At 65.8% G+C, this 57,161-nt stretch carries 57 protein-coding genes (2 of these 57 running past the window's edge); 46 read left to right on the forward strand and 11 right to left on the reverse strand.

Features of this window, described 5'->3' with window-relative positions; translation table 11 throughout:
- The 14 genes from H977_RS0104940 to H977_RS0105005 form a co-directional block, all read left to right on the forward strand.
- Positions 1–230, forward strand: partial view of an anthrone oxygenase family protein gene (locus tag H977_RS0104940; RefSeq protein WP_029106808.1) — the 3' portion only. It extends 235 nt beyond the left edge of the window; only the last 230 of its 465 coding nucleotides appear in the window; its start codon lies off the left edge, out of view; it ends in the stop codon at positions 228–230.
- A gap of 314 nt (positions 231–544) precedes the next feature.
- A complete protein-coding gene (gene rplJ, locus H977_RS0104945; RefSeq protein ID WP_029106809.1) occupies positions 545–1,072 on the forward strand; it encodes a 50S ribosomal protein L10 in 528 nt (175 codons plus the stop codon).
- An 89-nt stretch (positions 1,073–1,161) separates the two neighbouring features.
- A complete protein-coding gene (gene rplL, locus H977_RS0104950; protein ID WP_029106810.1) occupies positions 1,162–1,548 on the forward strand; it encodes a 50S ribosomal protein L7/L12 in 387 nt (128 codons plus the stop codon).
- Between the two features lie 201 nt (positions 1,549–1,749).
- Positions 1,750–2,835, forward strand: a complete 1,086-nt coding sequence (locus H977_RS0104955) for an ABC transporter ATP-binding protein (RefSeq protein WP_029106811.1) — start codon at positions 1,750–1,752, stop codon at positions 2,833–2,835.
- Between the two features lie 78 nt (positions 2,836–2,913).
- Positions 2,914–4,026, forward strand: a complete 1,113-nt coding sequence (locus H977_RS0104960; RefSeq protein ID WP_029106812.1) for a hypothetical protein — start codon at positions 2,914–2,916, stop codon at positions 4,024–4,026.
- A 419-nt stretch (positions 4,027–4,445) separates the two neighbouring features.
- Complete coding sequence (rpoB, locus tag H977_RS0104965) at positions 4,446–7,955, forward strand: DNA-directed RNA polymerase subunit beta (protein ID WP_029106813.1); 3,510 nt, start codon at positions 4,446–4,448, stop codon at positions 7,953–7,955.
- A gap of 36 nt (positions 7,956–7,991) precedes the next feature.
- Positions 7,992–11,945: a DNA-directed RNA polymerase subunit beta' gene (locus H977_RS0104970; protein WP_029106814.1), complete on the forward strand. Its 3,954-nt coding sequence runs from the start codon at positions 7,992–7,994 to the stop codon at positions 11,943–11,945.
- A gap of 143 nt (positions 11,946–12,088) precedes the next feature.
- On the forward strand, positions 12,089–12,979 hold the full coding sequence (locus tag H977_RS0104975; protein ID WP_029106815.1) for a type IV toxin-antitoxin system AbiEi family antitoxin domain-containing protein: 891 nt from the start codon (positions 12,089–12,091) through the stop codon (positions 12,977–12,979).
- Positions 12,980–13,073: 94 nt separating this feature from the next.
- Entirely contained in the window at positions 13,074–13,826 is a 753-nt protein-coding gene (locus H977_RS0104980; RefSeq protein WP_029106816.1) for a deoxyribonuclease IV, read from the forward strand.
- Positions 13,827–13,891: 65 nt separating this feature from the next.
- Positions 13,892–14,995: a phosphatase PAP2 family protein gene (locus tag H977_RS0104985; RefSeq protein WP_029106817.1), complete on the forward strand. Its 1,104-nt coding sequence runs from the start codon at positions 13,892–13,894 to the stop codon at positions 14,993–14,995.
- 57 nt (positions 14,996–15,052) lie between these two features.
- Positions 15,053–16,681, forward strand: coding sequence for an acyl-CoA dehydrogenase family protein (locus H977_RS0104990; protein WP_051288681.1), 1,629 nt, complete (start codon positions 15,053–15,055; stop codon positions 16,679–16,681).
- An 85-nt stretch (positions 16,682–16,766) separates the two neighbouring features.
- A complete protein-coding gene (locus H977_RS0104995) occupies positions 16,767–17,681 on the forward strand; it encodes a crotonase/enoyl-CoA hydratase family protein (RefSeq protein ID WP_029106819.1) in 915 nt (304 codons plus the stop codon).
- A 1-nt stretch (position 17,682) separates the two neighbouring features.
- The gene (locus H977_RS0105000) at positions 17,683–18,441 is read left to right on the forward strand and encodes a PaaX family transcriptional regulator C-terminal domain-containing protein (protein WP_081681621.1); all 759 of its coding nucleotides are present in this window, start codon (positions 17,683–17,685) and stop codon (positions 18,439–18,441) included.
- Complete coding sequence (locus tag H977_RS0105005) at positions 18,438–19,205, forward strand: crotonase/enoyl-CoA hydratase family protein (protein ID WP_029106821.1); 768 nt, start codon at positions 18,438–18,440, stop codon at positions 19,203–19,205. The genes H977_RS0105000 and H977_RS0105005 overlap by 4 nt, the downstream gene beginning before the upstream one ends.
- Here H977_RS0105005 and H977_RS0105010 read toward each other — a convergent pair.
- Together H977_RS0105010 and H977_RS0105015 are read right to left on the reverse strand one after the other, a co-directional pair.
- Positions 19,202–19,618 (reverse strand): DUF3060 domain-containing protein, encoded by a 417-nt coding sequence (locus tag H977_RS0105010; RefSeq protein ID WP_029106822.1) that lies wholly within the window; start codon positions 19,616–19,618, stop codon positions 19,202–19,204. The genes H977_RS0105005 and H977_RS0105010 overlap by 4 nt on opposite strands.
- 51 nt (positions 19,619–19,669) lie before the next feature.
- On the reverse strand, positions 19,670–20,032 hold the full coding sequence (locus H977_RS0105015) for a DUF3060 domain-containing protein (protein WP_036475155.1): 363 nt from the start codon (positions 20,030–20,032) through the stop codon (positions 19,670–19,672).
- 158 nt (positions 20,033–20,190) lie between these two features.
- Between H977_RS0105015 and H977_RS0105020 the strand changes: the two genes are divergently transcribed.
- The 12 genes from H977_RS0105020 (at position 20,191) to H977_RS0105075 (ending at position 32,374) form a co-directional block, all read left to right on the forward strand.
- Positions 20,191–20,775, forward strand: a complete 585-nt coding sequence (locus tag H977_RS0105020; protein WP_029106824.1) for a DUF3558 domain-containing protein — start codon at positions 20,191–20,193, stop codon at positions 20,773–20,775.
- Positions 20,776–20,780: 5 nt separating this feature from the next.
- Positions 20,781–21,305: a DUF3558 domain-containing protein gene (locus H977_RS0105025; protein WP_051288715.1), complete on the forward strand. Its 525-nt coding sequence runs from the start codon at positions 20,781–20,783 to the stop codon at positions 21,303–21,305.
- Between the two features lie 81 nt (positions 21,306–21,386).
- Positions 21,387–22,010 (forward strand): TetR/AcrR family transcriptional regulator, encoded by a 624-nt coding sequence (locus H977_RS0105030; protein WP_029106826.1) that lies wholly within the window; start codon positions 21,387–21,389, stop codon positions 22,008–22,010.
- 279 nt (positions 22,011–22,289) lie between these two features.
- Positions 22,290–22,664: a 30S ribosomal protein S12 gene (gene rpsL, locus H977_RS0105035; protein WP_003881867.1), complete on the forward strand. Its 375-nt coding sequence runs from the start codon at positions 22,290–22,292 to the stop codon at positions 22,662–22,664.
- The gene (gene rpsG / locus H977_RS0105040) at positions 22,664–23,134 is read left to right on the forward strand and encodes a 30S ribosomal protein S7 (RefSeq protein ID WP_003881868.1); all 471 of its coding nucleotides are present in this window, start codon (positions 22,664–22,666) and stop codon (positions 23,132–23,134) included. Before rpsL ends, rpsG begins: the two co-directional genes overlap by 1 nt.
- A gap of 87 nt (positions 23,135–23,221) precedes the next feature.
- Entirely contained in the window at positions 23,222–25,324 is a 2,103-nt protein-coding gene (gene fusA / locus H977_RS0105045) for an elongation factor G (protein ID WP_029106827.1), read from the forward strand.
- 84 nt (positions 25,325–25,408) lie between these two features.
- Entirely contained in the window at positions 25,409–26,599 is a 1,191-nt protein-coding gene (gene tuf, locus H977_RS0105050) for an elongation factor Tu (RefSeq protein WP_029106828.1), read from the forward strand.
- Positions 26,600–26,829: 230 nt separating this feature from the next.
- Complete coding sequence (locus H977_RS32580) at positions 26,830–27,681, forward strand: cutinase family protein (protein WP_051288716.1); 852 nt, start codon at positions 26,830–26,832, stop codon at positions 27,679–27,681.
- Positions 27,682–27,739: 58 nt separating this feature from the next.
- On the forward strand, positions 27,740–28,585 hold the full coding sequence (locus tag H977_RS0105060) for an SHOCT domain-containing protein (RefSeq protein WP_029106829.1): 846 nt from the start codon (positions 27,740–27,742) through the stop codon (positions 28,583–28,585).
- Positions 28,586–28,726: 141 nt separating this feature from the next.
- Positions 28,727–30,181, forward strand: a complete 1,455-nt coding sequence (locus H977_RS0105065; protein ID WP_029106830.1) for a basic amino acid/polyamine antiporter — start codon at positions 28,727–28,729, stop codon at positions 30,179–30,181.
- A gap of 25 nt (positions 30,182–30,206) precedes the next feature.
- Complete coding sequence (locus H977_RS0105070; RefSeq protein ID WP_029106831.1) at positions 30,207–31,454, forward strand: arginine deiminase; 1,248 nt, start codon at positions 30,207–30,209, stop codon at positions 31,452–31,454.
- Between the two features lie 65 nt (positions 31,455–31,519).
- Complete coding sequence (locus tag H977_RS0105075) at positions 31,520–32,374, forward strand: mycofactocin-coupled SDR family oxidoreductase (protein ID WP_029106832.1); 855 nt, start codon at positions 31,520–31,522, stop codon at positions 32,372–32,374.
- Between the two features lie 13 nt (positions 32,375–32,387).
- Here H977_RS0105075 and H977_RS0105080 read toward each other — a convergent pair whose 3' ends face one another.
- The 4 genes from H977_RS0105080 to ddaH are packed head-to-tail and all read right to left on the reverse strand — an operon-like array spanning position 32,388 to position 36,937.
- On the reverse strand, positions 32,388–33,269 hold the full coding sequence (locus H977_RS0105080; protein WP_029106833.1) for a universal stress protein: 882 nt from the start codon (positions 33,267–33,269) through the stop codon (positions 32,388–32,390).
- Positions 33,266–34,774, reverse strand: a complete 1,509-nt coding sequence (locus H977_RS0105085; RefSeq protein WP_029106834.1) for an amino acid permease — start codon at positions 34,772–34,774, stop codon at positions 33,266–33,268. Before H977_RS0105085 ends, H977_RS0105080 begins: the two co-directional genes overlap by 4 nt.
- Positions 34,775–34,802: 28 nt before the next feature.
- Entirely contained in the window at positions 34,803–36,053 is a 1,251-nt protein-coding gene (gene rocD / locus H977_RS0105090; protein WP_029106835.1) for an ornithine--oxo-acid transaminase, read from the reverse strand.
- A complete protein-coding gene (gene ddaH, locus H977_RS0105095) occupies positions 36,050–36,937 on the reverse strand; it encodes a dimethylargininase (RefSeq protein ID WP_081681623.1) in 888 nt (295 codons plus the stop codon). The genes rocD and ddaH overlap by 4 nt, the downstream gene beginning before the upstream one ends.
- Before the next feature lie 113 nt (positions 36,938–37,050).
- On the opposite strand from ddaH, the gene H977_RS0105100 reads away from it, so the two are divergent.
- Both H977_RS0105100 and H977_RS0105105 read left to right on the forward strand, forming a co-directional pair.
- Complete coding sequence (locus H977_RS0105100) at positions 37,051–37,497, forward strand: Rv2324 family transcriptional regulator (RefSeq protein ID WP_029106837.1); 447 nt, start codon at positions 37,051–37,053, stop codon at positions 37,495–37,497.
- A 70-nt stretch (positions 37,498–37,567) separates the two neighbouring features.
- Entirely contained in the window at positions 37,568–38,755 is a 1,188-nt protein-coding gene (locus tag H977_RS0105105; RefSeq protein WP_029106838.1) for an NAD(P)/FAD-dependent oxidoreductase, read from the forward strand.
- 62 nt (positions 38,756–38,817) lie between these two features.
- Here H977_RS0105105 and H977_RS0105110 read toward each other — a convergent pair whose 3' ends face one another.
- Both H977_RS0105110 and H977_RS0105115 read right to left on the reverse strand, forming a co-directional pair.
- A complete protein-coding gene (locus H977_RS0105110) occupies positions 38,818–40,098 on the reverse strand; it encodes a VOC family protein (RefSeq protein ID WP_029106839.1) in 1,281 nt (426 codons plus the stop codon).
- Positions 40,095–40,610 (reverse strand): RNA polymerase sigma factor, encoded by a 516-nt coding sequence (locus H977_RS0105115; RefSeq protein ID WP_029106840.1) that lies wholly within the window; start codon positions 40,608–40,610, stop codon positions 40,095–40,097. Before H977_RS0105115 ends, H977_RS0105110 begins: the two co-directional genes overlap by 4 nt.
- 107 nt (positions 40,611–40,717) lie before the next feature.
- Here H977_RS0105115 and H977_RS0105120 point away from each other — a divergent pair, with 107 nt between their 5' ends.
- Positions 40,718–41,449, forward strand: a complete 732-nt coding sequence (locus tag H977_RS0105120) for a phytanoyl-CoA dioxygenase family protein (protein ID WP_029106841.1) — start codon at positions 40,718–40,720, stop codon at positions 41,447–41,449.
- Here the strand turns inward: H977_RS0105120 and mftR are convergent.
- The gene (mftR, locus tag H977_RS0105125) at positions 41,435–42,040 is read right to left on the reverse strand and encodes a mycofactocin system transcriptional regulator MftR (protein ID WP_029106842.1); all 606 of its coding nucleotides are present in this window, start codon (positions 42,038–42,040) and stop codon (positions 41,435–41,437) included. The two genes, H977_RS0105120 and mftR, sit on opposite strands and share 15 nt — an antisense overlap.
- A 93-nt stretch (positions 42,041–42,133) precedes the next feature.
- On the opposite strand from mftR, the gene mftA reads away from it, so the two are divergent.
- The 8 genes from mftA (at position 42,134) to H977_RS32585 (ending at position 49,314) form a co-directional block, all read left to right on the forward strand.
- Positions 42,134–42,229, forward strand: coding sequence for a mycofactocin precursor MftA (gene mftA / locus H977_RS34710; RefSeq protein ID WP_019344466.1), 96 nt, complete (start codon positions 42,134–42,136; stop codon positions 42,227–42,229).
- 2 nt (positions 42,230–42,231) lie between these two features.
- On the forward strand, positions 42,232–42,546 hold the full coding sequence (mftB, locus tag H977_RS0105135) for a mycofactocin biosynthesis chaperone MftB (protein ID WP_036475160.1): 315 nt from the start codon (positions 42,232–42,234) through the stop codon (positions 42,544–42,546).
- Positions 42,543–43,733, forward strand: coding sequence for a mycofactocin radical SAM maturase (mftC, locus tag H977_RS0105140; RefSeq protein ID WP_029106844.1), 1,191 nt, complete (start codon positions 42,543–42,545; stop codon positions 43,731–43,733). Before mftB ends, mftC begins: the two co-directional genes overlap by 4 nt.
- Before the next feature lie 3 nt (positions 43,734–43,736).
- A complete protein-coding gene (mftD, locus tag H977_RS0105145; RefSeq protein WP_029106845.1) occupies positions 43,737–44,927 on the forward strand; it encodes a pre-mycofactocin synthase MftD in 1,191 nt (396 codons plus the stop codon).
- 134 nt (positions 44,928–45,061) lie between these two features.
- Positions 45,062–45,805 carry a mycofactocin biosynthesis peptidyl-dipeptidase MftE gene (gene mftE / locus H977_RS0105150; protein WP_081681624.1) on the forward strand — a complete coding sequence of 248 codons (744 nt, stop codon included), beginning with the start codon at positions 45,062–45,064 and terminating at the stop codon, positions 45,803–45,805.
- Positions 45,802–47,214 (forward strand): mycofactocin biosynthesis glycosyltransferase MftF, encoded by a 1,413-nt coding sequence (mftF, locus tag H977_RS0105155; RefSeq protein ID WP_029106847.1) that lies wholly within the window; start codon positions 45,802–45,804, stop codon positions 47,212–47,214. Before mftE ends, mftF begins: the two co-directional genes overlap by 4 nt.
- A 6-nt stretch (positions 47,215–47,220) precedes the next feature.
- The gene (gene mftG / locus H977_RS0105160; RefSeq protein ID WP_029106848.1) at positions 47,221–48,636 is read left to right on the forward strand and encodes a mycofactocin dehydrogenase MftG; all 1,416 of its coding nucleotides are present in this window, start codon (positions 47,221–47,223) and stop codon (positions 48,634–48,636) included.
- Positions 48,637–48,684: 48 nt separating this feature from the next.
- Positions 48,685–49,314, forward strand: a complete 630-nt coding sequence (locus tag H977_RS32585; RefSeq protein ID WP_036475166.1) for a TetR/AcrR family transcriptional regulator — start codon at positions 48,685–48,687, stop codon at positions 49,312–49,314.
- Here the strand turns inward: H977_RS32585 and H977_RS0105170 are convergent.
- Entirely contained in the window at positions 49,299–50,552 is a 1,254-nt protein-coding gene (locus tag H977_RS0105170; RefSeq protein WP_029106849.1) for a cytochrome P450, read from the reverse strand. The two genes, H977_RS32585 and H977_RS0105170, sit on opposite strands and share 16 nt — an antisense overlap.
- Positions 50,553–50,659: 107 nt before the next feature.
- Here H977_RS0105170 and H977_RS0105175 point away from each other — a divergent pair, with 107 nt between their 5' ends.
- Both H977_RS0105175 and H977_RS0105180 read left to right on the forward strand, forming a co-directional pair.
- Entirely contained in the window at positions 50,660–52,282 is a 1,623-nt protein-coding gene (locus H977_RS0105175; RefSeq protein WP_029106850.1) for a carboxylesterase/lipase family protein, read from the forward strand.
- Between the two features lie 5 nt (positions 52,283–52,287).
- On the forward strand, positions 52,288–52,653 hold the full coding sequence (locus H977_RS0105180) for a nuclear transport factor 2 family protein (RefSeq protein WP_029106851.1): 366 nt from the start codon (positions 52,288–52,290) through the stop codon (positions 52,651–52,653).
- Positions 52,654–52,720: 67 nt separating this feature from the next.
- Here the strand turns inward: H977_RS0105180 and H977_RS0105185 are convergent, their stop codons facing one another.
- Positions 52,721–53,191 (reverse strand): hotdog fold domain-containing protein, encoded by a 471-nt coding sequence (locus H977_RS0105185; protein WP_029106852.1) that lies wholly within the window; start codon positions 53,189–53,191, stop codon positions 52,721–52,723.
- 475 nt (positions 53,192–53,666) lie between these two features.
- Here H977_RS0105185 and rpsJ point away from each other — a divergent pair, with 475 nt between their 5' ends.
- The 7 genes in view from rpsJ to rplV are tightly spaced (at most 30 nt apart) and all read left to right on the forward strand, a layout consistent with a single transcriptional unit that may run on beyond the window.
- Positions 53,667–53,972 carry a 30S ribosomal protein S10 gene (gene rpsJ, locus H977_RS0105190; protein ID WP_003883485.1) on the forward strand — a complete coding sequence of 102 codons (306 nt, stop codon included), beginning with the start codon at positions 53,667–53,669 and terminating at the stop codon, positions 53,970–53,972.
- A gap of 14 nt (positions 53,973–53,986) precedes the next feature.
- A complete protein-coding gene (rplC, locus tag H977_RS0105195; protein WP_029106853.1) occupies positions 53,987–54,637 on the forward strand; it encodes a 50S ribosomal protein L3 in 651 nt (216 codons plus the stop codon).
- Positions 54,637–55,293, forward strand: coding sequence for a 50S ribosomal protein L4 (rplD, locus tag H977_RS0105200; protein ID WP_029106854.1), 657 nt, complete (start codon positions 54,637–54,639; stop codon positions 55,291–55,293). The genes rplC and rplD overlap by 1 nt, the downstream gene beginning before the upstream one ends.
- Positions 55,293–55,595, forward strand: coding sequence for a 50S ribosomal protein L23 (gene rplW / locus H977_RS0105205; RefSeq protein WP_029106855.1), 303 nt, complete (start codon positions 55,293–55,295; stop codon positions 55,593–55,595). Before rplD ends, rplW begins: the two co-directional genes overlap by 1 nt.
- Before the next feature lie 30 nt (positions 55,596–55,625).
- The gene (gene rplB, locus H977_RS0105210) at positions 55,626–56,462 is read left to right on the forward strand and encodes a 50S ribosomal protein L2 (RefSeq protein WP_029106856.1); all 837 of its coding nucleotides are present in this window, start codon (positions 55,626–55,628) and stop codon (positions 56,460–56,462) included.
- Between the two features lie 21 nt (positions 56,463–56,483).
- Positions 56,484–56,765, forward strand: coding sequence for a 30S ribosomal protein S19 (gene rpsS, locus H977_RS0105215; protein ID WP_029106857.1), 282 nt, complete (start codon positions 56,484–56,486; stop codon positions 56,763–56,765).
- On the forward strand, positions 56,762–57,161 hold the 5' portion of the coding sequence (gene rplV, locus H977_RS0105220; RefSeq protein ID WP_029106858.1) for a 50S ribosomal protein L22. 62 nt of this gene lie beyond the right edge of the window; 400 of the gene's 462 nt are visible here — the first part of the coding sequence; the start codon lies at positions 56,762–56,764; its stop codon lies off the right edge, out of view. Before rpsS ends, rplV begins: the two co-directional genes overlap by 4 nt.

Genomic DNA, 57,161 nt, shown 5'->3' on the forward strand with positions numbered 1-57,161 from the left:
CCGCGGTGGTGCTGATGGGGCTGGTCATGCTGCTCAGCCTCACCACGCTGGTGCCGATCAACAACCGCGTCGCCGCGGGGTTCGGTGAGGATGGCAGTGCCGAGGGCGGAGGTGGTGTCGACGCCGAACAGCTCGACGAGCTCACCCGGCGCTGGGACCGTCTGCACTGGTTGAGGGTCGGACTGCTCGGCGCCGCGTTCGTCTGTCTGGTGCTGGCCGGCGCGCTCTGAAGCCGCGACCGTTCTCGTTTTGGCTGATCGGTGGGTGTTCGGCTACTCTGGTCGAGTTCCACCGAAGACCGTTGGTCACCGATGAGCGCTTGGACGAAGTTCAGGTAGCTCGCTAATTGGTTGAAGGTCCGGAAGTGTCTGTTGTTCTTCGCGCAAGCGGCTCATCAGAAACCCGGCGGCCCACGCAGGAGGACGAGGCTTGAGCCAGTTTCGTGCTGGTTATATCTGCGCCCCGACCTGTCTGCGTCGGGGCGTTCGTCATTTCACGGCCCCAAGTTGGTGGAGCGCCCGATACCCACCACAAGGAGGCATGCATGGCCAAGGCTGACAAAGCCACGGCGGTTGCCGACATTGCTGAGCAGTTCAAGGCGTCGACGGCCACCGTCGTCACCGAGTACCGCGGGCTGACTGTGGCGAACCTGGCTGAGCTGCGTCGTTCCCTCGGCGACTCCGCCTCGTACACCGTCGCCAAGAACACTCTGGTGAAGCGCGCCGCGTCCGAAGCCGGCATTGAAGGTCTCGACGAGCTGTTCGCCGGTCCCACGGCGATCGCGTTCGTCCAGGGTGAGCCGGTTGACGCCGCCAAGGCGATCAAGAAGTTCGCCAAGGACAACAAGGCGCTCGTCATCAAGGGCGGCTACATGGACGGCAAAGCGCTGTCCGTCGCCGACGTAGAGAAGATCGCCGACCTCGAGTCGCGCGAGGTTCTGCTCGCCAAGCTGGCAGGTGCCATGAAGGGCAACCTGTCCAAGGCCGCCGGCCTGTTCAACGCTCCCGCTTCTCAGGTTGCCCGCCTCGCCGCGGCGCTGCAGGAGAAGAAGGCCGCTGAGGAAGCCGCTTAGCAGCTGCGTCGCTCGAACCGCTGCGCAATCGCAAACCGCATTCGCACAACCCCCAACATCTGTAAGAAAAATCAGGAAGGACCATAAACATGGCCAAGCTGTCCACTGACGAACTGCTCGATGCGTTCAAGGAAATGACCCTGCTGGAGCTCTCTGAGTTCGTGAAGCAGTTCGAAGAGGTCTTCGAGGTCACCGCTGCCGCTCCGGTCGCCGTTGCCGCCGCGGGTGCCGCCCCGGCCGCCGCCGAGGCCGCCGAAGAGCAGTCGGAATTCGACGTCATCCTCGAAGGTGCCGGCGAGAAGAAGATCGGCGTCATCAAGGTCGTCCGCGAGATCGTCTCCGGCCTGGGCCTGAAGGAAGCCAAGGATCTGGTCGACGGCGCTCCCAAGCCGCTGCTGGAGAAGGTCACCAAGGAGGCCGCCGAGGACGCCAAGGCCAAGCTCGAGGCCGCAGGCGCCAGCGTCACCGTCAAGTAGTCCGAACCGGACCGCAAGAACCCCCGAATCCCCACGGATTCGGGGGTTCTTTGCTTGTATGAACTGGATTGGTCCGGTCGGCCCCCGGGTACTCCTGGATATTGGGAGACAAGCATGTGTGGGGCGCGTCGCGTGCGCTATGGTGACTCAAGCCACAGGCCGCAGCAGGTGGCGGGGTGAGCCGTAGGCGGAAGGATCTTTATGGGCGTCCAGATCGATGTGACGGGACTGAGCAAATCTTTCGGATCGTCAAAGATTTGGGAAGACGTCACGTTGACGGTTCCCGAGGGCGAGGTCAGCGTGTTGCTGGGCCCGTCCGGTACCGGTAAATCGGTGTTCCTGAAGTCCCTGATCGGTCTCCTGCGTCCGGAGCGCGGCTCGATCGTCATCGACGGCACCAACATCCTTGAGTGCTCGGCCAAAGAGCTCTACGAAATCCGCACGTTGTTCGGTGTGCTGTTCCAGGACGGTGCGCTGTTCGGCTCGATGAACATCTATGACAACACCGCCTTCCCGTTGCGTGAGCACACGAAGAAGAGCGAGTCCGAGATCCGCAACATCGTCATGGAGAAGCTCGACCTGGTCGGTATGCCCAATGACGGACACAAGTTCCCCGGCGAGATCTCCGGCGGTATGCGCAAGCGCGCCGGCCTGGCCCGCGCCCTGGTGCTCGACCCGAAGATCATCCTGTGCGACGAGCCGGACTCCGGTCTGGACCCGGTGCGTACCGCATACCTGTCGCAGCTGCTGATCGACATCAACGCGCAGATCGACGCGACGGTGCTGATCGTGACGCACAACATCAACATCGCCCGGACGGTGCCCGACAACATCGGCATGCTGTTCCGCAAGCAGCTGGTCATGTTCGGCCCCCGCGAGGTGCTGCTGACCAGTGAAGAGCCCGTCGTCAAGCAGTTCCTCAACGGTCGTCGTATCGGCCCGATCGGTATGTCGGAGGAGAAGGACGAGGCGACCGCGGCCGCCGAGCAGGCCATGATCGAGGCCGGCCAGCACGACGGTGGTGTCGAGGAGATCGAGGGTGTGCCGCCGCAGCTGATGGCGACGCCGGGTATGCCGGAGCGCAAGGCCGTGGGCCGGCGCCAGGCTCGGGTGCGCGAGATCCTGCACACGCTGCCGCCGGCTGCGCAGGCCGCGATCCTCGACGACCTCGAGGGCACGCACAAGCTGCCGGTGCACCAGTTCGCCGATGAGCCCACCGCACGCCACCACCGCCCGGTCGAGGACGACGCCCCGACCGGAGCCATCGAGGTTCCTCACCAGAGCTGAGTTTCATCGAATCAGGCCGGACCCCAGGGTCCGGCCTGATTTGTGTCCCAGACACGTCGCAGACAGCCAGGAGCCGACATGTACCCGCAACCCGGTCAGGCCGGTCGTTTCGAGCAATTGCCCGGCGGCGTGATCCGGGCGCACGGTATCGCGCACTCACGCATGATCGGCCAGCTGGCGCGCGCCGAATACCTCTCCAAGCGCTGGATGTGGGCGGTACTGGTCCCGGCGTTCGTGGTCGTTCCGGTGGTCATGGGTCTGTTCGACGATGACCGACCGTCGGGCACCGCATTGTTGACCTCGATGGTGTTCCGCTTCGCCTTCAGCGTCGTCATCCTCGCGGTGTTCGCACTTGGCCTGCTCTATCTCACGGCACCGCGCAGCTGGTCGTTGAAGCTACCTGCCGGCACACCGATGTATGCCGAGTTCACGCCCGACTCGGTCGGTATCGGCTGGCTGGACCGCTTCAACGCGATCTACCTCAACCAGATCGTCCAGGTCCGGCACATTTCCTCGGTCCTGGTGGTGCAGGGCGTCGGTGGCACCGAGTTGCTGATTCCCGACGAACTGGTTCCGCCACACGTCGCCTCGGGACTTCTGTCCAACTTCGCGCAGCGTCGGCAAACTTCATCGGTCGGGATGAATACGTCGCAGCCAAGGCCGGCGCCGGCCGGCGCGGCGCAGGGCTCCGCCCCGGACGGAGTGATCCGTACCGCGGGCATCGCCGACGCCGGGCTGGCCGGCCAGCTGGCCACAGCGGTGCGGCGCAGCACGGCGATGCGGACGGCGCTCGCCCTCGCGATCGTGATGCCGCTGCTCGCGGTCGGCCTTTTCAGTCTTGAGGACGGGGGATTGACCGGAGCTTCGCTGCTGCCTGCCGGTGGCGTGCTGGTCGCCGGCGTCGGGGTGATCGGGTATTTCATGATCTTCGGGTTACCGATGAAATTCCGTCAGCTGGTCCCCGCCGGCGCCCCGATCTCGGCAGAATTCGGACCGCGGCAGATCGGCGTCCGACTCGGTGGCCACCTGCAGACGGTCGAGCTCGGCTCCATCAAACGCATCCGGCACGCCGACCATGCGTTTCACCTCACGACGCGGGGTTTCACGCCAGGACTGATCATCCCCGAGCAGCTCGTTCCGCCGCAGGTGGCGTCGGGGTTGTTCGCGCGTTTCGGTTCAGCGCAGGTGTAGCCGGGCCAAGCGTTTGCAGGAGTTGCAGTTCAGGGGAGGGTTCGGGGCACCAAACCGCGCGTCACCTCTTGACGGAAGGCCATGGACAGGCCAATCTGTTGGGCAGCATGTGTGAAGGGTTCAGGGACGCCAGCCAGCGCCAGGTGACCCAATTCACGCAGTGGATATGTGGTGGTCGAGGAATGCTCGTTGAATAACTGGCGGACGTGCGCTATCGTTGGACGTTGCGCTGGCTGCATCCTGCCCACTCTCACCTGACCTGCACATCGTAGTTCTAGCCTGAGCGTTGCTCAGCACCTAGTCCTTGTGCCGTGCGTATGGGGTTCTGGACGAGCTGAAGTAGGAAACAGTCAGCCGAACCGACGCAGAATCGCGGCCAAGAAGGACGGCTCTTGCTGCCTTTTCAAAAGTCGCATGAGGTGCTGGAAGGATGCATCTTGGCAGTCTCTAGCCAGAGCACAGCGAACGCTAACACCAATAACTCCGTCCCAGGAGCACCGAACCGAGTTTCATTTGCCAAGCTCCGTGAACCACTTGAGGTTCCGGGGCTACTCGACGTTCAGACTGATTCCTTCGATTGGCTCGTCGGAGCGGACGGATGGCGCCAGAAGGCCGTCGCGCGCGGCGAGACCGACCCCAAGGGCGGTCTCGAAGAGGTGCTCGAGGAGCTCTCTCCGATCGAGGATTTCTCGGGCTCGATGTCGCTGAGCTTCTCCGACCCACGCTTCGACGAGGTCAAGGCGCCGGTCGACGAGTGCAAAGACAAGGACATGACGTACGCGGCTCCGCTGTTCGTCACGGCCGAGTTCATCAACAACAACACCGGTGAGATCAAGAGCCAGACGGTCTTCATGGGTGACTTCCCGATGATGACCGAGAAGGGCACCTTCATCATCAACGGCACCGAGCGTGTCGTGGTGAGCCAGCTGGTGCGTTCACCCGGTGTGTACTTCGACGAGAACATCGACAAGTCCACCGAGAAGACGCTGCACAGCGTCAAGGTGATCCCCGGCCGCGGTGCGTGGTTGGAGTTCGACGTCGACAAGCGCGACACCGTCGGTGTGCGAATCGACCGCAAGCGTCGCCAGCCGGTCACCGTGCTGCTGAAGGCGCTGGGCTGGACCAACGAGCAGATCGTGGAGCGCTTCGGCTTCTCCGAGATCATGATGGGCACCCTCGAGAAGGACAGCACCGCTGGCCCCGACGAGGCGCTGCTGGACATCTACCGGAAGCTGCGTCCGGGCGAGCCGCCGACCAAGGAGTCCGCGCAGACCCTGCTGGAGAACCTGTTCTTCAAGGAGAAGCGCTACGACCTGGCCCGCGTCGGCCGCTACAAGGTCAACAAGAAGCTGGGCCTGAACGCCGGCCAGCCGATCACGTCCTCGACCCTCACCGAGGAAGACGTCGTCGCCACCATCGAGTACCTGGTGCGTCTGCACGAGGGCCAGACCTCGATGACCGTTCCCGGCGGCGTCGAGGTTCCGGTCGAGGTCGATGACATCGACCACTTCGGTAACCGTCGTCTGCGTACCGTCGGCGAGCTGATCCAGAACCAGATCCGCGTGGGCCTGTCCCGCATGGAGCGTGTCGTTCGCGAGCGGATGACGACTCAGGACGTCGAGGCGATCACGCCGCAGACCCTGATCAACATCCGTCCCGTCGTGGCGGCCATCAAGGAGTTCTTCGGAACCAGCCAGCTGTCGCAGTTCATGGACCAGAACAACCCGCTGTCGGGTCTGACCCACAAGCGTCGTCTGTCGGCGCTGGGCCCCGGCGGTCTGTCCCGTGAGCGTGCCGGCCTTGAGGTCCGCGACGTGCACTCCAGCCACTACGGCCGCATGTGCCCGATCGAGACCCCTGAGGGTCCGAACATCGGTCTGATCGGCTCGCTGTCGGTGTACGCCCGGGTCAACCCGTTCGGCTTCATCGAGACGCCGTACCGCAAGGTCACCGATGGCGTCGTCACCGATCAGGTCGACTACCTGACCGCCGACGAGGAGGACCGCCACGTCGTGGCGCAGGCCAACTCGCCGATCGCCGCCGACGGCAGCTTCACCGAAGACCGCGTGATGGTCCGCCGTAAGGGTGGCGAGGTCGAGAACGTGGCTCCGATCGACGTGGACTACATGGATGTCTCGCCGCGCCAGATGGTGTCGGTCGCGACCGCCATGATCCCGTTCCTCGAGCACGACGACGCCAACCGCGCCCTGATGGGTGCCAACATGCAGCGCCAGGCGGTTCCGCTGGTGCGCAGCGAGGCCCCGCTGGTCGGTACCGGCATGGAGTTGCGTGCCGCGATCGACGCGGGCGATGTCGTGGTCTCGGACAAGGCGGGCGTCGTCGAGGAGGTCTCGGCCGACTACATCACCGTGATGGCCGACGACGGCACCCGGCACACCTACCGGATGCGCAAGTTCGCCCGTTCCAACCACGGCACCTGTGCCAACCAGCGTCCGATCGTGGATGCCGGGCAGCGTGTCGAGGCCGGCCAGGTCGTCGCCGACGGTCCGTGCACCGAGAACGGTGAGATGGCCCTGGGCAAGAACCTGCTCGTGGCGATCATGCCGTGGGAGGGCCACAACTACGAGGACGCGATCATCCTCAGCAACCGCCTGGTTGAAGAGGACGTGCTCACCTCGATTCACATCGAAGAGCACGAGATCGATGCCCGCGACACCAAGCTGGGCGCCGAGGAGATCACCCGGGACATCCCGAACGTCTCCGACGAGGTGCTGGCCGATCTCGACGAGCGCGGCATCGTCCGCATCGGCGCCGAGGTCCGCGACGGCGACATCCTGGTCGGCAAGGTCACCCCGAAGGGCGAGACCGAGCTGACGCCGGAAGAGCGCCTGCTGCGTGCCATCTTCGGTGAGAAGGCCCGCGAGGTTCGCGACACGTCGCTCAAGGTGCCCCACGGTGAGTCCGGCAAGGTCATCGGCATCCGGGTGTTCTCTCGCGAGGATGACGACGAGCTGCCGGCCGGCGTCAACGAGCTGGTCCGCGTGTACGTGGCCCAGAAGCGCAAGATCTCCGACGGCGACAAGCTCGCCGGACGCCACGGCAACAAGGGCGTCATCGGCAAGATCCTGCCTATCGAGGACATGCCGTTCCTGCCCGATGGCACCCCGGTGGACATCATCCTGAACACCCACGGTGTGCCGCGTCGTATGAACATCGGCCAGATCCTGGAAACCCACCTCGGGTGGGTGGCCAAGGCCGGTTGGAACATCAACGTGGCCGAGGGAACGCCTGAGTGGGCGAGCAAGTTGCCCGAGCAGCTGTACTCGGCTCCGGTCGACAGCATCGTGAGCACCCCGGTCTTCGACGGTGCCCGCGAAGAGGAGCTGGCCGGCCTGCTCGCCTCGACGTTGCCCAACCGCGACGGTGACGTCATGGTCAACGAGGACGGCAAGGCGACCCTGTTCGACGGCCGCAGTGGCGAACCGTTCCCGTACCCGGTGACGGTCGGCTACATGTACATGCTGAAGCTGCACCACCTGGTGGACGACAAGATCCACGCTCGTTCCACCGGCCCGTACTCGATGATCACCCAGCAGCCGCTGGGCGGTAAGGCGCAGTTCGGTGGCCAGCGATTCGGTGAGATGGAATGTTGGGCCATGCAGGCCTACGGTGCCGCCTACACCCTGCAGGAGCTGCTGACCATCAAGTCCGACGACACCGTCGGCCGGGTCAAGGTGTACGAGGCGATCGTGAAGGGCGAGAACATCCCCGAACCCGGTATTCCGGAGTCGTTCAAGGTGCTTCTCAAGGAGCTGCAGTCGCTGTGCCTCAACGTCGAGGTGCTCTCCAGCGACGGCGCGGCAATCGAAATGCGTGACGGCGATGACGAGGACTTGGAGCGTGCTGCTGCAAACCTCGGTATCAACCTGTCGCGCAACGAGTCCGCCTCTGTCGAAGATCTCGCCTGAGTTGTTTTCTAGTCCCGAAAGGGGAAAGGGAGTTACGTGCTAGACGTCAACTTCTTCGATGAACTCCGCATCGGTCTCGCGACCGCGGACGACATCCGCAACTGGTCCTTCGGCGAGGTCAAGAAGCCGGAGACCATCAACTACCGCACGCTCAAGCCCGAGAAGGACGGCCTGTTCTGCGAGAAGATCTTCGGACCTACTCGCGACTGGGAGTGCTACTGCGGCAAGTACAAGCGCGTCCGCTTCAAGGGCATCATCTGTGAGCGCTGCGGCGTCGAGGTGACCCGTGCCAAGGTGCGTCGTGAACGGATGGGCCACATCGAGCTGGCCGCACCCGTCACGCACATCTGGTACTTCAAAGGTGTTCCGTCCCGGTTGGGCTACCTGCTCGACCTGGCCCCGAAGGATCTGGAAAAGATCATCTACTTCGCGGCCTACGTGATCACCTCGGTCGACACCGAGATGCGGCACAACGAGCTGTCCACGCTCGAAGCCGAGATGGTCGTCGAGAAGAAGGCCGTCGAGGATCAGCGCGACTCCGACCTGGAGTCGCGGGCCCAGAAGCTCGAGGCCGACCTGGCCGAGCTCGAAGCCGAGGGTGCCAAGTCCGACGTGCGCCGCAAGGTGCGCGACGGCGGCGAGCGTGAGATGCGTCAGCTCCGCGACCGGGCCCAGCGTGAGCTGGACCGGCTCGACGAGATCTGGACCACCTTCACCAAGCTGGCCCCCAAGCAGCTGATCGTCGACGAGGTGCTCTACCGCGAGCTGCAGGATCGCTACGGCGAGTACTTCACCGGCGCCATGGGCGCGGAGTCGATCAAGAAGCTCATCGAGAACTTCGACATCGAGGCCGAGGCCGAGAACCTGCGCGAGACCATCCGCAGCGGCAAGGGCCAGAAGAAGCTGCGCGCACTCAAGCGCCTCAAGGTCGTCGCGGCCTTCCAGCAGTCGGGTAACTCCCCGCTGGGCATGGTGCTCGACGCCGTCCCGGTGATCCCGCCGGAGCTGCGTCCGATGGTTCAGCTCGACGGTGGCCGTTTCGCCACCTCCGACCTGAACGACCTGTACCGCCGCGTGATCAACCGCAACAACCGGCTCAAGCGACTGATCGACCTCGGCGCGCCCGAGATCATCGTCAACAACGAGAAGCGCATGCTTCAGGAGTCGGTGGACGCGCTGTTCGACAACGGCCGTCGTGGCCGGCCCGTCACCGGGCCGGGCAACCGTCCGCTCAAGTCGCTGTCCGATCTGCTCAAGGGCAAGCAGGGCCGCTTCCGTCAGAACCTGTTGGGTAAGCGCGTCGACTACTCGGGTCGTTCGGTCATCGTGGTCGGTCCTCAGCTCAAGCTGCACCAGTGCGGTCTGCCCAAGCTGATGGCACTGGAACTGTTCAAGCCGTTCGTGATGAAGCGTCTGGTCGACCTGAACCACGCGCAGAACATCAAGAGCGCCAAGCGCATGGTGGAGCGTCAGCGTCCCCAGGTGTGGGATGTCCTCGAAGAGGTCATCGCCGAGCACCCGGTGCTGCTGAACCGTGCACCTACGCTGCACCGCCTGGGTATCCAGGCCTTCGAGCCGCAACTGGTGGAAGGCAAGGCCATCCAGCTGCACCCGCTGGTGTGTGAGGCGTTCAACGCCGACTTCGACGGTGACCAGATGGCCGTGCACCTTCCGCTGTCCGCGGAGGCGCAGGCCGAGGCCCGCATCTTGATGCTGTCCTCGAACAACATCCTGTCCCCGGCGTCGGGTAAGCCGTTGGCCATGCCGCGTCTGGACATGGTGACCGGTCTGTACTTCCTGACCACCGAGGTTCCGGGCGACACCGGCGAGTACGTGCCGGCCGCCAAGGATCAGCCGGAGCACGGCGTGTACAGCTCACCGGCCGAGGCCATCATGGCGCTCGACCGCGGTGCCCTTTCGGTGCGCGCCAAGATCAAGGTGCGGCTGACCGACGCGCGTCCGCCGGCCGACATCGAGGCCGAACTGTTCGAGAACGGCTGGAAGCCGGGCGATGCCTGGACCGCGGACACCACGCTGGGCCGGGTGCTCTTCAACGAGCTGCTGCCCAAGAGCTATCCGTTCGTCAACGAGCAGATGCACAAGAAGGTCCAGGCCCGGATCATCAACGATCTGGCCGAGCGCTTCCCGATGATCGTGGTGGCGCAGACCGTCGACAAGCTCAAGGACGCCGGCTTCCACTGGGCCACCCGTTCGGGTGTCACCGTCTCGATGGCCGACGTTCTGGTGCCGCCGCAGAAGCAGGAGATCCTGGAGCGGCACGAGGCCGAGGCCGAGGCGATCGAGCGCAAGTACCAGCGCGGTGCGCTGAACCACAACGAGCGCAACGAGTCCCTGGTCAAGATCTGGCAGGACGCCACCGAAGAGGTGGGTAAGGCGCTGGAGGAGTACTACCCGGCCGACAACCCGATCATCACGATCGTGAAATCCGGCGCCACGGGTAACCTCACCCAGACCCGCACCCTGGCAGGCATGAAGGGCCTGGTGACCAACCCGAAGGGTGAGTTCATCCCGCGCCCGATCAAGTCCTCGTTCCGTGAGGGCCTGACGGTGTTGGAGTACTTCATCAACACCCACGGTGCTCGTAAGGGTCTGGCCGACACCGCTCTGCGTACCGCCGACTCGGGTTACCTGACCCGTCGTCTGGTGGACGTGTCGCAGGACGTCATCGTTCGCGAGAACGACTGCGAGACCGAGCGCGGCATCATCGTCACGCTGGCCGAGCGCGCTGCGGACGGTTCGCTGATCCGCGATGCGCACGTCGAGACCTCGGCGTTCGCCCGGACTCTGGCCACCGATGCGGTCGATGACAAGGGCAACGTCGTCATCGAGCGCGGCCATGACCTGGGTGACCCGGCCATCGACGCGCTGCTGGCTGCCGGTATCTCGCAGGTGAAGGTCCGCTCCGTGCTGACCTGCGCCTCGGCGTCCGGTGTGTGTGCCAAGTGCTACGGCCGTTCGATGGCCACCGGCAAGCTGGTCGACATCGGCGAGGCCGTCGGCATCGTCGCCGCCCAGTCCATCGGTGAGCCCGGTACCCAGCTGACCATGCGTACCTTCCACCAGGGTGGTGTTACCGGTGGCGCCGACATCGTCGGTGGTCTGCCTCGCGTGCAGGAGCTGTTCGAGGCTCGTATCCCGCGTAACAAGGCGCCCATCGCCGACGTCGCGGGCCGGGTCCGGCTGGAGGAGAGCGACAAGTTCTTCAAGATCACCATCGTTCCTGACGACGGTGGCGAGGAAGTTGTCTACGACAAGCTCTCCAAGCGCCAGCGGCTGCGTGTGATCACCCACGAGGACGGCTCCGAAGGCGTGCTGTCCGACGGTGACCACGTCGAGGTCGGCGACCAGCTGATGGAAGGCTCCGCGGATCCGCACGAGGTTCTGCGTGTCCAGGGCCCCCGCGAGGTGCAGATCCACCTCGTCAAGGAGGTCCAGGAGGTCTACCGAGCTCAGGGTGTGTCGATCCACGACAAGCACATCGAGGTCATCGTCCGGCAGATGCTGCGTCGCGTCACGATCATCGATTCGGGTGCCACGGAGTTCCTGCCCGGCTCGCTCACCGAGCGTGCCGAGTTTGAGACCGAGAACCGTCGCGTCGTGGCCGAGGGTGGCGAGCCCGCGGCCGGTCGCCCGGTGCTGATGGGTATCACCAAGGCATCGCTGGCCACGGATTCGTGGCTGTCGGCGGCGTCGTTCCAGGAGACCACTCGCGTGCTCACCGATGCGGCGATCAACTGCCGCAGCGACAAGCTGCAGGGTCTGAAGGAGAACGTGATCATCGGCAAGCTGATCCCGGCCGGTACCGGCATCGCCCGTTACCGCGACATCCAGGTGCAGCCGACCGAAGAGGCCCGCGCTGCGGCGTACACGATCCCGTCCTACGAGGATCAGTACTACAGCCCGGACTTCGGCCAGGCCACCGGTGCTGCGGTGCCGCTGGACGATTACGGATACTCGGACTACCGGTAGCTAGTCACCTCTCTGCGCGAGCAGACGCCAAAACCCCCAAAATCTCCGGATTTTGGGGGTTTTCGCGTCTCTTCGCCAAGGTTATCCACAGCTTGGCGACATGGGGCTGTTGCCGGGCGCGCTCCACGGTAAGCATGCAATGCATGGCACTCGACGCCGCGCACGACCTATTCATCGCAAACGGCGGTGTGGCCACGACTCGACAACTGCTGGCAGTTCTATCGCCCAAGGCATTAGAGGTCGCGGTTCGAGCCGGGAGACTCATTCGCGTTCGTCGCGGTGTGTATGCGTTGATTCCGCCCGACGTGTCGGCGAGGCTTGCCGCGCTGGATCTGGTGTCGGGCCGGCACATCGTGGCGTGCATGCATACCGCCGCACAGCTGTACGGCTTCGACACGGAGGCTGATGGGCGCTTGCACATTCTTGATCCCGGGGTGCGGGTGCGGCCATCGGCTGACCTGATGGTGCATCAGCGGATTGGCGCTCCGCTCAAGAAGGTTGACGGCCGGTTGGTCACAGCGCCGGCGTGGACAGCCGTCGAAATCGCCAGGACACTCCGCCGCCCACGTGCTCTTGCGGTGCTGGATGCTGCGCTTCGTACGGGGTGCTGTTCGCCCGCCGAGCTTGCCGCAGCGGTAGACGAGCAGAAGGGGCGCCGCGGGATCGTCAAGGTTCGCGAATTGATCGAGATTGCCGACGGGCGCGCCGAATCGCCCATGGAAAGTGAAGCCCGGCTGGTGTTCATCGACGGGGGATTGCCGCTACCTGAACTGCAGTACGAGATCATTGATCGGCAGGGAAAGCTCTGGCGGGTCGACTTCGCCTGGCTCGACGCGATGGTCGTCGCAGAATACGAGAGCATGGACTGGCATGCGAGTCCGGAAGCGCTCAAGCATGACCGGACCAAAACCGCCCGGCTTCAGGAATGCGGTTGGACCAGCATCCCGATTGTTGTCGACGACGTGCGGAAGCAACCACGCGAATTGGTCAGCCGGATTTTCGGCCACCTGGCACGGCCTCCGCTCGCCGGGTGAGCAGACGCGTACACCCCCATTTCCAGCCCAAATAGGGGGTCTACGCGTCTGCTCGGCGGAGGGGCTGTCACCGCGCCTCACTAGACTTGGCGGCGTGCTGATCGGTTCACATGTAGACAACACCGACCCCTTGGCCGCGGCGGTCGCAGACGGCGCCGACGTGGTGCAGTTCTTCCTGGGTAACCCGCAGAGCTGGAAAAAGCCCAAACCTCGTGAGGATGCCGAGGTGCTCAAGGCGTCGACGGTGCCGCTGTACGTCCATGCGCCGTACCTGATCAACGTGGCATCGGCCAACAACCGGGTGCGCATCCCGTCTCGCAAGATCCTGCAGGACACGTGCGACGCTGCCGCCGAGATCGGCGCCACCGCGGTGATCGTGCACGGCGGCCACGCCGACGACAACGACATGGAGGCCGGGTTCGAGCGTTGGGTCAAGGCCCTGGACTACTTGAACACCGATGTACCGGTGTATCTGGAGAACACCGCGGGCGGCGATCACGCCATGGCACGGCATTTCGATACGATCGCCAGATTGTGGGATCGCATCGGAGACAAGGGAATTGGCTTCTGCCTCGACACCTGCCACGCCTGGGCGGCGGGTGAGGCGTTGATCGACGCGGTGGACCGGATCAAGGCCATCACCGGGCGCATCGACCTGGTGCACTGCAACGATTCGCGTGATGCGGCCGGCTCCGGCGCAGACCGTCACGCGAATTTCGGTGCCGGGCAGATCGATCCGCAGTTGCTGGCCGCGGTGGTCAAGGCGGCCGACGCTCCGGTGATCTGTGAGACCTCCGAGCAGGGTCGCAAGGACGACATCGCGTTCCTGCGCGAACACGCCGGCTGACACGGTCGCCAACCTGAACCGTTTTCAACGGCACCGTGACGCGTAGGTGAACTAACGTCGGTTGCGTGACCGCGGTTGACGACTCGGTGACCGGCGAAGCACCAGCGCAGTCGGGTGGTGACAGCCGCGCCCGACGGCTGCGGATGCTGCGCTACGCCGCAATCCTGGTGTGGGCGACCGTGGTCGTCTACCGCACCGTGACCGACGGCTTCGCGTTCAACCGGGAACTGCTGCTGCTCTACATCGCCACCGGCCTACTGGTTGCCAGCATCGGCCAGGGGCGGCGGATGCTCTATGTCATCCGCGACTGGCTGCCGTTCGCCGTGGTCTTGGCGGCTTATGACCTGAGCCGCGGCGCCGCCACTCTGGTCGGCCGGCCCACGATGTGGCATTGGCAGGTCGACGCGGATCGCTGGATGTTCTTCGGCACGGTGCCCACGGTGTGGTTGCAGGAGCGGTTGAAACTGCCGTATCCGCCGTGGTGGGAAGTCGTGATCAGCACGGTCTACATGTCGTTTTTCATCCTTCCCTATGTCGTCGCAGGGGTGCTGTGGCTGCGTGACCGCGAGGAGTGGAAGCGTTTCGTGCGCCTGTTCGTCGGGCTGTCGTTCGCGGCCCTGCTCATTTATGCGTTGTTGCCGGCGGCGCCGCCGTGGGCCGCGGCACGGTGCACCGTCGACGACGTCGACGGCGGCCCGTCCGGGCCCGGGTGCATGTTCCGGTCAGCTCGCGACACGGTCGACGGAGGACTGCTCGGCGTCATGCAGGGCAGTCGAGACGGGGCCCACGACTGGATCGAACGGATCGTCACCCGCGGCTGGGGCAAGCTCAATCTGCACACCGCGGCGGCGCTGATCGATCAGGGACAGGCCAGCGTGAACCTCGTCGCGGCAATACCGTCGCTGCATGCGGGGCTCACGGCGGCGGTCGCGGTGTTCCTGTGGAACCGGGTGGGCCGCGCGTGGCGGCCACTGTTGGTGGCCTATCCGCTCATCATGGCGTTCACGCTGGTGTACACCGCCGAGCACTATGTGGTCGACATCCTGCTCGGCTGGATGTTGGCGGCCGTGGTGTTGGTTGCGCTCAATCACTATGACGCGCGCAGGGCGGCACGGAAGGCCGAAAGCGACACATCGCCCGCTGCGGTGGCAGAACTTGATCCGGCGTGAACGCTGTCGTCCATTACAACTATTGTGCGGTTGTCGAAAATTTGTAACACTGGGCGCATGGTCGATACACACGTCGTCACCAATCAGGTTCCCGACCTGGAGAACTACAACCCCGCCACCTCGCCGGTGCTCGCCGAGGCCCTCATCCGCGAAGGCGGGGAGTGGGGCGTCGACGAGGTCCATGACCTCGGCGCCGTCAACGGCAGCGCTCAGGCCCAGCGTTGGGGTGAGCTCGCCGACCGCAACCGTCCGGTGCTGCACACCCACGATCGCTACGGCCATCGGATCGATGAGGTCGAATACGACCCGGCCTATCACGAGCTGATGAACGTCGCCGTCACCCACGGCCTGCATGGCGCCCCGTGGGCCGACGAGCGGGCAGGGTCGCACGTGGTGCGCGCCGCCAAGATGTCGGTGTGGACCGTCGAACCGGGACATGTCTGCCCGATCTCGATGACCTACGCCGTGGTGCCCGCGCTCCGGTTCAACCCGGAGTTGGCCGCCATCTACGAGCCGCTGCTGACCAGCCGGGCATACGACCCTGAACTCAAGCTCGCGACCACCAAAGCCGGTATCACGGCGGGCATGTCGATGACCGAGAAGCAGGGCGGATCCGACGTGCGGGCGGGCACCACCGAAGCCACTCCCAACGGCGACGGCACTTACTCACTACGCGGGCACAAGTGGTTCACCTCGGCCCCGATGGGCGACATCTTCCTGGTTCTCGCCCAGGCGCCCGGCGGGCTGAGCTGCTTCTTCCTGCCGCGCATCCTGCCCGACGGCAGCCGCAACCGGATGCTCCTGCAGCGGCTGAAGGACAAGCTCGGCAACCACGCCAACGCCTCCAGTGAAGTCGAGTACGACGGCGCCACCGCCTGGCTGGTGGGCGAAGAGGGGCGCGGCGTGCCGACCATCATCGAGATGGTCAACCTCACCCGACTCGACTGCACGCTGGGCAGCGCCACGAGTATGCGCAGTGGCCTCGCCCGTGCCGTGCACCACGCCCAGCATCGAAAGGCGTTCGGCGCCTACCTGATCGATCAGCCCCTGATGCGCAACGTGCTCGCCGACCTGGCCGTGGAGGCCGAGGCGGCGACCATGCTGGCGATGCGGATGGCCGGCGCCACGGACAAGGCGGTCCGCGGTGACGAGCGTGAGTCGCTGCTGCGCCGCATCGGCCTGGCCGCAGGCAAATACTGGGTGTGCAAGCGCGCCACCCCGCATGCCGCGGAGGCGATGGAATGCCTGGGCGGCAACGGCTATGTCGAGGATTCGGGGATGCCCCGCCTGTACCGGGAAGCCCCGCTGATGGGCATCTGGGAAGGCTCGGGCAATGTCAGCGCACTGGATACCTTGCGCGCCATGGCAACTCGGCCCGAAAGCGTCGAGGTGCTCTTCGACGAACTCGCCAAGACCGCCGGGCAGGACCCGCGGCTGGACCGTCACGTCGCCGCGCTGCAGAACGATCTGCAGGATCTGGAGACCATCCAGTACCGGGGCCGCAAGGTCGCCGAGGACATCTCGCTGTCCTTGCAGGGCGCGCTGCTGGTGCGTCACGGTCACCCGGCCGTGGCCGAGGCCTTCCTGGCCAGCCGGCTCGGCGGCCAGTGGGGACAGGCGTTCGGAACGCTGCCCACCGGACTGGACTTGGCGCCGATCGTCGAGCGGGCGCTGGTCAAGGGATGAGTTCTTTCGCCGAGCAGACACAAACTCGCACGATTCAGGGTCATTTCGTGCGAGTTTGTGTCTGCTCGCGGTGGGAGGTGAGCGCATGAGCGTCGAAACGCTCAAGACGATGACCTACGAGGTCACCGATCGGATCGCACGAATCACGTTCAACCGCCCCGAAAAAGGCAACTCGATCGTCGCGGACACCCCGGTGGAACTGCAGGCTCTGGTTGAGCGCGCGGACCTGGATCCCAACGTTCACGTGATCCTGGTGTCCGGCCGCGGGCAAGGGTTCTGCGCCGGATTCGACCTGTCCGCCTACGCCGACGGCACGGGCGAGGCCGGGGGAGGCCGCTACGACGGAACGGTGCTGTCCGGAAAAACCCAAGCGGTGAACCATCTTCCGGACCAACCGTGGGATCCGATGGTGGACTACCAGATGATGAGCCGGTTCGTGCGCGGCTTCTCCAGTCTGATGCATGCCGACAAGCCGACCGTGGTCAAGATCCACGGCTACTGTGTGGCCGGCGGCACCGACATCGCGCTGCACGCCGACCAGGTGATCACCGCCTCCGATGCCAAGATCGGCTACCCACCCATGCGGGTGTGGGGTGTTCCGGCTGCCGGTCTGTGGGCACATCGGCTGGGTGATCAACGCGCCAAACGCCTTCTGTTCACCGGGGATTGCATCACCGGCGCGCAGGCGGCCGAGTGGGGAATGGCCGTCGAGGCCCCTGAGCCCGATGATCTCGACGAGCGCACCGAACGCCTCGTCGCGCGCATCGCCGCCATGCCGGTCAACCAACTCATCATGGCCAAACTGGCGTGTAACTCCGCGCTGCTGCAGCAGGGGGTGGCGACCAGTCGGATGGTGAGCACCGTGTTCGACGGCATCGCGCGGCACACTCCAGAAGGGCACGCGTTCGTCGCCGATGCGGTTGAACACGGCTTCCGCGAAGCGGTACGCCACCGCGACGAGCCGATGGGCGACTACGGGCGCAGGTCTTCCGAGGTGTGACATGCCCCCGCTGAAACGGATGACGGCCAGGTCGGTGGTCTTGAGCGTGCTGCTCGGGGCCCATCCGGCCTGGGCGAGTGCCGCCGAACTGATCAGGCTCACAGCCGATTTCGACATCAAGGAGCCGACGCTGCGGGTGGCGTTGACCCGCATGGTGGGTGCCGGTGACCTGATCCGCTCCGAGGACGGGTACCGGCTGTCGGACCGGCTGCTGACCCGCCAGCGCAGGCAGGACGACGCGATCGATCCGCGGCTTCGCGCGTACGACGGCCAGTGGCTGACGCTCGTCATCACCAGTGTCGGTACGGATGCCCGCACCCGAGCTTCGCTGCGTAACGCGTTGCAGCAGCACCGGTTCGGTGAGTTGCGCGAGGGTGTGTGGATGCGCCCGGACAATCTCGATCAGGCGTTGCCGCAGGAGATCACCAGCCGGGCGCGGCTCTTGCGCTCCCGCGACCAGGACCCGGCCGGCCTGGCCGCCATGCTGTGGGACCTGCCCGGCTGGCGGCGCACGGGGGAGGAGCTTCTGGGGGAGATCACCGCCGCGAACGACATCCCGGGGCGGTTCGTGGCTGCCGCCGGCATCGTGCGCCATCTGCTGGCGGATCCGGTACTGCCCGACGAGCTGCTGCCGGACAACTGGCCGGGTGCCGAATTGCGTAAGGCGTACAACGACTTCGCCGCCGAACTCGTCGTCCGGCGCGCCGGTACAGAATTAGTCGCGTCCCGCGACGGTAACGAACTCATGGAGGCGACATGACCGAAGCTGTGCAGGTCGAGCGCAACGGCCCGGTGACCACGGTGATCATCGACCGGCCGCACGCCCGCAACGCGGTCGACGGTCCGACCGCCGCGGCACTCTACGCCGCGTTCGAGCAGTTCGATGCCGATGAGGACGCCGCGGTCGCGGTGCTGACCGGCGCCGGTGGAACCTTCTGTGCCGGAGCGGATCTGAAGGCTTTCGGCACCCCGGAGATGAACCGGCTGGATCCGGCGGGGCCGGGACCGATGGGGCCGAGCCGGATGGTGTTGTCCAAGCCGGTGATTGCCGCGATCAGCGGTCATGCGGTGGCGGGCGGATTGGAATTGGCGCTGTGGTGTGACCTGCGGGTGGTCGAGGACGACGCTGTGTTGGGCGTGTTCTGCCGGCGCTGGGGAGTGCCGCTGATCGACGGCGGCACCGTGCGGCTGCCCCGGCTTATCGGACAGAGCCGGGCGATGGACCTGATCCTGACCGGACGCGCCGTCGACGCGGCCGAAGCGCACGCGATCGGCCTGGCCAACCGGGTGGTGCCCAAAGGACAAGCGCGCCGGCATGCCGAGGAACTGGCCGCCGAACTCGCGAAGCTGCCTCAACAGTGTCTGCGGGCCGACCGCCTTTCGGCTCTGCACCAGTGGGGTGAATCAGAGCAGGCGGCAATGGAATTCGAGTTCGCCAGTATCGATCAGGTGAAACACGAGGCCGCCGATGGCGCGGGACGTTTCGCGGCGGGGGCGGGCCGACATGGAGCGAGTGCCGATTAACCCTTGTTCACCTTGTTGTTGCTGCCGGTGTTGGTGACCTTCGGATCGCCCGCAGCGTAGGTGACGGTGTTGTTCAGCCCGATGATGGTGAGTCCCTTGTCGATCCGCTCGAAGGTGATCTTGTTGTCGGACCCGCCGATGTTCACATTGGCGCAGGTGCCCTTCACGGTCAAGGTGTTGTTGGTGCCACCGACCGTGAGTGACTTGCCGTCGGCGCAGTCGATGTCGGTGGTGGTCCCGACAGACATGTAATTGATGGTGTTGCCCACCTCGACGTTCACCCCGGACTGTCCGGCAGTGGCGCTGGGCGTGCTGGTGTCCGAGCTTTCGGAGCCGCAGGCCGCCAAGGTCAGTGCAGCGGCTGCGGCACCGGCGACGAGGATCAGTCGGGTGTGGGGGAAACGCGTGAGCACGGTCTGTCTCTGCTTTCTGGTTCGGGCTTGATCAGGCTTGATCAGGCTTGATCAGGCGGGGACGCGACTGATCTGGTTGGTCATCCCCAGTTCACGGCCGCGGTCGATGAGGGCCGGGTCGCCGTTCTTGAAGAACACGGTCTGGTCGTAGCCGTACACGGTGACGTCGTTGATGACATTGTCGGCGATGACGACGTTGGACGACCCCTGAAGGGTCACGGCCCAGCAGGTACCGAGCGCGTTGATCCGGTTACCGGTCCCGTTGACGATCAGGGTGGCGTTGTTGCAATCCAACGTTTGTTCGACGCCTTGACCGGTGATGTGGGTGTCACCGTTCTTGGCCGCCGCGCCGGGTACGCCGACGGTGAGCGCCAGCGGCAACGCGAGGGTGCCGATGGCGAGCCCGACAAGCATCCTCCGGCCCACAGCTGTCCGATTCACGGTGAGTCCCCTTCCGATCTGCTGCGAGAAGAGTACGTGGCGCTCTCCTCATGGCGGTAAGTGTTGACCAGTTTGTCGTGCGTTCGCCGACAGGTCGCGTGCGGTGTCGCTGCTGGGTACCGTGTTCAGCAATGCGTCGGTGTGTTGTTCAGGCTGCTGCCGTGGCAGTCACAGCCGTGGTGACCGTCGCGGGGTGTTCGCACACCATCGACGGGGCTGCCGAGCGGGCGTCGGCCGACACCGCTGACCCCGATCGCAGTTTCGGATACGTCGACGACCGGTGCGGGTTGCTCGTCGACAGCACGATCCAGGAGATTCTGTCGGCCGACAACGTGGTGCGCCCGTACAGCGGCGCGGTCTGCCAATACGTGCTGTCGCGTAAGGCCCAACCGGGTCCGGGTCCGGCTGCCGGATCGCCCGCGATGCTCGACGTGATCTTCTCCTGGTTCGAGAAGGGTTCATTGGAGCGTGAACGGGCGGTGGCCCACAGTAGGGATGCGCAGATCACCGACGTCGTGGTCGAGCGGCACAAGGCCTTCATCGCGCGCCGTGACGTGACCGGCGCTGCCTGCGCCGCGACTGCGGCGGCCGGATCGGGCGTGATCAGTTGGTGGGTGCAGTTCCGCGGTGCGGGCAGTGCCGTGCAGGCCGGCAAGGGTGATCCGTGCCAGGACGCCAAGAAGCTGCTGTCGGCCACTCTTCAATCGGAACTCTGACCGTGATGCACCGCTACCTCGCGATGAGGTGTCTGGCCGGCATTGCCGTCGGAGTCGCACTGACGGCGTGCGGGCCGACGGAGGAATCGTCGGCCCCCGAGCCGGCGGGGCCCGGTGGTGGCTTTCACGGCGGGGACTGCAACGGCATCACCGACGCCGACATCGCCGATGCCGTCGGCTCGTCGATGTTCACCAAGGCCGTGGTCAGCGACACCGGGTGCTTCTGGCAGGAGAACACGGTCCTTGGGACCTTCGGTGCCGGGATGGGCATCTCCACGTGGTGGTACCGGGGAAGCGACATGGACACCGAGAGGACGCTGGAGACCAGGGCCGGACGCACCCTCACCGAGCTGTCCATCGACGGCAATCAGGGCTTCCGGGCCGCGGATGCGAACGTCTGCAGTATCTACGTGGCCAAGGGCCAGGATGTGATCACGTGGTCGATCCAGACGATGAACCCGGCCTCGCTGCCCGATCTGTGTCAGATCACCGAGAAACTCGCCCGGCTCAGTCAAGGCCGGGTGAACTGATCCGCGCTGTGTGACGGGCTACAGTTTCACGGCGACCCGCCGATGGCGGCGTCATCACATCGACTCGAAGGCAGTGCGTACATGTCAGCTCGGCCGGAAGCACAGGCGGCTGGAACTCGACGTTCCCAGGCGCGGCCGGCACGGACCACGAAGCTCAGCCGCGATGCCATCGTGAACGCCGCGCTGACGTTCCTGGACCGTGAGGGCTGGGACGCCCTGACCATCAACGCGCTGGCCGGCCAGCTCGGCACCAAGGGCCCGTCGCTCTACAACCACGTACACAGCCTCGACGACCTGCGGCGCACGGTGCGGATGCGCGTGATCGACGACATCATCGAGATGCTCAAGACGGTGGGTTCCGGGCGGACCCGTGACGACGCCGTGGCGGTGATGGCCAGCGCGTACCGCAGCTATGCCCACCACCATCCCGGTCGCTACTCGGCATTCACCCGGATGCCTTTCGGCGGAGACGATCCGGAGTACTCGGCGGCCACCAAGGCTGCGGCAGGCCCGGTCATCGAAGTCCTGACCTCTTACGGGCTGGAAGGCGAGAACGCCTTCTACGCCGCGCTGCAGTTCTGGTCTGCTCTGCACGGCTTCGTCCTGCTCGAGATGACGGGTGTGATGGACGACATCGACACCGACGCGGTGTTCACCGATATGCTGCGACGACTGGCCGCAGGTATGGGCCAACTGGAGTCGTAGCGTCTGACCTGGGAAGAGGTCGTCGTGAGCGGGTTTGGTCCGGCGCGGCCAGCCCTGGTATCGTGGTAGATCGTGCCTGGCCGGAAGGCGCACGCTGCTGAGTGATTCGCAAGCGTGGCCGCACGCCGGGCCAATTCGCATGTCTAGCACGCATCGAAATTTCATCGGTGTAAGCACGTGCGACACGCCCGGACGCGGGGTAAGTGTCCGGGGGATAACTGCAGTACAGAGACTTAGAACTAGCAAGAGCACGAAGAGCAACACAGAGAAAGCCGGTACATGCCAACCATCAACCAGCTGGTCCGCAAGGGTCGCCGCGACAAGGTCGCGAAGGTCAAGACCGCGGCCCTCAAGGGCAGCCCGCAGCGCCGCGGCGTGTGCACCCGCGTGTACACCACCACCCCGAAGAAGCCGAACTCGGCGCTTCGCAAGGTCGCCCGCGTGAAGCTGACCAGCGGGGTTGAGGTCACCGCCTACATCCCCGGCGAGGGTCACAACCTGCAGGAGCACTCGATGGTGCTGGTGCGTGGCGGTCGTGTGAAGGACCTTCCCGGCGTCCGTTACAAGATCATCCGCGGGTCGCTCGACACCCAGGGTGTCAAGAACCGCAAGCAGGCCCGTAGCCGCTACGGCGCCAAGAAGGAGAAGAGCTGATGCCGCGCAAGGGTCCCGCGCCGAAGCGTCCGTTGGTCAACGATCCGGTCTACGGGTCGCAGCTGGTCACCCAGCTGGTCAACAAGGTTCTGCTGGACGGCAAGAAGTCACTGGCCGAGCGCATCGTCTACGGCGCGCTGGAGCAGGCTCGCGACAAGACCGGCACCGATCCGGTCGTCACCCTGAAGCGCGCGCTCGACAACGTCAAGCCCGCTCTCGAGGTCCGCAGCCGCCGCGTCGGTGGTGCCACTTACCAGGTGCCGGTCGAGGTTCGCCCCGATCGCTCCACCACCTTGGCCCTGCGCTGGCTGGTGAGCTTCTCCAAGGCTCGTCGCGAGAAGACCATGATCGAGCGCCTCGCCAACGAGATCCTCGATGCCAGCAACGGCCTGGGTGCCGCTGTGAAGCGTCGTGAGGACACTCACAAGATGGCCGAAGCGAACCGGGCTTTCGCGCACTACCGCTGGTGATACCTGCGCCCCGGCATCCAGCGTCGGGTGCCGGCCGGCGCGCAATCGAACACCTAATCAAGCAAGCGAAAAGTTGGGAAGACTTCCGTGGCACAGGACGTGCTGACTGACCTGAACAAGGTCCGCAACATCGGCATCATGGCGCACATCGACGCCGGTAAGACGACGACTACCGAGCGCATCCTCTTCTACACCGGTATCTCGTACAAGATCGGTGAGGTGCACGACGGCGCCGCGACGATGGACTGGATGGAGCAGGAGCAGGAGCGGGGTATCACCATCACCTCGGCTGCGACCACCTGCTTCTGGAACGACAACCAGATCAACATCATCGATACGCCGGGACACGTCGACTTCACCGTCGAGGTCGAGCGCTCGCTGCGCGTGCTCGACGGCGCCGTTGCCGTCTTCGACGGCAAGGAAGGTGTCGAGCCGCAGTCCGAGCAGGTCTGGCGGCAGGCCGACAAGTACGACGTCCCGCGCATCTGTTTCGTCAACAAGATGGACAAGCTGGGCGCCGACTTCTACTTCTCGGTGCAGACCATGAAGGACCGTCTGGGCGCCAACGTCGTTCCGATCCAGTTGCCGATCGGCTCCGAAGGTGACTTCGAGGGCGTCGTCGACCTGGTCGAGATGAAGGCCAAGGTCTGGCGCGGCGAGACCAAGCTCGGCGAGAAGTACGAAATCGTCGACATCCCGGCCGACCTTCAGGAGAAGGCCGAGGAGTACCGCACCGCCATGATCGAGGCCATCGCCGAGACCGACGACGACCTCATGGAGAAGTACCTCGGTGGCGAAGAGCTCACGATCGACGAGATCAAGGGCGGCCTGCGCAAGCTGACCGTTACCAGCGCCGGCTACCCGGTGTTGTGCGGTTCCGCGTTCAAGAACAAGGGCGTTCAGCCCATGCTCGACGCGGTCATCGATTACCTGCCGACCCCGCTGGACGTCGCGGCCGCCGAAGGCCACGTCCCGGGCAAGGAAGACGACATCGTCTACCGGAAGCCGTCGGCCGACGAGCCGTTCGCCGGGCTGGCCTTCAAGGTCGCCACCCACCCATTCTTCGGCAAGTTGACCTACGTCCGGGTGTACTCCGGCAAGGTCGACTCCGGTGCACAGGTGATCAACTCGACCAAGGGCAAGAAGGAGCGGCTGGGCAAGCTGTTCCAGATGCACTCCAACAAGGAGAACCCGGTCGAATCGGCATCTGCCGGCCACATCTACGCCGTGATCGGTCTGAAGGACACGACCACCGGCGATACCCTGTGCGACCCGCAGAACCAGGTCGTGCTTGAGTCGATGACCTTCCCCGATCCGGTGATCGAGGTGGCCATCGAGCCCAAGACCAAGAGTGACCAGGAGAAGCTGGGCACCGCGATCCAGAAGCTCGCCGAAGAGGACCCGACCTTCAAGGTGCACCTGGACCAGGAGACCGGCCAGACCGTCATCGGCGGTATGGGCGAGCTGCACCTGGACATCCTGGTGGACCGCATGCGTCGCGAGTTCAAGGTCGAGGCCAACGTCGGTAAGCCTCAGGTGGCCTACCGCGAGACCATCCGCCGGAAGGTGGAGAAGGTCGAGTTCACCCACAAGAAGCAGACGGGTGGCTCCGGCCAGTTCGCGAAGGTGCTCATCGACCTCGAGCCGTTCGTCGGCGAGGACGGTGCGACCTACGAGTTCGACAACAAGGTCACCGGTGGCCGCATCCCGCGCGAGTACATCCCTTCGGTGGATGCCGGTGCGCAGGATGCCATGCAGTACGGCGTGCTCGCCGGCTATCCGCTGGTGAACGTGAAGGTGACGCTGCTCGACGGCGCCTACCACGAGGTCGACTCCTCGGAAATGGCGTTCAAGGTGGCAGGTTCGCAGGTGCTGAAGAAGGCTGCCCAGGCAGCCCAGCCGGTCATCCTCGAACCCATCATGGCTGTCGAGGTCACGACTCCCGAGGACTACATGGGTGACGTGATCGGCGACTTGAACTCCCGCCGTGGTCAGATCCAGGCCATGGAGGAGCGCAGCGGTGCGCGCGTCGTCAAGGCGCAGGTGCCGTTGTCGGAGATGTTCGGCTACGTGGGCGACCTTCGTTCGAAGACCCAGGGCCGGGCGAACTACTCCATGGTGTTCGACTCGTACGCCGAAGTACCGGCGAACGTGGCGAAGGAGATCATCGCGAAGGCCACCGGGCAGTAGTCCGGTACCTTCCAGATCACACAACTGAACACATCAACACCCCTGCTTAAGTAAAAGCACCAACAAGTCCAGGAGGACACCACAGTGGCGAAGGCGAAGTTCGAGCGGACGAAGCCGCACGTCAACATCGGGACCATCGGTCACGTTGACCACGGCAAGACCACGCTTACTGCAGCAATCACCAAGGTTCTGCACGACAAGTACCCCGAGTTGAACGAATCGCGCGCATTCGACCAGATCGACAATGCGCCTGAAGAGCGTCAGCGCGGCATCACGATCAACATCTCCCACGTGGAGTACCAGACCGAAAAGCGCCACTACGCCCACGTGGACGCCCCCGGTCACGCCGACTACATCAAGAACATGATCACCGGTGCCGCCCAGATGGACGGCGCGATCCTGGTGGTCGCCGCGACCGACGGCCCGATGCCGCAGACCCGCGAGCACGTGCTGCTGGCCCGCCAGGTGGGTGTGCCCTACATCCTGGTGGCGCTGAACAAGTCGGACGCCGTGGACGACGAGGAGCTCATCGAGCTCGTCGAGATGGAGGTCCGCGAACTGCTGGCCGCCCAGGACTTCGACGAGGACGCCCCGGTCATCCGGGTCTCCGCGCTGAAGGCGCTTGAGGGTGACCCGAAGTGGGTCAAGTCGGTCGAGGACCTGATGGACGCGGTCGACGAGTCGATCCCGGATCCGGTTCGCGAGACCGACAAGCCGTTCCTCATGCCCGTCGAGGACGTCTTCACCATCACCGGTCGTGGCACCGTGGTGACCGGTCGCGTCGAGCGTGGCGTGATCAACGTCAACGAAGAGGTCGAGATCGTCGGCATCCGCCCGACCACGACCAAGACCACCGTCACCGGTGTGGAAATGTTCCGCAAGCTGCTCGACCAGGGCCAGGCCGGCGACAACGTCGGTCTGCTGGTTCGTGGCATCAAGCGCGAGGACGTCGAGCGTGGCCAGGTTGTGGTCAAGCCCGGCACCACCACCCCGCACACCGAGTTCGAGGGCAGCGTCTACATCCTGTCCAAGGACGAGGGCGGCCGCCACACGCCGTTCTTCAACAACTACCGCCCGCAGTTCTACTTCCGTACCACGGACGTGACCGGCGTGGTTACCCTGCCCGAGGGCACCGAGATGGTGATGCCCGGTGACAACACCGACATCTCCGTCAAGCTGATCCAGCCCGTCGCCATGGACGAGGGTCTGCGGTTCGCCATCCGTGAGGGTGGACGTACCGTCGGCGCCGGCCGCGTGACCAAGATCAACAAGTAGGCTCGCCTACCAGGATCAACAAGTAGGCTCCGCCTACCAAGATCAACAAGTAGGCTCCGCCTACCAAGATCAACAAGTAGTAGTTGATCTGACTCAGTACCGCTGAAGCGGCGCTCACCTTCGGGTGAGCGCCGCTTTTGTCTGTCGGGGTGTTGTAGCTGGTCCGGTGTAACGCCTGTGATAGCTGAGACGATCTTTCTTGCATAGGTCAGTTACGGGTTGGGGTGAACATGAGACGAGTACGACGGATATGGGCGCTGGCTTCGGCCGCCGTCCTGGCCGGCACGGCGGTCGGATTCGCGGCGGGCTCGGCGCAGGCCGCGGCGTGCCCCGACCTGCACTGGATCGGCGTCGCCGGTTCGGGTGAGCGTGACGATCCGACGGTCGACGCCGGCATGGGCCGGGTGGTCTACAACTCGCTGCGGGATCTGTCGGTGTGGGTGCAGCAGGATGGCCGGACGATGACCGCCGAGGCCGTGGCCTACCCGGCTGTGGCGGTGCCCGCCGACGGTGACCTGCTGGGCTGGGGCGGCTTCATGAGCAGTGTCGACACCGGTGTTGCCGCGCTCGGGAACCAGTACGCGGCATTCACCCAGCAGTGCCCGTCGAGCAAGGTGGTTCTGGCCGGCTACTCGCAGGGCGCGATGGTGGTGCACCGAAACCTGGCCGCTTTGTCGGGCAGCCCGAACCTGGCCGCCGCGTTGTTGGTCGCCGACGGTGACCGGCTTCCCGCCGACTCGACCGTCAACCTGGGCACGGCCGGCGCAGCGTCCGGCGTCGGCAAGGGCGTCGCACAGGACTGGCCGATTCTGGCTCACGCTCCGGCCGTGTTGCCTGCGTCGGTCGGCAGTCGCACCATCAGCGTGTGCGATCGCGGCGACGCGGTCTGCGACTACGACTCCGATGCCGACGAGGTGACCGCCAACGCGATCGCCATCCACACCAGCTACGCCCGGTCGAGCAGCGGGGGATACCGGTGGACCTGGCCGCTGTACCGGATGCTGGGTCCGTCGCCGATGCAGCAGCAGGTGCCGACGGAGGTGCCGACGGGCGGTTCGACGGTGGGTGTCGTCCACTCCTGATCTCCGGTGGTCTCGGGCGCTAATCTGATGGCGCCCGACCGACGACAGGAGCCCGGTGATGTCCACACTCTGGCGGTACGTCCGCATTCAGGCCTTCGTCCTGCTGTGCGGCATCGTCGGCCCGATCTTCCTGGTCATCTACTTCGTCAGCGGCGGCGACCCGATGATGAAATGGATGTTCTGGGTAGGCCTGTTGATCACCGCCATCGATGTCTTGATCGCCCTGGGACTCACCGCCGCCGGGGCGAAGTCGGCGGCGCAGAACGAGAAGCTCGAGCAGGTCGGCGTGTTGGCCCTGGCTCAGGTGACCGGTATCCATGAGACCAACACCCGCGTCAACGAGCAACCGCTGGTGAAGATCGATCTGCAGATCTCGGGACCCGGGATCGCTCCCTTCGCCAGTCAGGACCGCGTGCTGGCCTCGGTGTCGCGGCTGCCGATGATCACCAACCGCAAGCTGGTCGCCGTGGTCGACCCGGCCACCAACGAATACCGGATCGATTGGGAGAGAAGCAGTCTGGTCAGCGGACTGATGCCAGCGACATTCACCATCGCCGAGGAGAACAAGACCTACGACCTGACCGGTCAATCCGGCCCGCTGATGGAGATCCTGCAGATCCTCAAGGCGCACGGCATCGGCATCAACAGCATGGTCGACCTGCGGGCGAATCCCGCGGCCCGCGAAGAGGTCCAGGCCGTGGTGCGGCGCGCGGCCGCGCAGCACGCGGCGCCGTCCCCGTCCGTGGTGGCTCCCGAACCGGGCGCGACATCGGCACCCTTCCTCGCGCCGCCAGCGCCGTCGACCGCACAACGACTTCAGGAACTGGAAACGCTGCGCGCGACGGGCGCCATCAGCGACGTTGAGTACACGGCGAAAAGACAGCAGATCATCGCCGAGCTCTGATCTCGTTCCGGATCAACCCGGTTGGCGTTCCGCTCAGGACGCCTTGCGCAAGTTCGTGAGCTTGTGCTCGCCCCGTGCTTTATGGTTACAGCGGATTCACGTTCGTCAATGCACCGTCAATGGCACCGCGAAAGACGTGATATGACCACTGCTGAACCGAAGACAGAATCGGCAAGCGAGAAGGTCAGCCTGCCGACCCTGACCGCGATGGTGGTCGGATCGATGATCGGCTCGGGAGTATTCCTGCTGCCGCGGCGGTTCGGCACCGAATCCGGGGTACTGGGCGCGATCATCGCCTGGACCATTGCCGGCACCGGAATGCTGATGCTGGCGTTCGTATTCCAGCGCCTTGCCACCCGCAAACCTGATCTGGACGCGGGAATCTTCGCCTACGCCAAGGCCGGATTCGGCGACTACGTCGGGTTCAATTCGGCGTTCGGGTTCTGGGCTTCGGCGTGCGCGGGCAACACGTCGTACTGGGTGCTCATCATGGCCACCGCCAACGCGTTGTTCCCGGGACTGGGCGACGGCAGCACCGTGCTCGCGGTGCTGATCTCCTCGGTGGGGGTATGGCTCTTCTGCTTCCTGATCATGCGCGGGGTGAAGGAAGCCGCGGTGATCAATCGGATTGCCACCGTTGCCAAGGTCGTTCCCATCCTGGCGTTCATCGTGATCGCGCTCATCGCGTTCAAGGCCGGAGTGTTCGCCGACAACTTTTGGGGCGGTTGGAAGGCCGAAGGCGGTGCCCCGGCCTCGGTGTTCGAACAAGCCAAGGGCACGATGCTCATCACGGTTTTCGTGTTCATGGGCATCGAGGGGGCCAGCGTCTATTCGCGCTATGCGAAGAAGCGCGCGGATGTCGGCCGGGCGACGGTGATCGGATTCCTGTCCGTACTAGCTGTGTTCGCCCTGGTGACCTTGGTGTCCTACGGTGTGTTACCCCAGTCGGAGCTCGCCACCGTCAGTCAGCCGTCGATGGCCGCGGTGCTCGAATCGATCGTCGGCCCATGGGGTTCGGTGTTCATCCGGGTGGGCGTCGTGCTCTCGGTGCTGGGCGCCTACCTGGCGTGGACGCTGATGGCGGCCGAGATTCTGTATATCCCGGCCAAATCCGAGGACATGCCGCGTTTTCTGGCCCGGACCAACAGTCACGGTGCGCCGGTGGCGGCGCTGGTGATGGCCGGCGGCCTGGTGCAGCTGCTGCTCATCCTGTTGCTGTTCACCTCCGAGGCACTGGATTTCATGCTGGACCTCACCGCGGCGCTGGCCCTGATTCCGTACTTCCTGGCTGCTGGATACGCGCTGAAGCTGGTGTTGACCAGGGAGACATACGAGGACCGCAAACCGCTGTTCGGTGACGGTGTGGTGGCGGGGCTGGCCACGTTCTACACGTTGTTCCTGGTGTACGCCGCCGGATTCGACCATCTCCTGCTGTCCTGCATTCTCTACGCCGCCGGTGCCGTGCTGTATGTGATGGCCCGACGCGAACGCAGCCTTCGGGTGTTCTCTGCACCGGAGGCGGTGTTGTTCTTCGTCATCCTGATCGGAGCGGTCGCCGGAATCGTGGGTCTGATCACCGGCCAGATCCAGATCTAGTGCCACACATGGTGAAAGGAAAGTGATGTCGAATCCGTCCGCCACGTACGGCGTGCACTCCGAGGTGGGAAAGCTGCGCAAGGTCCTCGTGTGCTCACCAGGGTTGGCTCATGAGCGGCTCACCCCGACCAACTGCGACGACCTGTTGTTCGACGATGTGCTGTGGGTCCAGAACGCGCGCCGCGACCACTTCGACTTCATGGACAAGATGCGTGACCGCGGTGTCGAGGTCGTCGAACTGCACAACCTGCTCACCGAGACGATCCAGAACGCGGAAGCCAAGGCCTGGTTGCTGGACCGCAAGATCGTGGCCAACGAGGTCGGTATCGGGCTGGTCGACGACACGCGTGGATTCCTGGATTCCCTTCCGGAGCGGCGCCTCACCGAATTCCTCATCGGCGGTCTGTCCACCCGCGATCTGCCTGCCGAGGTCCGCTCCGGGTACCTGGCCCTGGCCCGCGAGGACACCGGAGTGAACGAATACCTGATGCCGCCGCTGCCCAACACGCTCTACACCCGCGACACCACGTGCTGGATCTATGGCGGGTTGACGCTCAATCCGTTGTTCTGGCCGGCCCGCCATGACGAAACCTTGTTGATGAAGGCGATCTATCAGTTCCATCCGGACTACGTGGGTTCGACGGTGTGGTGGGGCGATCCGGAGAAGTCTTGGGGGCAAGCCACTCTCGAAGGTGGCGATGTGCTGATTCCCGGCAACGGAGTGGTGCTGATCGGCATGAGCGAACGTTCGTCGCGCCAAGCCATCACCCAGGTGGCCGCCGAACTGTTCGCCGCCGGTGCCGCGGAGAAGGTGATCGTCGCCGGCATGCCCAAGCTGCGGTCCGCGATGCACCTCGACACGGTGTTCACCTTCGCCGACCGCGATGTGGTGACCGTCTACCCGGAGATCGTCGACAGGATCGTCACATTCACCTTGCTGCCCAGCGATACCGAGCCGGGCGTCGAGGTGGTGCCCGAATCCGGACCGTTCATCGACGTGGTGGCCGCGGCGTTGAACCTGCCGAAGCTCCGTGTCGTCGAGACCGGCGGCACCGCCTACGACTCGGAACGGCAGCAGTGGGACAGCGGCAACAATCTCGTCGCCGTCGAACCGGGAGTGGTGTTCGCCTACGACCGCAACACCCACACCAACTCCCTGCTGCGCAAGGCCGGCGTAGAGGTCATCACGATCGTCGGCGCTGAACTGGGCCGCGGCCGTGGTGGCGGGCATTGCATGACCTGCCCGATCATCCGTGATCCCGCTCAGTGGTAGGAGCCCAGGAACACGTTCTACTTCTGCTGTTAGCCTGTGGCCAGGCTCACTGAAAGGACCGTGGCATGGCCGCAGGTAACGCAACATTGGAAGGCCGCGTGGCATTCGTCACCGGCGCCGCCCGCGGTCAGGGCCGCGCGCACGCGGTGCGGTTGGCCAACGAGGGTGCCGACATCATCGCGATCGATGTGTGCCGGCCGGTCGATGACACGATCACCTACCCGGCCGCGACACCGGACGATCTCGCCGAGACCGTCGCGGCCGTGGAGGCAGCGGGCCGCAAGGTGTTGGCCCGCGAGGTCGACATCCGGGACTTGGCGGCCCAGCAGCAAGTGGTGGCCGACGGCATCGAGCAGTTCGGCCGGCTCGACATCGTGGTGGCCAATGCCGGGGTGCTCAGCTGGGGGCGTCTGTTCGAGCTGTCGCCCGAGCAGTTCGACACCGTCGTCGACGTCAACCTCAACGGCACCTGGCGGACCATCCGCGCCGCCGTGCCCGCGATGATCGAGGCCGGCAACGGCGGGTCGATCATCATCGTCAGCTCCTCGGCCGGTGTCAAAGCCACGCCCGGCAACGGTCACTACTCAGCCTCCAAACACGGTCTGGTGGCACTGACCAACACACTGGCTCTTGAGGTGGGCGAGTACGGCATCCGGGTCAACTCGATCCATCCGTACTCGATCGACACTCCGATGATCGAACCGGAGGCGATGGCCGAGATCTTCTCCAAGTTCCCGAGCTTCCTGCACAGTTTCGCCCCGATGCCGTATCACAAGGTGACCGACGGCAAGAACGAGGGACTCGCGGCCTTCATGGCGCCCGAGGAAGTTGCCGATGTGGTGGCCTGGTTGGCCGGTGACGGCTCGGCCACTCTGTCGGGCAGCCAGATCGCCGTCGACCGGGGCGTGCTGAAGTACTGATCTCTCGGCGGAACTAGCCCGGGAGGACGAGAACTGGAACCGGGCTGTGCCGCAATATCTTTGATCCGTGTGAGCCCAGGAACACACGGGCGACCGCGCCGCCGGGCGAGGTCCCGATCGCCAGGATCTCGCCCTCGAGCCAGTCGATGGCGTCGAGGGCCTCGCTCCAGTCGTTGCCGGTGACGACTTGCAGGTCCACGTCGTCGCCCACGGTCTTGTCGTCTTTCAACCGGATCAGTGCCTGCTGAGCCTGTTTCACCCATTCCTGCAGGATCGCGTCTTCGGCGTGCAACCCGACGGTGGGCGGATACATGTTGCGTCCCCGGACCGCGAAGGTGACGACGCGCATGGGCGTGTCCAGTCGTCGGCCCAGCTCGGCCACCTGCCGGACGACGGCCACCGTGTCGGGTGATCCGGGGAAGGCACACGTGATGCGGGCCAGCGCAGCGGATTTCGGCCGGCGGTAGCCGCGCGGGCTGATCGCCAACGGAACCGGGCAGGAGTGCAGCAGCCGGTCGGCGGTCGAGCCGGCCACGACCTGGCCCAATTGGCCGTCGGCGGACGAGCCGAGAACGAGGACCTCGGCGTCGAGCTCGTCGACGGCTTCCAACAGGCCGCCGGAAACCGACCGGTGCGCGAATTTGTGGAAGCTGACGTCGAGACGATCGTCGAGTGCCCAGATGTGTTGCCGGGCCTGCTCGGCCGAGGAGGCCGCCAATTGTGCGGCGTATTCGGCATATTCGGCGTCGACACGGGCGGGCGACGGGGTCAGCCAGGGACGCGGCACGACGGTGGCCACCGCCAGCGAGGTGTTGAGGCTGCGGGCCGCACCGACTGCGAGGTGCAGTGCGGATGCCCCGCCCTTGCCCGCCAGGTACCCGACGACGACGGTCATCGGGTTTCCTCGGTTCCGGGGACGATCATCACGTCGTCCTCACCGGCTGCCGGGCCGGGTATGTAGCCGTCGCCGCCGTCGTTGAGTGCGCTGTGATGACGGCTCCACACCAGATAGAACGCCAGGGCGAGAGCGACCCAGATGCTGAACCACAGCCAGGTGATGGGCGGCAGGCCGTAGAGCACGAACAGGCACGCCAGCACCGAAAGGACCGGTGTCACCGGATAACCGGGGACCTTGAAGGCCCGCGGCAGGTCCGGCTCGCGCACCCGCAGGATGATGACGCCGATCGACACCACGATGAATGCCACCAGGGTGCCGATCGATACCAGGTCCCACAGGTAGTCCAGCGGCACCAGCCCGGCCAGGGTTCCGGTGACGGCCGCCACGACGATGGTGTTGTTCACCGGAGTCATGGTGCGCGGGTTGACCTTTGCGAACATCGGCGGCAACAGACCGTCGCGGCCCATGGCGAACAGGATGCGGGTCTGCCCGTACATCACCACCAGGGTCACCGAGAAGATCGAGATGACGGCGCCCACGGCGAGCACGGTGCTTGCCCACGTCTGGCCGTGCAGGATGTTGGTCAGCATCACCGACAGTCCGGCCTCGGACTGCTCGTCGGAACCGAAGTCGTCGGCGGACTGGGTGCCCAGGCCGGCGAACGCGACCAGGATGTAGATGCTGGTGACGACGACCAACGCCCCGAGGATCGCCCGGGGCATGGTCTTCTGCGGATTCTTCACCTCGTCACCCGCGGTGGAGACCGCATCAAGACCGATGAATGTGAAGAAGATCGTGCCGGCGGCCGCGGTGATGCCGGTGAACCCCTTGTCCCAGAATCCGGCGAAGTGATCGGTGGTGAATGCGGTGAACGCGATGGCCACGAACATGCCGAGCACACACAGCTTGAGGATCACCATCACGCTGTTGACGGCCGCGGACTCGCTGGCGCCGCGGATCAGCAGGAGCGCGCACATGACGATCAGCACGGTCGCAGGCAGGTTGATCACGCCGGGGTTGTCTCCCCACGGCGCCGCGGACATTGCGTGCGGCAGCCGCCAGCCGAACAGGTTGTCCAGCAGCTGGTTGAGATAACCGCTCCAGCCGACTGCGGTCGCCGACATGGAGACGCCATACTCGAGGAGCAGGCAGGCCGCGACGCCCATGGCGATGAACTCGCCCATCGTGGTGTAGGCGTAGGAGTATGTGGAACCCGAAACGGGCACGGCTGCAGCCATTTCCGCGTAGCAGATCGCCGAAAGTCCGGCGGCGATGCCCGCCACCACGAACGACACCAGCACCGCGGGCCCGGCTTTGGGGACGGCCTGCTGCAACACGATGAAGATGCCGGTGCCGACCGTGGCGCCTACGCCGAACAAGGTGAGTTGGAATGTGCCGATGCTTCGCCGGAGGTGGTCGGACGCGCCGTGGGCGACCGGGGCTCCGATGACCGGCCTTCGCCGCAACATCTGGGTGGTCAGGTTGTTGGCTGGGGCGGACATGGTGCCTCCTTGGCTGCCGGTCAACCGATTATCGGCGCGTTGCGTCCAGTGCGTCGGCGAACTGGTCAACGGCCCAGTCGAGCTCATCGGCGGTCACCACCAGAGGTGGGGCGAACCGCAGGGTTGAGCCGTGGGTGTCCTTCACCAGCACACCGCGTTCCGCCAGGGCCAGACCGAACTGCTTGCCGGTGCCCAGGCTGGGATCGATGTCCACGCCCGCCCACAGTCCCATACCTCGCACGGCCGTCACCCCGTGCCCGATCAAGCCGCTCAGTCGCCTGTGTAGATGGCCTCCGAGTTCCGTTGAACGGAGCTGGAATTCGCCTCGGAGCAGCATGCCGACCACTGTGGTGCCGATCGCCGCGGCCAGCGGGTTGCCGCCGAACGTGGAGCCATGCTCGCCAGGGTGCAGCACACCGAGCACATCGCGGTCGGCCACCACCGCGGACAGTGGCACCACGCCACCACCCAGTGCCTTGCCGAGCAGATATACGTCGGGAACCACATCCCAGTGTTCGCACGCGAAGGTGCGTCCGGTGCGGGCCAGGCCGGACTGGATCTCGTCGGCGATCATCAGCACGTTCCTGCTGGTGCAGATATCGCGGACCCGGGGCAGGTAGTCAGCCGGCGGGACGATGATGCCGGCCTCGCCCTGGATGGGCTCGATCAGCACCGCGGCCGTGTTCTCGTCGATCGCTGCGTCGAGCGCGCGATGGTCCCCGAAGGGCACCGTCCGGAATCCGGGCGTGTAGGGGCCGAAACCGCGGCGCGCGGTGTCGTCGTCGGAAAAGCTGATGATCGTGGTGGTGCGGCCGTGGAAGTTGTTGCGCGCCACGATGATGTTCGACTTGTCCGCGGGGACGCCCTTGACGTCGGTGGCCCATTTGCGGGCCACTTTGATGCCGCTCTCGACGGCCTCGGCACCGCTGTTCATCGGCAGCACCATGTCCTTGCCGCACAATGCGGCCAATGCCTCGGCGAACGGGCCGAGCCGGTCGGAATGGAAGGCACGGCTCACCAGGGTCAGCCGGTCGAGTTGGGCGTGCGCGGCGGCGATGATCTCGGGATTGCGGTGGCCGAAGTTCACTGCCGAATAGGCGGCCAGGCAATCGAGGTAACGCCGGCCGGTCACATCGGTGATCCAGGCTCCCTCGGCGCTCTCTGCGACGACGGGCAGCGGTGAGTAGTTGTGTGCGACATGGCGATCGTCGAGTGAGATCGCCGACGCGGTCGCGGAATCCGGGGTGGCCTGGCTGTCCACACTGTCCAGCATGGTCATGGGTGCAGCTCCAGGGTGCAGCATTTGACGGATCCGCCGCCTTTGAGGAGTTCGGACAGGTCGACGCCGATGGGCTCGAACCCGGCCCGGCGCAGTTGGCCGGCGAATCCGGTGGCGGCCGCCGGCATCACGACGTTCCTGCCGTCGGAGACCATGTTCAGGCCGAGGACGTAGGCGTCTGCCGAGCTGACTTCGATGGCGTCGCTGAACAGTTCGGTCAGCCGCTTTCTGGCGTCGTCACTGAACGCCGGGGGATAGTAGGCGATCGTCGTGTCGTCGAGCACGGCCAGCGCGGTGTCCAGGTGGTAGAAGCGCGGGTCGACGAGTTCCAGGCTGGTCACGTTCAGGCCGGTGATGGCCGCGATCTCGTCGTGCGCGCGCCGGTCGGTGCGAAAACCATATCCCGCCAACAAATTTCGCCCAACCAGGAGCAGATCGCCCTGACCCTCGTTGACGTGCTCGGTACGCACCGGCCGGTAGCCGGCCGCGGCCATCCACGCGGCGTAGGCGTCGGCCTCGCCGGCGCGCTGCGGGTAGGCGAAGCGGGCGACCACCGCGGTGTCCCCGATCACGAAGCCGCCGTTGGCGGCGTAGACCATGTCCGGCAGGCCGCGGCGCGGCGTCACCAGGTCGACGGTGTGGCCGAGATCGGCGTAGGCCGCGCGCAGCGTGTCCCACTGGGCAACGGCAAGCGTGGTGTCCACGGAAGTTGAGGTGTCCATCCACGGGTTGATGGCGTATTCGACGGTGAAGTGGTCGGGGGCGGTCATGGCGTATCGGCGGGTGGTCGCGCTCCGCGCGGGTGATGCGGCGGAGCGAGTAGGAGCTACCGCGCCGTCGATTTCGGGCGCGGCGCCAGGCATGACTTCCTCGGAAATCGTCATGAATCGACGATAAGGAGGTTCTGCGACGCAATCAATTGTCGCCTGTTGCGTGATATGCAGCGATATATTGCATGAAACACAGATTGGCGGAGGTTTGTTGCGTGGAGGTGGCTGTGGAACGTCTGGACGACACCGACGAGCGGATTCTGGCCGAACTCACCGAGCACGCCAGGGCGACATTCGCCGAGATCGGGCAGCGGGTGAATCTGTCGGCGCCCGCGGTCAAGCGGCGGGTGGACCGCATGGTCGCCGAAGGGGTGATCCGCGGCTTCACCACGGTGGTCGACCGCAATGTGCTCGGCTGGAGCACCGAGGCGTACGTGCAGGTGTTCTGTCAGGGCACCATCGCGCCAGATCAGTTGCGCGCGGCCTGGATCGACATCCCTGAAGTGGTCAGCGCGGCAACGGTCACCGGTACCGCCGACGCCATCCTGCATGTGCTGGCCCGCGATATGCGCCACCTTGAGGAGGCCCTGGAACGGATCCGCTCAACAGCCCATATCGAGCGCAGCGAGAGCATCGTGGTGTTGTCGAACATCATCGACCGGGGCCGGTCGTGACGCGCGTCATCGACACCGGCGAACGTAGGGTGGCGCACAACGCTCAAGCCCGATCGTGTAAAAACCCCACGTGACTACTTCAACGGGATCAGCGGCGGGCATTGTCATCGTCGGCGGCGGCTTGGCTGCGGCCCGGACGGCCGAACAGCTGCGCCGTTCGGAGTACGCCGGGCCCATCACGATCGTCAGCGACGAGGACCATCTGCCCTACGATCGGCCGCCGCTGTCCAAGGAAGTGCTGCGTGCCGAGACGGATGACGTCACGCTCAAGCCTGCCGAGTTCTACGCCGAGAACGACATCACGCTGCGGCTCGGCTCCGCCGCGCAATCGGTGGATACCGCCACCAAGACGTTGAAGCTCGCCGACGGTAGCGACGTGGCCTACGACGAGCTCGTCATCGCCACGGGGCTGCTGCCGAGGCGGATCCGGTCTTTCGGTGACTTGGCGGGTATTCACGTGCTGCGGTCCTACGACGAGAGCATGGCCCTGCGCGAGCACGCCGGAAAGGCGCAGCGCGCCGTGGTGGTCGGTGCCGGCTTCATCGGCTGCGAGGTCGCCGCGAGCCTGCGCAAGCTGGGCGTGGAGGTGGTACTCGTGGAGCCGCAGCCCACGCCGCTGGCCTCGGTCCTCGGCGAGCAGATCGGAGCGCTGGTCACCCGGCTGCACCAGGCCGAAGGTGTCGACGTGCGGTGCGGTGTCGGGGTCAGCGAGGTGCGCGGCGCCGACAAGGTGGAGCAGGTGGTGCTCGGTGACGGCACCGAGCTCGACGCCGACCTGGTCGTGGTCGGTATCGGCTCGCACCCGGCGGTCGAGTGGCTCGAGGGCAGCGGTATCCAGCTCGACAACGGCGTGGTGTGCGACGAGGTCGGCCGGTCCAGCGCCGCGGGCGTGTGGGCCATCGGTGACGTCGCGTCGTGGCGCGATCACGTGGGTGGCCAAGCGCGCGTTGAGCATTGGAGCAATGTGGCCGATCAAGCGCGCGCCATGGTGCCGGCGATGCTCGGCCAGGACTCCTCGCCCGTCGTCTCGGTTCCGTACTTCTGGAGCGATCAGTACGACGTCAAGATCCAGTGCCTGGGTGAGCCCGAGGCCGACGATGTCGTGCACGTGGTGGAGGACGACGGCCGCAAGTTCCTGGCCTTCTACGAGCGCGACGGTGTCGTGGTCGGTGTGGTCGGCGGCGGCATGCCCGGCAAGGTGATGAAGGCCCGCGGCAAGATCGCCGCCGGCGCCCCCATCTCCGACGTCCTCGGCTGACTTTCCCGGTGATTTCGGTGCGTCCGGTAACGCTCGGCGTTACCGGACGCACCCAAATCGCTCTAGAACTGGCCGAGGTAGAACCGGCCACCCTGGTCGTCGGTGCACTCGGCCATCAATCCGTAGGGCTGTCGTGACGGCTGCTGCAGCACGGTGCCGCCGGCCTCGGCGACGCGGGCGACCGCGGCGTCGATATCGGCGACCGTCCACATGGGCACCGTCACTGCCCGCGGGGCGCCGCCGGCCATGCCCGACATCGGCTGGCTGCCCTGAACTCCCCAGCCGTCGTCGATCCGGCCGGGTTCGAAGGTCCACGACAGCACCCGGCCGTAGAAGTCCTTGAACGCCGCCGAGTCGGGGACTTCGTAGGTGATGTACGAAAGTTCGCCTGGCCCAGCCCCGTTGAGCTCGGGGCGTGGGACGGCGGTGGCGGGCTGGAAGACCGCGAACGCGGTGCCATCCAGGTCTGTCGCATCCAGCACGGTGCCGAATTCTCGAACCTGCGGCTCACCGGCGACGCCGCCGGCCGCTGTGATCGCCTGTTGCGCCTGGTCGAGGTCGGCGACGGCGTAGCAGCAGAACAGGGTGGGCGGACCATCGGTGTTGAAGATGCCGACGTGCTGCCGAGTGTTGGTGACCTGGTGGGTGGCCGGGTCGAAGGTCCAGCCAAGCACCCGCTCGTAGAACCGGGCGGCGCGGGCGATATCGGGTGCCCAGACCGAGACGTAGCCGACGTCGCCGTGCTGGATGGGAACGACCGCGGCGGCGACCGGTCCCGTGAGCATCCACCGGTGACCCGAGGGGTCGATGATCACGGCGTTGCGGGTGCCGTAGTTCTCGTAAGGTTCGCGCTGTACCTGCGCACCCAGGGTCCTGGCTCGCTCCAGGGCGGCGTCGGTGTCGGGCACATTCAGCATCAGGCTCACTGAATTGGACTGTGGCGCTGGCGCTTTCAAGCCCATTTCAGGAAAATCGTCGGCCAGGTACAGCGCACCGCCCGCGAGTTCCAGCTCGGCATGGCCGATGCGGCCGTCGTCCATCACGATCGGCTCGCCCACCGGAACGGCGCCGAGCGCGTCGCGGTACCAGGCGATGGCGGCACGGGCGTCGGGCGTGGCCAGGTAGGCCACGACAGCGGATCGTGCGGGAGTCGGCGTGGTCGAGGGCTGATTCAGGTCGTCGATGGCAGTGTCGGTTCCGCTCATGTCAACTCCTTGTGTGTGGGTGGGCAGGGTGAGGGCCGCTTCCAGCCGGGCGCGCAGCCGGGCCGCGAATGCCGGATCGGGGGACACCGGCTGGTCGTCGCCGCTCAGCACGGTCAGCGGATCGTGGCTGTTGATCACGTCGTCCCTCCCTCCGGTGTCGGGTACTGGGCTCTGAAGGCGCGGCGGGCCCGCACCAGCAGCGCCTCGGTGGCGTGCACCGTGCGGCCGATGAGCTCAGCGCATTCGCCGACCGTGCGGTCGTCGACGTAGCGCAGGACGAGCACGGTGCGGTGGTGCTCGGGTAGCCGCGCCAAAACCGATTCGGCGACAATGCGATCCAGTTCGGCGTCCCAGTCGTCGGTCGGCTCGACCGGTTCGGGCAATTCGGCCACCGGCACGGTGAACCGGTCGTGGCGCCGCCGGTAGTGGTCGGCCAGTTTGTGCCTGGCCACCCCGATCAACCATGGCACCGAGATTGGCGGCGGCGACGGTCTGCGGGCCGCATCCATCGCGGCCAGGAACGTCTCCGACGTCAGGTCCTCGGCGGTTCCGCGGTCACCGCAGCGTCGTACGAAGTAGCCGTACACCACTGGCAGGGCCTCGTCGTAGCACCTCAGCAGCACCCGCGGAGCGTCAGTTTCGGCGCTCACACCCTTATCGTCGCCGTCGGGAGCCGAACTCCGACGGGGTTGTGTGAAGAATCTTTCGCCGGATAATCATTGGCGTCCATGCGGCGGAGTACGCCATGGTGGTCGCCATGGTGGATGTCGATGTATTTCGGCGGGACGGGTTCGCCAAGATCGAGCAGGCCGTTCCGGCCGAAATCGCCGATGCGGCCAGGGATCTGCTGTGGGCACAGATCGGGCTGTCCCAGAATGATCCGGCATCGTGGACCGCGCCGGTGGTGTGGGCGGCAGATCTGACGGGGGCGGGCCCGTTCGGTCAGCTGGTGGGCGGTGCCCCGCTCGCCGAGGCCCTGGACCGGATCTGCGGAACCGGAGGCTGGCTTCCGCGGGGTTCTCTGGGAAACATCCCGGTCCGCTTTCCCGTCGGTCCGCCCGCGGAGGACCGGGGCTGGCACATCGATGCCAACACTCCGCTGCCAGGCGGACAGTGGGCTGTCAGCGGTCGTCCGCAGACGCTGTTGGTGTTGACGCTGCTGTCCGAGGTCGGGCCTGCCGACGCGCCGACGCGCATCCGGGTGGGCTCGCATCGCGACGTGGCCCGGGTGCTGGGACCCGAGCCGGTCGATTTCGTCGAAGCCGGGGCTCTGGTCGACGAGGTGAGCCGGGCCCGCCCGGTGGCCCACGCCACCGGACGGCCTGGTGACATGTATGTGGTCCATCCGTTCACGGTGCACGCCGCCGACGTACATCGCGGTCGCAGACCACGATTCATGTCGCAGGCGCCCGTGACGCTCACCGAGACGCTCGGTCCGTCCGGCCCGGCGGCACTGGCCGGGGTGTGGGATGACCTACCCCGGGGCTAGGGCTTCCAGGCCGGGTCGCGCCACCTCGAACGCGTCGGCGATGGCGTCGACCAGCGCGACCGACTCGTCGGCGAGCCAGTGCTCATACGCCGACAGCGCGACGCCCAACATCAGCCAGCCCGCGGTCTGTGGCATCAGGTCATGGGGTGCCGCGCCGATCCGCTGAGCCACGTAGGCGGCGATGACCTCACGCCAGCCGGCGTACATCGTCATCGAATATGCCTGCAGGCCTGCGGTTTCCAGGATCACCCGCATGCGCAGGCGGTGCTGGGGCATTTCCTGGTCATCGAAGGTATTGAACGCCAGCAGGGCTTCGCGCAGCGCCTCGGCCAGAGGGATCTCTGCGCTCAGTGAGCTGAGCAGGTCGCGCAGGTGTTGCAGGTAGGCGTCGAAGTCGCCCCACGGGATGGCGTTCTTGGAGGCGTAGTAGCGGAACAGGGTGCGTCGCGCGATGCCTGCGGCCCTGGCGACGTCGTCGACACTGACCTCGTCGAACCCCCGGCTGGCGAACAGGGTCAGGGCCACGTCGGCGATGTGGTCCTGCGTGGTGGACGGGCGCCGACCGACGCGGGGCCCGGATACCTGCCGCATGAAACCCGCCCTTCCATTTGTGCACTCGATGCCATATTCTTGCGACTCAGGTCACAATTGTCGAGACCCACAGTTGCAGGAAAGGTGCGATTCATGGATCAGAACCCACAGGTTGAAACCGAAACCCAGCTCGTCACCGAGACGCTCGTCGAAGAGGTCTCGATCGACGGTATGTGCGGGGTTTACTGACGGTGTCCACACAGGTTGCCGATACGGCCGGGCGCACCGGCGTGGTATTCGACCCCGATGTCAGCTGGCGGTTGCATCACCAGGTGGCGGTGCGGCCGGAGCCGTTCGGTGCCCTGCTGTATCACTTCGGAACCCGCAAGCTGTCGTTTCTGAAGAACCGGACGGTCGTCGAGGTGGTCAAGTCCCTGGCTGATCACCCCGACGCCCGGTCCGCGTGCCGCGCGGCCGGTGTCGCAGATTCCGACCAAGGTCCTTACCTGCACGCGCTGAGCGTGCTGGTGTCCTCGAAGATGCTCGTCCCCGGGAACTCACAATGACTTCTGTTGCACCAGTGCCAAGACTCGTCGAGCAGTTCGAACACGGACTCGACGCCCCGATCTGCCTGACCTGGGAGCTCACCTACGCCTGCAACCTGGCGTGCGTGCACTGCCTGTCCTCGTCGGGTAAGCGCGATCCGCGCGAGCTGTCCACGCAGCAGTGCAAGGACATCATCGACGAGCTGGAACGCATGCAGGTGTTCTACGTGAACATCGGCGGCGGTGAACCCACTGTGCGCCCGGACTTCTGGGAACTGGTCGACTATGCGACCGAGCATCACGTCGGGGTGAAGTTCTCCACCAACGGCGTGCGCATCACGCCGGAGATCGCCGCGAAGCTCGCCGCCAGCGACTACGTCGACGTCCAGATTTCCCTGGACGGCGCCAACGCCGAGGTCAACGACGCCGTGCGTGGCAAGGGGTCGTTCGACATGGCCGTGCGTGCGCTGGAAAACCTTGCCGCCGCAGGTTTTTCCGATGCCAAGATCTCGGTGGTGGTCACCCGCCACAACGTCGACCAGCTCGACGAGTTCAAGGCGCTGGCCGACCGGTACGGCGCCACGCTGCGGATCACGCGGCTGCGTCCGTCGGGTCGCGGCGCCGACGTCTGGGACGAGCTGCACCCGACCCCCGACCAGCAGCGCCAGCTCTACAACTGGCTGGTCGCCCACGGTGAGCGCGTGCTGACCGGTGACTCGTTCTTCCACCTGTCGGGTCTGGGGGAGCCCGGTGCGCTGGCCGGGCTGAACCTGTGCGGCGCCGGCCGGGTGGTCTGCCTGATCGACCCGGTGGGCGATGTCTACGCCTGCCCGTTCGCCATCCACGACAAGTTCCTGGCCGGAAACATCCTGGAAGACACCGGCTTTGGAGCCGGCTTCCAGAACGTCTGGCAGAACTCCCCGTTGTTCCGCGAGCTGCGCGAGCCGCAGTCGGCCGGGGCGTGCAGTGGTTGCGGTCATTACGACGCGTGCCGTGGTGGCTGCATGGCGGCCAAGTTCTTCACCGGTCTGCCGATGGACGGGCCGGACCCGGAATGCGTCGAAGGCTGGGGCGAGCCGGCCCTGGCACGAGAACGCATCAAACCCAAGCCGAGCGGTGATCATTCTCGCGGCACCAAGCAAGGGCCGGTGGCGCTGAAGTTGCTGACCAAGCCGCCCGCCCGCATCTGTAACGAAAGTCCGGTGTAACCCATGGCCCGTGATACCTGGTTCGAGACCGTCGCCATCGCCCAGCAGCGGGCGAAGAAGCGGCTGCCCAAGTCCGCCTACTCGTCGCTGATCTCTGCCAGTGAGAAGGGCGTGACGGTCTCCGACAACGTGGAGTCGTTCGCCGAGCTCGGCTTCGCGCCGCACGTGGTGGGCGCCACCGAGAAACGCGAGATGTCGACAACCGTCATGGGGCAAGACATTTCGATGCCGGTCATCATCTCGCCCACCGGTGTGCAGGCGGTCGACCCCGACGGTGAGGTTGCCGTGGCGCGCGCGGCTGCGGCACGCGGAACCGCCATGGGGCTGTCGTCCTTCGCGAGCAAGCCGATGGAAGAAGTCACCGCGGTCAACGACAAGATCTTCTTCCAGATCTACTGGCTCGGGTCGCGCGACGAGATCGCCGAGCGCGTGCAACGGGCCAAGGATGCCGGGGCGGTCGGACTGATTTGCACGACCGACTGGAGCTTCAGTCACGGCCGGGACTGGGGTAGCCCGAAGATCCCGGAGCGAATGGACCTGCGCACGATGTTGCGGATGTCTCCGGAGGTGCTCACCAAGCCCCGCTGGCTGTGGAGCTTCGGCAAGCACCTGCGTCCGCCGGACCTGCGCGTGCCCAACCAGGGCCGGCGCGGTGAGGCCGGGCCGACGTTCTTCGAGGCCTACGGGCAGTGGATGGGCACCCCGCCCCCGACGTGGGAGGACATCGCGTGGCTGCGTGAGCAGTGGGGCGGTCCGTTCCTGCTCAAGGGCATGGTGCGCGTCGATGACGCCAAACGTGCGGTGGATGCGGGTGTTTCGGCGATCACTGTGTCCAACCACGGCGGCAACAACCTGGACGGCACCCCGGCGGCGATCCGTTGCCTGCCGGCCATCGCCGACGCGGTGGGCGATCAGGTCGAGGTTTTGCTGGACGGCGGGATCCGCCGCGGCAGCGACGTCGTCAAGGCCGTGGCGCTGGGCGCCCGGGCCGTGATGATCGGGCGGGCCTACCTGTGGGGCCTGGCCGCCAACGGCCAGGCCGGCGTCGAGAACGTGCTGGACATCCTCAGCGGTGGCATCGACTCGGCGCTGCGCGGCCTGGGCAAGTCCTCGATCCACGACCTCACGCCGGACGACATCCTGGTGCCCGAGGGCTTCACCCGCACCCTCGGTGTGCCGCGCACCGACGCCTGACGGTTGCACCGGCGCGCCGTGCGGCGTGTCGTGACAGGGGTGGCAGGAGAGACGTACGTGGTACTCACGGCCGGTGTAGGGAAAGCTAAGGCAAATCAATTGCTGCTCGTGCTCCAACAATTGGCGCACGGTAGGTGAATTCGGCCTACCATCGGCACGTGGCTTTCCCCAGCGGGCTCGGGAACTCAACGTCGAGACAGCTACACAGCATGTCGCCAATGTTGATCATCCCCGTGGGCTCTACCGAGCAACATGGTCCGCACCTGCCTCTGGACACTGACACCCGTATCGCCACCGCCGTCGCGCACGAGGTCCTCGAGTACCTCGACGAGGCGCCGGCAGGTGAGTGGATGGTGGCACCGCCCGTCCACTACGGTGCCAGTGGCGAGCACGAGGGGTTCCCCGGCACGGTGTCGATCGGTACGGCCGCTTTGCGGTCGTTGCTGGTTGAGTACGGACGCTCCGCGTCGAGCTGGGCCTCGCGACTCGTCTTCGTCAATGGTCACGGAGGCAATGTGGAGGCGCTGGCTGCTGCGGTGGCCCTGCTGCGCCAGGAGAGCCGTGACGTTGGCTGGGTTCCGTGTATCGCCGAGGGGGCTGATGCGCACGCGGGCCATACCGAAACATCTGTATTGCTACATATTTCGCCCGGTGACGTCTGGACCGATGACCTGAGTGCCGGGAACACGGCCCCGCTGTCGGAGCTGATGCCTGCGATGCGCAGAGGCGGAATCGCGGCTGTCAGCGAAGTCGGGGTGCTGGGTGACCCGACAACCGCGACGGCTGCCGAGGGGGAGCGTATCTTTGCTGAAATGGTCGACGGCTGCGCCGGCAGGATCAAGCGGTGGCAGCCGGACCGGAACGGATTGCTGACATGACCGGACCGAGACTGCCCGACGGTTTTGCCGTGCAGGTGGATCGCCATGTCAAGGTGCTCGGGGCCGGCGCGGCGCTGCTCGGCGGGTCACCGACCCGGTTGCTGCGGCTGGCGCCGACGGCGCAGACCATGCTCAACGGTGGCCGCTTGGAGGTGCACGACGCGCAGAGCGCGCAACTCGCGCGCACTTTGCTCGACGCCACGGTCGCCCACCCCCGTCCGCCCAGCGGCCCGTCGCATCGCGACGTGACGGTCGTTATCCCGGTGCGCGACAATGTATCCGGCCTGCACCGTTTGATCGCCGCGTTGCGGGGCCTGCGGGTGATCGTCGTCGACGACGGTTCGGCGGTTCCCGTGGCGCAGTCCGAGTTCGCCGGGATGCACTGCGACGTTCGGGTGCTCCGGCACCTCCGCAGCAACGGTCCGGCGGCGGCCCGCAATACCGGCCTCGCCGCCTCGGAGACCGATTTCGTCGCGTTCCTCGACTCGGATGTGGTGCCGCGGCGCGGGTGGCTGGAGGCGTTGCTCGGACACTTCTGCGACCCGGCGGTGGCCCTGGTGGCGCCTCGCATCGTGGGATTGCATACCGCTGACAATGTGGTCGCCCGCTACGAGGCGGTGCGTTCGTCACTCGATCTGGGGGTGCGTGAGGCGCCGGTGGTGCCCTACGGCCCGGTGTCCTACGTGCCGAGCGCGGCCATCATCTGCCGGCGGTCGACGCTGGCCGGAGTGGGCGGGTTCGACGAGACCATGCATTCCGGTGAGGATGTCGACCTGTGCTGGCGCCTGGTCGAGTCGGGGGCCAGGCTGCGGTACGAGCCCATCGCGCTGGTGGCGCACGATCACCGGACAGATCTGCGAGAGTGGTTCAACCGCAAGGCTTTCTACGGTACTTCGGCGGCACCGCTGAGTGTGCGGCACCCGGGCAAGACCGCGCCGGTGGTGATCTCCGGATGGACGTTGATGGTCTGGCTGTTCCTGGCCATGGGCTCTTACGTCGGGTATGTGGGCTCTGTGGTGATCGCGGTCTTGACGGGCCGGCGCATCGCACGGTCCCTCAGCACCGTGCAGACCGAACCCACCGACGTCGCGGCGGTGACCGCGCGCGGGTTGTGGTCGGCGGCTCTGCAGCTGTGTTCGGCGATCTGTCGGCACTACTGGCCGGTCGCGCTGATCGCGGCCCTGCTGTTCCGGCGGGCCAGACACGCGGTCCTGGTGGCCGCGGTGCTCGACGGCGTGGTCGACTGGGCGAGCCGGCGCGGGAACGCCGACGACGACACCAAACCGGTCGGCCTGCTGGCTCACATCCTGCTCAAGCGTCTGGACGACCTGGCCTACGGGATCGGCTTGTGGACCGGGGTGGTGCGGGAACGTCAGCTGGGCGCGCTCAAGCCTCAGCTGCGGAGCTAGAGCCAATTGAGCGATGTTCTGATCGTCGGTGCCGGAAGCGCCGGATCAATTCTGGCCGAACGGCTTTCCAGCGATCCCGGCTGTCGCGTCACGGTCGTCGAGGCAGGTCCGGCGCCCAGTGACCCGCGAGTGGAGGCACAGATCACCGACGCCCTGCGGCTGCCGATCGGGGCGGCCAGCTCGGTGGTGCGTCACTATGCGTCGGTGCTGACCGAGAATCCGCAGAGGCACACCGAGATCATCCGGGGATCGGTCGTGGGAGGTTCCGGCGCGGTCAACGGCGGCTATTTCTGCCGGGGGCTGCCCACAGACTTCGACACCTGGGCGGTTCCGGGGTGGGGCTGGGAGGACGTGCTGCCGCATTTCCGCGCCATCGAGACCGACCTCGACTTCGACACCGCACTCCATGGTGACAGCGGCCCGATCACTGTTCGTCGGGTACGCGAATTCGATGGCTGCACAGCTTCTTTCGTCGACGCCGCAACCCGCGCGGGGTTCGGCTGGATCGATGACCTGAACAGCTCGGACGCCGGCGCGGCGTTGCCTGCCGGGGTGGGAGCCGTCCCGTTGAACATCAACGGCGGCACCAGAGTCGGGCCTGGCGGCGCCTACCTGAAGCCGGCGCTTGCCCGCCCCAATCTCGAGCTGCGGACCGACACCCGGGCGCGCCAGGTGCTGTTCCGGGCGAACCGGGCCGTCGCGGTGCGGTGTGACGACGGTTCGGTTCTCGATGCCGGTCGAATCGTACTGTGCTGCGGTGCGATTGGATCGGCACACCTGTTGCTGCTGTCAGGTGTCGGGCCGGCGTCCGAACTCGCCGCGCTCGGTGTCGAGGTGGTGGCGGACCTGCCCGTCGGGATGCACACCGTCGACCATCCGGAATGGGTCCTTCCGGTCTCCTGGGTGCCGACGCACGATCTGCCGCCGTTGGAGGCCGTACTCACCACCGTCGACGGCATCGAGGTGCGCCCCTACACGGCGGGGTTTGCGGCCATGGTGCACGGACCCGGTCATGACCCCGCCGAGCTTCCGCATCTGGGTGTGGCGCTGATGCGTCCGCACTCGCGCGGCCGGGTCCGGTTGGCGTCGGCCGATCCGACGATCGCGCCGGTCATCGAACACCGCTACGACACCGTGGCAGACGATGTCGACGCACTGCGCCGAGGTTCGGAGCTGGCTCGTGAATTGGTCAGTCACACAGCAAAAGTCGGTGTTGCGTCGTGGTCGACGTCGCAGCACCTGGCCGGCACGGCGCCGATGGGAACCGGTTCGGGTGCGGTGGTGGATCCGACCTGCCGGGTGCTGGGGGTCGAGGGACTGTGGGTGGTGGACGGGTCGATCATGCCCGCGATCACCAGCCGCGGCCCGCACGCGACCATTGCGATGATCGGTCATCGGGCCGCGGAGTTCCTGACGACCTGATCCGGCGAGGCGAAGTGGTAGGCAACTTTCATGGAGGTGTGACGGCGAATGACTGCCGGAAGCGGTGATCCGCGCCCGGCCCGATCCCGGGCCCGCTTACTGGAGGCGGCGACGGCGCTACTGCGGTCAGGCGGGCCCAGCGCGGTCACCGTCGACGCCGTCACCAGAGACGCCAATGTGGCCAGGGCCACGCTGTACCGGCACTTTCCGAGTGGAAATGATCTGCTGGCAGCCGCATTTCGCGCACTCATCCCCGCAGCGCCGATGCCGCCGGAGGAAGGTACGCTGCGGCATCGGCTGATCGCGCTGGTTCAGGCGCAGGCCGACTCGATCGCCGAGGCGCCGATCAGCATCGCCGCCATGTCATGGCTGGCGCTGGGCGGCGACCTGGAGAGGCTGCCCTGGCGGACGGGCGACAGTGCGGAGGTGCGGACCCTGCGCGAGCGGGTGGCAGAGCACTATGCGGCACCGTTCGACGCGATCTTCGACAGCCCGGACGTCATCGCCGAACTCGGCGACGTCGATCGCACGCAGGCCGCCGCGCTGCTGCTCGGTCCGATCGTGTTGGGCAAGCTGAGTACGCTGACCGGGTTCGACTACACGACGTGCGTGCGCGCCGCGGTGGACGGTTTCCTGGCCACCCACCGCCGCTCCGAACAGCCTCAGCGTAGCGAGTAGCGAATCGGCAGGTGCTTGAGCCCGCCGACGAACGTCGTCGCGGAAAGCTCTGGAGTTCCGGCCAATTCGATGGAGTCCAGGCGGCTCAGCAGCTCGGTGAACAGGCTGTTCATCTCCATCCGGGCCAGAGCCGCACCGAGGCAGAAGTGCACGCCGTAGCCGAATGCCAAGTGCTTGTTGGGATCCCGGCCCACATCGAAGCGGTGCGGATCTTCGAACACATCCTCGTCACGGTTGCCGGAAACATAGGCAAGGTAGACGGATTCGCCCTTCGCGATCGGCGTTCCGCGTACGACGGTGTCGGCCGTGGCAGTGCGCATGAATTCCTTGACCGGAGTGGACCATCGGATCATCTCCTCGACGGCGGTGCCCATGAGCTCGGGTTGCGCCTGCAGCCTGGACAGTTGGTCCGGATTCTCGATGAGTGCGTGCAATCCGCCGGAGATCGCGTCCTTGGTGGTGTCGTGTCCGGCGCTGGCGACGATGACGTAGTACGAGGCGGTGTCGACGTCGGAGAGCGGTTGTCCGTCGACGGTGCCGTTGGCGATGGCCGATGCCAGGTCTTCGGTCGGGTTGGCGCGGCGAGATGCGGTCAGTGCCGAGAAGTAGGCGAAGAAGTCCATCAGCACCGCGAGCTGGTCCTCCAGCGAGCCGCCGTCGCGCTTGTACTCGTCGTCGTCGCCGCCGAACATCTCCTGGGTCAGCATGTGCATGCGGGCGAAGTCTTCTTCGGGCAGCCCGAGCAGCGACATGATCACGTACAGCGGGAAGTCGACGGCGATCGCGGTGACGAAATCGCACTCGGGGCCGATATCGCGCATCTTGTCGACGTAGCGCTTGGCGAGCTCGTCAACCCGGACCTTGAGGTCACGCATTGCCTTGGGGCGGAACCAATCAGCGCCGATCGAGCGGACTTTGCGGTGGTGTGGATCGTCCATGTGGATCAGCGTGCGCAAGCCCATGCCGGCCTCAAGCTGTTGTTTGGCCAGGTCGTCCGCGGCCGCGGTGGCCAGCAGCGGCCTGGGCTCGCTGATGAACAGGTCGTTGTCGCGCTCCACGGCCATGATGTCGGCGTGCTTGGTGATGGCCCAGAAGGGCCGGTAGGGCGGGTTGTCGACCCACGCCACCGGATTGTTGGCGCGCAACCGGGTCAGCGCGGTGTGCAGGCGTGAATCGTCGGCGTACGCCGCCGGGTCGGCGAGCACCTTCGCGGCGTCATCCATCGTCGGCGCGTTCATACTGACTCCTCCCGGGCGGGTAGTTGACGAGTGTCAATTGGCACCATATGTGACCGGTGCCACGTAAGGGCGCCGATTCTGTCGATCCGCCCCGTACGCTCGCAGCCATGCGGTCGGGGCGGCGGGCCATGGCGTTGCTGGCAGTGGCGGCGATGCTGGTTGCGGGCTGTGCGGGTGGTGGCGGGATGGCCCCGACCCCGGTCCCGTCCGAGCAAACACCGGTACCCGCCCAGGGACATGTCCAGGGGCCGGACCCGGCGGTGGTCCGGACCGCGGCCGGAATCCTACGCGGCACAGTGGCATCCGGCCATCGGTTGTTCGCCGGGGTTCCGTATGCAGCAGCTCCGGTGGGCCCGAAGAGGTTCGCCGCGCCGGCTCCCGCTCCGGGGTGGCCGGGGGAGCGCGACGCCACTCGGGCGGGCCCGCGCTGCATCCAGGACCCCAGTTCGGATCCGGAACAGGGGGCGAACGCCACCGAGGACTGCCTGTCGCTGAACGTCTGGACGCCGCCGGTCTCGGATGAGAAGCGGCCCGTCATGGTGTGGATCCACGGCGGTGCGTTCGTAGGCGGCAGCAGTGGCATCTACGACGCGGGGAGGCTGGCCGCGCGCGGCGGCATCATCGTGGTCACGATCAATTACCGGCTGGGGACCCTCGGATTCCTCGCCCACCCGGCTCTGGGTGCCGGCGGTGACATCGGCAACTACGGCCTCGCCGACCAACAGGCGGCGCTGCGGTGGGTCCGGGACAACATCGCCGATTTCGGTGGCGATCCGCAAAAGGTCACTGTCGCCGGTGAATCCGCGGGCGGTATGTCGGTGTGCGACCACCTGGTGTCGCCGGGGTCGGCGGGTTTGTTCCGGGCCGCGATCCTGATGAGCGCCCCGTGTCAGGCGCAGGCCGACCTCGCCGTCGCCACCCGCCAGTCGCTCGATTACGCGGCGACCGCCGGCTGTCCGGATCCCGCGACGGCCGGCACCTGCCTGCGTGCACTTCCGGTCGATGCGCTGCGAAAGCCGGTGTGGTACTTCAATATCGGCAGCGATGAGCTGACCGGTCCGGTCACCGGCTCGGCGTTGGTGCCCCGGGCGCCGTTGGCGGTATTCGGCTCCGGTGACAGTGAACCGGTGCCGTTGCTGATCGGTACCACCCGCGACGAGTTCACCCTGTTCGTGGCGTTGCGCTATCTGCGGGCAGGTCAGCGTTATACGCCGGCGGATTACCCGAAGTTGTTGTCCGAGACATTCGGTGCCGATGCCGCGGCCGTGGCGGCGCACTACCCGATCGATCGATACGGCGGTGTGGCCCAGGCGTATTCGGCCGCCGTGACCGACGGTGACTTCGCCTGTGTATCGGAACGGATCGCCGGTGACTTGTCCCGCACCGGGCCGGTCTACGCCTATGAGTTCAACGACCGCAACGCCCCGGCGCCCGACGTCATGCGAACGTTGCCGTTCCCGATCGGCGCAAGTCACTCGCTGGAGCTTCGCTATCTGTTCGACGTCGGCGGGGCGCCCCCGTTGGACCCCGCGCAGCAACGGCTCTCGGATCAGATGATCGACTACTGGAGCGCCTTCGTGCGCTCGGGTGAGCCCGCGGTCGACGGTGAGCCGGCCTGGCCAGGGTTCGACGGTGGCCGAATGTCGTTGCAGGCCGACGGCAGTCGCGTCGACAATGGCTACGCTCGCATCCATCAATGCCCGTTGTGGGCGGGGCTGAAGGAGAAGTGAACTCGATGGCGACACCGGATCCGCAGGCTTTCGCCGAAGAGTGGGTGAGCGCATGGAACGCGCACGACGTGGAGGCGGTGCTGGCCCACTTCCATGACGACGTGGTGTTCAGTTCACCGGTCGCCGCGCGCGTGCTGCCCGAGACCCACGGTCTGGTGCGGGGCAAGGACGCGTTGCGTCACTACTGGAGCACGGCGCTGGCCAGGTTTCCCGATCTGCACTTCGAGGTGCTCGGCACCTACCGCGGCGAATCGGCTCTGGTGATCCACTACCGCAATCAGCTCGGCGGATTGGTCAACGAGGTGCTGTTGTTCGACGGCGCATTGGTGCGCGAGGGCCACGGCACCTACTTGGAAGAAGCGCCGGGTTAGTGCCGAGCGTGTACTCAGATCGTGGTGTCAGACGAAATCGCGATCTCAGCGCACGCTCGATGACTGACTAGGCCGGCGTCACCCAGGTGGTGATGTCGGCGTGCACCACCTCGACGCCGTGGCGGTCGGTGATGCTGACCGGCACCACGATGTCGATGCCCTCGGTGATGGTGCCGAAATCGGGCGGCGTGAGCTCCGCTCTGGCCCGCAACGAGGTGGTGGCCTTCGCGAGGTACTGCACATTCATGGCCTTGGGGATCCAGCGGTGCGTCGTCGGCACGGTGGCCTCCATCAACATCCCCATCGCCATCTCGGCGGCATTGCACGACGCGATGGCATGCACCGTGTGCAGATGGTTGTACACGTAGAACCACTTGGGCACCGTCACCTCGGCCAGTCCGGGTTCCATGCGCCGCACGTGGGGGAGTATCGACGCGAAGTACGGCACGCGGGCCATCGCCGCCGCCGAGAACAGCTGGGTGCCCAGTGGCTTGCCGGACAACTGCTGCCAAGCGCGGTACGTGGAGGTGACGGTCACCGGGCCTACCTTACTCACAAGTAAGATAGGGATCCGCGCGGCGCTAGAGCGCCCAGATTGAAGTGAGGGACAAACCCGGGCCCAGATTTGTCCCTGAGTGCAATCTCGGCGACGATTGGAGCGGCGTGCATGCACGCCCCCGGACCTGCTCGATCGTGGATTTGGAGGACGCCCAGATCTAGGGCATACTGTTCGGGTTGCCTTGAGCCGGGTATTTCCTGGCCGGGCATACGACCGGCGCCCCCACGGGCGCGTCCGGTCCCAACACCGATCTCGACGGATTTTTCACGGCGAGGACGTGTGCGTGCGGGCGACACACCCGACCGCGGGGGCCGGTGAACCACAGACAGGTAAACAGCGGCGGCAATTCTCGGCGCAACCCGCGCCGGGGCACCAGGCCCGACGGGGCTTCGATGGCATGTCCATCGGGACTCCGATACGGCCGGCCGATGTACGAAGTAGAGGTAGGAGAAGCGTGGCGGGACAGAAGATCCGCATCAGGCTCAAGGCCTACGACCATGAGGCCATTGATGCCTCGGCGCGAAAGATCGTCGAGACGGTGACCCGTACCGGTGCCAGTGTGGTGGGCCCCGTGCCGCTGCCGACCGAGAAGAACGTGTATTGCGTCATTCGGTCGCCGCACAAGTACAAGGACTCGCGGGAGCATTTCGAAATGCGCACCCACAAGCGACTGATCGACATCCTCGACCCGACGCCGAAGACCGTTGACGCGCTCATGCGCATCGATCTGCCGGCCAGTGTCGACGTCAACATCCAGTAGGAGATCCAGAACAGATGGCAAGAAAAGGCATCCTGGGCACCAAGCTGGGCATGACGCAGGTGTTCGATGAGAACAACAAAGTCGTCCCGGTGACGGTCGTGAAGGCCGGCCCCAACGTGGTGACCCTTATCCGTACCCCCGAGCGCGACGGCTACAGCGCCGTGCAGCTCGCCTATGGCGAGATCAGCCCGCGCAAGGTCAACAAGCCCGTGACCGGTCAGTACGCCGCCGCGGGTGTCAACCCGCGCCGCCACCTGGCCGAGCTGCGGGTCGACGAGGCTGCCGCCGCCGAGTACGAGGTCGGCCAGGAGCTGACCGCCGAGATCTTCGCCGACGGTGCTTACGTCGACGTGACCGGCACCAGCAAGGGCAAGGGCTTCGCCGGCACCATGAAGCGTCACGGCTTCAAGGGTCAGGGCGCCGCCCACGGTGCGCAGGCCGTGCACCGTCGGCCCGGCTCCATCGGTGGCTGTGCCACCCCGGGCCGCGTGTTCAAGGGCACCCGGATGTCGGGCCGCATGGGCCACGACCGGGTGACCACGCAGAACCTCAAGGTTCACAAGGTCGATGCCGAGAACGGCGTGCTGTTGATCAAGGGCGCAATCCCCGGACGCAACGGTGGTCTGGTGGTTGTCCGCAGCGCAATCAAGCGAGGCGAGAAGTAATGACTCTCAAAATTGATGTGAAGACTCCGGCCGGCAAGACGGACGGTTCCGTCGAGCTGCCCGCCGCGTTGTTCGACGTCGAGCCCAACATCGCTCTGATGCACCAGGTCGTCAACGCACAGTTGGCCGCCAAGCGCCAGGGCACCCACTCGACGAAGACCCGCGGTGAGGTCTCCGGTGGCGGCAAGAAGCCGTACCGGCAGAAGGGCACCGGCCGGGCGCGTCAGGGTTCGACCCGCGCACCGCAGTTCACCGGCGGTGGCGTCGTGCACGGCCCCCAGCCACGCGACTACAGCCAGCGGACCCCGAAGAAGATGATCGCCGCCGCCCTGCGCGGTGCGCTGTCGGACCGGGCCCGCAACGAGCGGATCCACGCGATCACCGAACTGGTCGAGGGGCAGACCCCGTCGACCAAGAGCGCCAAGGCGTTCCTGGCGAGCCTGACCGGAAACAAAAAGGTCCTCGTCGTCATCGGCCGCACCGACGAGGTCGGGCTCAAGAGTGTCCGCAACCTGCCCGGTGTGCACGTGGTCTCGCCGGATCAGCTCAACACCTACGACGTGCTCAACGCCGACGATCTGGTGTTCAGCGTCGAGGCGTTGAACGCGTACATCGCGTCGAGCACCAAGGACCAAAAAGAAGGAGCGTCGGTCTGATGGCAACGATTACAGACCCCCGCGACATCATCCTGGCCCCGGTCATCTCGGAGAAGTCGTACGGGCTGATCGAGGACAACGTGTACACGTTCATCGTGCACCCGGACTCCAACAAGACGCAGATCAAGATCGCGATCGAGAAGATCTTCGACGTCAAGGTGAGCTCGGTGAACACCGCCAACCGGCAGGGCAAGCGCAAGCGCACCCGCGCGGGCTTCGGCAAGCGCAAGGACACCAAGCGCGCCATCGTCACCCTGGCCGCCGGCAGCAAGCCGATCGAACTGTTCGGAGCCCCGGCCTAACCGGCCGGGAACTAAGAGGATTTAACTGATATGGGAATTCGCAAGTACAAGCCGACGACCCCGGGTCGTCGCGGTGCCAGCGTCTCCGATTTCGCCGAGATCACTCGTTCGACTCCGGAGAAATCGCTGATTCGCCCGCTGCACGGCAAGGGTGGTCGTAACGCCCACGGCCGTATCACCACCCGGCACAAGGGTGGCGGCCACAAGCGTGCCTACCGCGTCATCGACTTCCGTCGCCATGACAAGGACGGCGTCAACGCCAAGGTCGCGCACATCGAGTACGACCCCAACCGCACCGCGAACATCGCGCTGCTGCATTTCCTGGACGGCGAGAAGCGCTACATCATCGCGCCCCAGGGTCTGAAGCAGGGCGACGTCATCGAGCAGGGGCCGAACGCCGACATCAAGCCCGGCAACAACCTGCCGCTGCGCAACATCCCCGCCGGTACCGTGATCCACGCTGTGGAGCTGCGGCCCGGTGGTGGAGCCAAGCTGGCCCGCTCGGCCGGCGTGAGCATCCAGCTGCTGGGTAAGGAAGGCACCTACGCCTCCCTGCGTATGCCGTCCGGTGAGATCCGTCGCGTCGACGTGCGCTGCCGCGCCACCGTCGGCGAGGTGGGCAACGCCGAGCAGGCCAACATCAACTGGGGTAAGGCCGGCCGTATGCGGTGGAAGGGCAAGCGCCCGACCGTCCGTGGTGTCGTGATGAACCCGGTCGACCACCCGCACGGTGGTGGTGAAGGCAAGACTTCCGGTGGTCGCCATCCGGTCAGCCCATGGGGCAAGCCGGAGGGCCGCACCCGCAAGCCCAACAAGCCGAGCGACAAGCTCATCGTCCGTCGCCGGCGCACCGGCAAGAAGCGCTAGGCCGCGGAAGGAGTAGCAGCGATGCCTCGTAGTCTCAAAAAGGGTCCGTTCGTCGACGACCATCTTCTCAAGAAGGTCGACGTTCAGAACGAGAAGAACAGCAAGCAGGTCATCAAGACCTGGTCGCGTCGGTCCACCATTCTCCCCGACTTCATCGGGCACACGTTTGCGGTGCATGACGGCCGCAAGCACGTCCCGGTGTTCGTCACCGAGGCGATGGTGGGGCACAAGCTCGGCGAATTCGCCCCGACGCGCACCTTCAAGGGTCACATCAAGGACGACCGGAAGAGCAAGCGGCGATGAGTACCACAGTCATTGAATATCCGTCGGCGTCGGCATCGGCGCGCTTCGTGCGCGTCTCGGCCAGCAAGGCACGCCGCGTCATCGATCTGGTCCGCGGCAAGAGCGTCGAGGAAGCCCTCGACATCTTGCGGTGGGCGCCGCAGGGCGCAAGCGAGCCGGTTGCCAAGGTGATCGCCAGCGCTGCCGCCAATGCGCAGAACAACGAAGGCCTGGACCCGACCACTCTCGTGGTGGCCACGATCCACGCCGACGAAGGCCCGACCGCCAAGCGCATCCGTCCGCGTGCCCAGGGGCGTGCGTTCCGGATTCGCAAGCGCACCAGCCACATCACGGTGATCGTCGAGAGCCGGCCGCCCAAACAGAAGGGTGCGTCCGCCGGTTCGGCACGGTCGCGCC

It is taken from the genome of Mycobacterium sp. URHD0025 (genome assembly GCF_000426065.1).
Lineage (GTDB): Bacteria > Actinomycetota > Actinomycetes > Mycobacteriales > Mycobacteriaceae > Mycobacterium.

Excerpts from the sequence above, each read along its gene's own strand:
- rplB (WP_029106856.1), top strand. The coding sequence starts at position 55,626 with ATGGGAATTCGCAAGTACAAGCCGACGACCCCGGGTCGTCGCGGTGCC.
- H977_RS0105175 (WP_029106850.1), top strand. The coding sequence starts at position 50,660 with ATGCGGTCGGGGCGGCGGGCCATGGCGTTGCTGGCAGTGGCGGCGATG.
- H977_RS0105120 (WP_029106841.1), top strand. The coding sequence starts at position 40,718 with ATGGTGGATGTCGATGTATTTCGGCGGGACGGGTTCGCCAAGATCGAG.
- H977_RS0104995 (WP_029106819.1), top strand. The coding sequence starts at position 16,767 with ATGAGCGTCGAAACGCTCAAGACGATGACCTACGAGGTCACCGATCGG.
- mftA (WP_019344466.1), top strand. The coding sequence starts at position 42,134 with ATGGATCAGAACCCACAGGTTGAAACCGAAACCCAGCTCGTCACCGAG.
- H977_RS0105180 (WP_029106851.1), top strand. The coding sequence starts at position 52,288 with ATGGCGACACCGGATCCGCAGGCTTTCGCCGAAGAGTGGGTGAGCGCA.
- H977_RS0105005 (WP_029106821.1), top strand. The coding sequence starts at position 18,438 with ATGACCGAAGCTGTGCAGGTCGAGCGCAACGGCCCGGTGACCACGGTG.
- rplJ (WP_029106809.1), top strand. The coding sequence starts at position 545 with ATGGCCAAGGCTGACAAAGCCACGGCGGTTGCCGACATTGCTGAGCAG.
- H977_RS0105085 (WP_029106834.1), bottom strand. The coding sequence starts at position 34,774 with ATGTCCGCCCCAGCCAACAACCTGACCACCCAGATGTTGCGGCGAAGG.
- mftD (WP_029106845.1), top strand. The coding sequence starts at position 43,737 with ATGGCCCGTGATACCTGGTTCGAGACCGTCGCCATCGCCCAGCAGCGG.
- mftR (WP_029106842.1), bottom strand. The coding sequence starts at position 42,040 with ATGCGGCAGGTATCCGGGCCCCGCGTCGGTCGGCGCCCGTCCACCACG.
- H977_RS0104990 (WP_051288681.1), top strand. The coding sequence starts at position 15,053 with ATGGTCGATACACACGTCGTCACCAATCAGGTTCCCGACCTGGAGAAC.
- H977_RS0104955 (WP_029106811.1), top strand. The coding sequence starts at position 1,750 with ATGGGCGTCCAGATCGATGTGACGGGACTGAGCAAATCTTTCGGATCG.
- mftC (WP_029106844.1), top strand. The coding sequence starts at position 42,543 with ATGACTTCTGTTGCACCAGTGCCAAGACTCGTCGAGCAGTTCGAACAC.
- ddaH (WP_081681623.1), bottom strand. The coding sequence starts at position 36,937 with ATGACGATTTCCGAGGAAGTCATGCCTGGCGCCGCGCCCGAAATCGAC.
- H977_RS0105075 (WP_029106832.1), top strand. The coding sequence starts at position 31,520 with ATGGCCGCAGGTAACGCAACATTGGAAGGCCGCGTGGCATTCGTCACC.
- H977_RS0105080 (WP_029106833.1), bottom strand. The coding sequence starts at position 33,269 with ATGACCGTCGTCGTCGGGTACCTGGCGGGCAAGGGCGGGGCATCCGCA.
- rplC (WP_029106853.1), top strand. The coding sequence starts at position 53,987 with ATGGCAAGAAAAGGCATCCTGGGCACCAAGCTGGGCATGACGCAGGTG.
- rplD (WP_029106854.1), top strand. The coding sequence starts at position 54,637 with ATGACTCTCAAAATTGATGTGAAGACTCCGGCCGGCAAGACGGACGGT.
- H977_RS0105170 (WP_029106849.1), bottom strand. The coding sequence starts at position 50,552 with ATGAACGCGCCGACGATGGATGACGCCGCGAAGGTGCTCGCCGACCCG.
- H977_RS32585 (WP_036475166.1), top strand. The coding sequence starts at position 48,685 with ATGACTGCCGGAAGCGGTGATCCGCGCCCGGCCCGATCCCGGGCCCGC.
- rpsL (WP_003881867.1), top strand. The coding sequence starts at position 22,290 with ATGCCAACCATCAACCAGCTGGTCCGCAAGGGTCGCCGCGACAAGGTC.
- H977_RS0105015 (WP_036475155.1), bottom strand. The coding sequence starts at position 20,032 with ATGCTTGTCGGGCTCGCCATCGGCACCCTCGCGTTGCCGCTGGCGCTC.
- H977_RS0105060 (WP_029106829.1), top strand. The coding sequence starts at position 27,740 with ATGTCCACACTCTGGCGGTACGTCCGCATTCAGGCCTTCGTCCTGCTG.
- H977_RS0105070 (WP_029106831.1), top strand. The coding sequence starts at position 30,207 with ATGTCGAATCCGTCCGCCACGTACGGCGTGCACTCCGAGGTGGGAAAG.
- rocD (WP_029106835.1), bottom strand. The coding sequence starts at position 36,053 with ATGACCATGCTGGACAGTGTGGACAGCCAGGCCACCCCGGATTCCGCG.
- H977_RS32580 (WP_051288716.1), top strand. The coding sequence starts at position 26,830 with ATGAGACGAGTACGACGGATATGGGCGCTGGCTTCGGCCGCCGTCCTG.
- H977_RS0105025 (WP_051288715.1), top strand. The coding sequence starts at position 20,781 with ATGCACCGCTACCTCGCGATGAGGTGTCTGGCCGGCATTGCCGTCGGA.
- rplL (WP_029106810.1), top strand. The coding sequence starts at position 1,162 with ATGGCCAAGCTGTCCACTGACGAACTGCTCGATGCGTTCAAGGAAATG.
- H977_RS0105000 (WP_081681621.1), top strand. The coding sequence starts at position 17,683 with ATGCCCCCGCTGAAACGGATGACGGCCAGGTCGGTGGTCTTGAGCGTG.
- rplW (WP_029106855.1), top strand. The coding sequence starts at position 55,293 with ATGGCAACGATTACAGACCCCCGCGACATCATCCTGGCCCCGGTCATC.
- H977_RS0104960 (WP_029106812.1), top strand. The coding sequence starts at position 2,914 with ATGTACCCGCAACCCGGTCAGGCCGGTCGTTTCGAGCAATTGCCCGGC.
- rpsS (WP_029106857.1), top strand. The coding sequence starts at position 56,484 with ATGCCTCGTAGTCTCAAAAAGGGTCCGTTCGTCGACGACCATCTTCTC.
- H977_RS0105065 (WP_029106830.1), top strand. The coding sequence starts at position 28,727 with ATGACCACTGCTGAACCGAAGACAGAATCGGCAAGCGAGAAGGTCAGC.
- H977_RS0105020 (WP_029106824.1), top strand. The coding sequence starts at position 20,191 with ATGCGTCGGTGTGTTGTTCAGGCTGCTGCCGTGGCAGTCACAGCCGTG.
- rpsG (WP_003881868.1), top strand. The coding sequence starts at position 22,664 with ATGCCGCGCAAGGGTCCCGCGCCGAAGCGTCCGTTGGTCAACGATCCG.
- H977_RS0105030 (WP_029106826.1), top strand. The coding sequence starts at position 21,387 with ATGTCAGCTCGGCCGGAAGCACAGGCGGCTGGAACTCGACGTTCCCAG.
- mftF (WP_029106847.1), top strand. The coding sequence starts at position 45,802 with ATGACCGGACCGAGACTGCCCGACGGTTTTGCCGTGCAGGTGGATCGC.
- H977_RS0104975 (WP_029106815.1), top strand. The coding sequence starts at position 12,089 with ATGGCACTCGACGCCGCGCACGACCTATTCATCGCAAACGGCGGTGTG.